The sequence below is a fragment of the Rheinheimera metallidurans genome (genome assembly GCF_036983985.1).
GTDB classification, from domain to species: domain Bacteria; phylum Pseudomonadota; class Gammaproteobacteria; order Enterobacterales; family Alteromonadaceae; genus Alishewanella; species Alishewanella metallidurans.
This window is the reverse complement of the sequence record NZ_JALAHQ010000007.1, coordinates 1-56490: the sequence shown is the minus strand read 5'-3', so window position 1 is coordinate 56490 and position 56490 is coordinate 1. Positions and strand designations below refer to the sequence as shown.

Genomic DNA, 56490 nt, shown 5'->3' with positions numbered 1-56490 from the left:
ATTCGCCATGCGAGAGTAGTTCACCGCCAGGCTCCCAATTCAAGAAAGCCCGTCTCGTATGAGTCGGGCTTTTTTACGTCTGGAAATTGGCTAAATAATGCGAAATAATAGCCAATAAAAAACCCGCTTACGCGGATCTAATAACTATATGTTATCGTTAATAGGTGTTACTACACCTAGAGTATAGCCCAGGGGCCTTATCTACCAAGATAGTGTTCCCAATCTTTGTAAACCGGTTGTATTCCTTGGTTTTTCAACGCCTCAGCTACCTGAACCACCGTTCGGTCATCATCGATACTAAATTGTTCAAGGCTATCTGGTGCAACACTATAACCACCTGGCTGGGTTTTTGAGCCGGCACTAATGCTGGTAATTGCTAACGGAATAACGTGCTGACGGAATACCGCAGATTCACGAGTTGATAGGCTTATTTCTAACTCGGGTGAGAACAAGCGAAACGCGCAGATAAGTTGTACTAACTCTTTGTCACTGATGGCTAAAGGCGTTTCAATACCACCACTACAAGGGCGTATTCTGGGCACAGATAAGCTATAACGACTTTGCCAGTATTGGTGTTGTAAGTATTGTAAATGTTGAGCTAACAATATTGCATCGGTTCGCCAGTCGGACAAGCCTAATAAAATACCTATACCTATTTTATCTATACCAGCATTACCAATCCGATCGGGTGTGTTTAATCGCCATGCAATGTCAGTTTTGTTGCCTCTTAAATGATGGCTTTGGTATGCGCTTTGGTTATAGGTTTCTTGATATACCATGACAGCGTCTACGCCTAAATATTTTAATTCAGTGTATTCGTCAGTACTTAAAGGTTGAACCTCAAGTTGTACTGTACTGAAGTAGCGCCGAATTAGCGGTAAAACATTGCGGAAATACGCGATACCTACCTTGTTTTCATGCTCGCCGGTAACAATAAGTACCTGCTCAATACCCATAGCCTTAATGGCTTGGCATTCTTGTTCTATTTCAGCAAGATTGAGCGTACGTCTTTTTACTTTTTGGCTAAGCGAAAAACCACAATAAGTGCATTCGTTAGCACAGAGGTTGGATAAATACAGTGGTGCATATAGTTGCACTGTTGCGCCAAAGCGCTGACGAGTAACTTGTTGCGCTTTGCTTGCCAGTTGCGGTAAAAACGCAGCGGCTGCGGGCGATAGCAGCGCTTGTAAATCAACAAGAGTTAAACGTTGTTTGCTTATAACCGCTTGTATATCTGCGGCACTAAATACTCGGCTTTGCAGTTGTAAACTTTGCCAGTCTATTGTTTGCCATTTATGGTAAAAGCTCATAGTTGATCCAAAAAGGCAGTTAATGGGCTCGTTGCCATTGCATGTTGATATGGGGTGGCGATGCCCGCTTGGTAGGCGGCAGAACCAGCCATGCAGGCCAGTCGAAACGCGTTGGCCATAGCGACAGGGTCATTACTGCAGGCTATTGCTGTATTCACCAGAACGGCTGACGCGCCAAGTTCCAATGCATTTGCGGCATGAGATGGTGCGCCAATGCCGGCATCAATGATGACCGGTATAGCGGCTTGCTGAATAATAATTTCTAGCATGGCACGAGTTTGTAAACCTTGGTTTGAGCCAATAGCGGCACCTAGTGGCATAACTGCGGCGCAGCCTGCGTCTTCCAGATGTTTACATAACACAGGATCAGCACTGCAGTAGGGTAGAACAATAAAACCTTGTTTCACTAATTCTTTAGCGGCAATTAGGGTTTCAATCGGGTCTGGCATCAAATAGCGTGGATCTGGGTGTATTTCTAGTTTTAACCAGTTAGTGTCTAAGGCATCGCGAGCCAGCTGGGCGGCCAATATGGCTTCTTTTGCATTTTTTGCACCAGAGGTATTAGGTAATAGCTGTACCCCTAACTCGCGTAGTGGCGTGAGTAAATCATCGTGTTTAAGCGCGAGGTTAAGTCGTTTCATTGCTAAGGTAACGAGTTGGCAACCACTTGCTGCAACGGCTTGTTGCATTAATTGGCTACTAGAAAACTTACCGCTACCAAGTAACAAGCGGCTGTCGAAAGTTTTATCGGCAATACATAACATGGTTAACCTCCGGTAACTAGTTGAAATAGCTGTAGCGCATCATTTTGCTGCAGCTGGTGCGCCGGCCATAAGCGTTTAGCTAATACTGTATTATTAATCGCTATGGCTAAGCCTACTTCAGAGATATCTTGTGCATTGAGCAGCTGCTGTACTGTTATACTTTCAGCTACCGTTAGTTCGGTCGTGTTAAGCGTAATTTGCATTGTAATTCTCACTAGCATGCTGTTCGATAAGGCGTTTTAGCTGAATAAAGGCTTGTGCTGGCTGTGGTTGAGCGGTAATTGCTGACACAACAGCGACTCCATCAACACCGGTACTTAACACCGCCAACAACTTTCCCTCGTTAATGCCACCTATTGCTACTGTTGGTATGTGCTGACACAAACTGGCATAGCGCGCCAACTTCACTAACCCTTGGGGCTTAGACGGCATTTTTTTTGTATCGGTAGCGAAAATATGGCCAAGTGCAATGTATGAGGGCTGCAGTTCAATCGCCGTTAGCAGTTCTAAGTAACTGTGTGTCGATACACCTAAGCGTAAACCTGCAGTTCTTATTGCCTCAAGATCTGCAGTTTGCAAATCCTCTTGGCCAAGGTGCACACCATAAGCGTTATGCTTGATTGCAAGTTGCCAGTAATCGTTAATAAATAGCTGCAGGTTATGTTTTCGGCTTAGTGCAACCGCCGTTGTTATTTGCTGTTCTATTTCCATGTTACTGCCAGCTTTAATGCGTAGCTGTAGGGTATCGGCGCCATAAGGTGCTAAATCTTGTAGCCAATCGCTATTATCAACCACTGGATAAAGACCGATAGGGCGCTGCATTGCGGCAAAAGGTGCTGTTGAGGTTAAATTATCGCGTACATTTAAACGGGGAAAGCTCTCTACCTTAACCGGCCAAGAGTTAAGTTGTACGCAACCCGCACCTTTTCCCGTTGCATAAGCCGCGCTTAATGCATGTTGCACACTAGCATTACCTAGGATAACTGCATCTGTTAATGGATAGTCTTGCGCTAATGCTGCTGCAATACTACTGGCTAATACACAACCTGTACCATGAGTGTGAACCGTATTTAAGCGTGAATTATATAGACTGAGTATTGGTTGCGTGGTTAATTCTGACTTGTTGACATACAGCCTATCAATCACATCAAGGGTACTAGTATCATGACCACCTGTCACTAGCACCGCTGTGGTGCCCCAAGTAAACAGCTGGGTAACTTGCTGGGCTATACTTTGTTTGGGTAAATCGCTAAGCAAGGCTAATTCGGGTAAATTAGGTGTAATTAGGTCAATTAGAGGTAATAGCTGTTGCCGCCAAATAGTCAACAAACCTTGTTCGATAAAGCAGGCGCCCGTACTACTGCTAAATACAGGATCGGCTACCACTTTAAATTGGTAGGCCGATTTGTGTTGGGTTAACCAGAGTGACAACTGTGCTAAAAAATTACTGTTTGGGATTAAACCAATTTTAATTACCTGCGGTGGCATATCCTCTAGCAAGCAGTTTAACTGCGCTAGAAATAACGCAGGGCTGACACATTCATAAGCCGTAATGCCTACGCTATTTTGCGCCGTAATAGCAGCAATAACGCTACAGCCATGGCACTCTAATGCTTTAAAACTATGTAAATCGGCCTGAATGCCGGCGCCACCGCCGCTATCTGAGCTAGCGACAGTCCAGACTATCGGTTTAGTTAAAGGGTTAGTTTGCTGTGGCATCAGTTTGTGCCTCTTGCTGTTGAATTTGCTGGTTTAAGCGCATAGAGCAGAACTTTGGCCCACACATTGAACAAAATTGCTCATCGTCAGCGCCTTCATGGCCTAGCGTTTCATCGTGGTAGGCTTTAGCTGTGAACGGATCTAAAGATAAATTGTATTGATCTTTCCAGCGAAACTCGTAACGGGCTTTAGACAATGCGTTGTCACGTAGTTGTGCACCCGGATGCCCTTTGGCTAAGTCTGCGGCATGGGCCGCAATTTTATAAGCGATAAGGCCTTGTTTGACATCTTCTTTGTTCGGCAGTCCTAAATGCTCTTTCGGCGTGACGTAACATAACATGGCACAACCAAACCAGCCGATCATCGCCGCACCAATGCCTGAGGTAATATGATCATAACCCGGAGCAATATCGGTGGTTAATGGCCCAAGCGTATAAAACGGTGCTTCATGGCAGTGTTTTAGCTGCTCGGTCATATTCTCTTGAATAAGCTGCATAGGTACATGGCCAGGGCCTTCTATCATCACTTGCACATCATAGCGCCATGCAATTTTTGTTAGCTCGCCTAAAGTACGCAGTTCAGCAAACTGTGCCGCATCGTTGGCATCGGCAATACTGCCGGGGCGTAAACCGTCGCCTAATGAAAGTGAAATATCGTAGCGAGCACACAGCTGACAAATTTCTTCAAAGTGTTGATATAAAAAACTTTCTTGATTAAATAGTCGGCACCACTGCGCCATAATAGCGCCACCACGCGACACTATTCCGGTTACGCGTTTTGCTGCTAAGGGCACATGATCTTTTAACACGCCAGCATGAATAGTAAAGTAATCAACACCTTGCTCCGCTTGCTCAACCAGAGTGTCATAAAATACCTGCCAGCTTAATTTGCTAACATCACCCTTAACTTTTTCTAGGGCTTGATAAATAGGTACGGTGCCAATAGGTACTGGGCTGTTGCGTAGTATCCAATCACGAGTTTGATGAATGCGCCTACCGGTAGATAAGTCCATTACGGTGTCTGCACCCCAACGTGTTGCCCAAATAAGCTTTTCTACTTCTTCTTCAATACTTGAGCTAACCGACGAATTACCAATATTAGCGTTTACTTTTACTTTAAAGTTACGGCCAATAATCATCGGCTCTGCCTCAGGATGATTAATGTTTAGTGGAATAATAGCGCGACCAGCGGCAACCTCTTTGCGGACAAACTCGGCAGTAATTTGCTTTGGCGTACTGGCGCCAAAGTTTTCACCTTGGTGGGTACGCACGTTATCGCTTTGTGTGCCCATGTTTTCACGCAACGCAATGTAGTGCATTTCAGGAGTGATAATACCGGCGCGTGCGTAATGCAGTTGGGTTACGGTACTGCCGGCTTTGGCTTGTAAAGGTTGGTGTTCAAACTCGGTTATTTGCTCGTTTAGGGCAATATCAACAAAGCTGGGTACATTTGAAATGGCTACGTCTTGCCGTGCTTTAATCCATGGTAAACGTAGTTTAGGTAAGCCCTTTAGTACGTCCAGCTGTTGTGCCGGGTCGCCATAAGGCCCTGACGTGTCGTAAACCGAAAGTGCAGGGTTAATTAATTCGCTGCCGTCGGCTTGTTTGGTAGGGCTAAGGTGAATATCACGTACAGGTACTTGTACGTTACTAATAGAACAATGCAAATACCTTCGGCTAGAACCGGGAAAGGTTTCACCTTGTAACGCATTAATATAAGCCCGAGCGTGGGCGCGTAAATCACGACTATTGGTTGGTACAGTAGACATAGCAAGCTCCGGTTAGCAAATTGAGGTTGCTTGTCCGGAGTGGGCGGCGCAATAGAATAAACATAACTTATCAATACAGATAGATGTTACGTAATATAATGCGTTTCCCTTGTTTCCCTTCGCAGGTATTAGCCTGATCAGGTTCAACGGATCCCGTTTTCACGGTCTCAGCCTGCTATAAATAGCTAGGCACTCCGACAAGTAGTGCTGGATTATAGTGATAAGTAATGAAAAAGCAAAGATTGTGAAATAATTAAGAATACTAGACTCATCGGAGTTGCTGAAAATTTGCTAGTGCCATATCGTGCTATAGACAGGTTAACCTGTGGAATAATAACAATAAGGGAAAACTCATGAGAGATGTATTATTTTTCGATTCAATGTTAACACCAAAAATTATTACTTTTGTTTATTGGCTGATGCTAATTGGTGTTGTAATTAGTGGATTAGGGGCCATGTTTACCGCATATGGTAGTTTTTGGTCTGGTTTAGGTATTTTAGTGTTTGGTAGTATTGGTGTCAGAATTTGGTGTGAGTTACTTATCGTGTTATTTAAAATTCACGATAATTTAAGAAAATTAGCCGACAAAGAGTAAAAACAGACACCGGTGTAAGCCGGTGTTTTTTTAGTTATAAATTCTCAGCATATAAATATAATGCTTTTAATATTGCTGTTTTTTTCTCGTCGCTGGCATGTTCATGCGCGAGGTTCTCTAACAATAAACCGAATTCTTCAAAGGTTAAGTTAGGCTTATCTAAGCCGTGCATTAGCTTATCGGTACGATAGCGCTGCCACTTTTGTTGCTCGCTGTCGGTTAAGCTGGCCGGGTAGTTGCGAGCACGATACAAAAACAGTAGGTTATTTAAGCGATCATCAGCGAAAGTGGGTGCAGAGCTACCTAGGTGCTCTGGTGGCAACTCATGTAATTGCTGCATTTTTTGCTTATCGGCGTTGCTAATAAAGCCGCTGTACAGCTGATAATCTGGGTTAGACTCGGCAGGGTATTCGTCTAACTGCTGATACAGCTCTATCACTTTGTTTTGAATAACAGGGTGCTGACGCAGCCAGTCTAAATGGTCTAAACACTGCGCGCGATTAATACCTAATTCTGTTGCGCGTTGCTCGCTTAATGTTTTTGCGGGTGCCAGCACGGGGCATTTATTTAAATGAATAAGCTTTAGGCCTAAACGCTGTTCGCCTTGGGCTAAGTCAGCAGTTTTGGTATAAAGTTTTTGTTGCAAGGTGGCAACATCATCATTAAGTAACGGTGTTGGATCGGCCTGCAAATTATAACAAATTATGGCGTTTTTATTAGTTGGATGAAACGCTAACGGTGCTATCCAGCTAACACAACCAGAACTGGCCGGAAACTTAGACGAAACATGCACCAGTGGCACCATGCTAGCAACATCAATTAACTCAGCTGCGTTTTGCTTTTTACGTAAGTTAAATAGGTAGTGAAATAGCTTGGGTTGTTTATCTTTAATCAGTTTTGCTATGGCGATAGTAGCGTAAACGTCGGATAGCGCATCGTGCGCTTTTTCGTGCGCTAAGCCATTGGCGCGAGTGAGCTCTTCCAGTTTAAAACTAGGGCTGCCATCTTCACGCTGCGGCCACACAATACCCTCTGGCCGCAATGCATAACAGGCGCGAACCGTATCGATAAGATCCCAGCGGCTGTTACCTTGCTGCCATTCTCGGCCATAAGGCTCATAAAAGTTGCGAAATAAGCTGTGGCGCGTTACTTCATCATCAAAACGTAAATTGTTATAACCCACCACGCAGGTATTAGGTGTGCTAAAGCGGCTTAAAATACGTTGCATAAACTCGGTTTCAATTAAACCTTTTTTATTGCAAAGTTGCGGTGTTAGGCCGGTAATTAATGCCGCTTGTGGGTGAGGTAAATAGTCATTCGCTAATTGGCAGTACCATACGTCAGGCTCACTAATAATATTTAAATCTAAATCGGTACGGATACCTGCGAACTGTGCGGGGCGGTCACGCTTAGGATCAGCACCCCAAGTTTCGTAATCATGAAAATAAAAGCTGGCAAGTTCGGTCATAGTATTTTGATCATCGTCTAAAAATGTCAGAGATATAATATTAATAACAGTGTTGTAGCCAGTGTAGCAGCAACTGATTGTACTCTCACGGTTTTTGCCATAAGCCAGCAGTAAAATGTAAATTATTATATAGCTATGCCGTGGCCTGACACAGTTGCAGCAATACACTAAGTGGTGCTGACGTATGATTTTTATTATAGGCAAGGCCAAGTTCACGTTTTAACTTCGGCAAGTTTACGGGTCTTAATATAAGGTCTTGTCGTTGCAATAAAGAATCAAGGTTAGGCACTAAAGCGCAACCTACACCGGCTGAAACCAAGCCAAGTGCATACTCAATAGTTTGAATATCGGCGCGTAAATCGGGCTTTATACCGCGGCGAATTAGCTCAGGGTATATGGTGTTCCACGCATCGCAGGGTGTGCGCTTAATTAGTGGTAGTTGCTCAAAGTCGTCGAGTTGTATTTCTTGCTGTAAGCTTAGCGCCGAGCCTAAAGGAATGGCTAATAAATAGCTGTCGTGCCAAATCGGTTGAAATGCTTCACCGGCTTTTAATAACTGCGGCGTAATAATGCGCGCATCACAGCTATCTGTAGGTTCAACCAAATGTAGCTCTAACCCTGGTACCGCGTTACTGAATTCACGCAGTAGCTGGCTCATTCGCTCAACACCTAAAGCTCGTATTAACCCCAGCCGAAATTTAACCCGTGCAACCGGTTGTACAAAGGATGCTTTAAGTGATTGTAATTGCCCTAATAAGCGCCCCGCATGGCCATATAATTTTTCGCCATCTTCCGTTGGAGTTACTCCTTTAGATAGACGTACAAATAGGGTTACCTCTAATTCTTGTTCTAATTGACGCAGTGCCGCAGACAAAGAGGGTTGCGCGACACAGCAATGCCGCGCTGCTGCGCTGATGCTGCCTTGCTCATACACTGCAACAAAGTAACCGAGTTGGCGTATGTCCATAGTTAAAAACTATACCTGATACAGGATTATTATATTTTAACTGTACATTAAAGCAGGCTAATGTGGTAATAATAAAAATTACTTTACTGGTTTTATTAAGGAATTTGCTATGACACGTGCACATTTTGATTGGCAGGACCCATTTGCGTTTTCGAGCATGCTTACTGAAGAAGAACGAATGATCCGCGATAGCGCGCATCAATATTGTCAGGATAAACTGATGCCGCGCGTGTTGATGGCTAACCGTGAAGAGCATTTTCACCGTGAAATTATGAGTGAACTGGGTGAACTTGGCTTACTCGGTGCCACCTTGCCAGAAAAATATGGCTGCTCAAACGTAAACTACGTTTGTTATGGCTTAGTGGCGCGTGAAGTAGAGCGCGTTGACAGCGGTTATCGCAGCGCGATGAGCGTGCAATCATCACTGGTTATGCATCCAATTTATGAATACGGTAGTGAAGCACAGCGGATGAAATATTTGCCTAAGTTAGCTACCGGAGAGTGGGTAGGTTGTTTTGGCTTAACTGAACCTGATGCGGGTTCAGATCCTGCCGGTATGCGCACTACGGCAAAGAAAGTTGCCGGTGGTTATATATTAAATGGCAGCAAAATGTGGATCACAAATTCACCGATTGCTGACGTATTTGTGGTTTGGGCCAAGCTAGATGGCGATATTCGTGGTTTTATACTTGATAAGGGTATGAAAGGGCTGTCGGCACCAAAAATTGAAGGTAAGTTTTCACTACGTGCATCTATTACCGGTGAAATTGTGATGGATAACGTTGAAGTAACTGAAGAGGCGTTATTGCCAAATGTCAGCGGTTTAAAAGGCCCATTTGGTTGCTTAAACAAGGCTCGTTATGGCATTGCTTGGGGCGCACTGGGTGCTGCGGAGTTTTGCTGGCACGCTGCGCGTCAGTATACGTTAGACCGTCATCAGTTTGGTAAACCGCTTGCAGCTACGCAATTAGTACAGAAAAAACTGGCTGATATGCAAACCGATATTAGCATTGGTTTATTGGCCTGTTTGCAGGCTGGGCGTTTGATGGACCAAAATATGCTACCACCAGAAACAATATCGCTAATAAAACGTAATTCTTGCGGCAAAGCTTTAGATATTGCGCGCATTGCCCGTGATATGCATGGTGGTAATGGTATTGCTGATGAATTTCATGTGATTCGCCACGTGATGAATTTAGAAGCGGTTAATACCTATGAAGGCACGCATGATATTCACGCGCTAATTTTAGGCCGTGCACAAACCGGTTTACAGGCATTTGGCGGTTAATAGCTTAGTCTAATACGTATAGTGGAGTTCGCGTTATGTCAGAGGCAGTGCATCCCTGGGTTAATGAGTTTCGGCAACGTTTAAGCGACGGTAAGTTTCCGCAATATAGCTCAAGTTACGAGATTGAATACAGTACCTTGTATCAGTTATGGCATAGCCAGCTGTGTAGCCGGTTACTGGATTTACAGTCTCGTTTACTACAAGCCAAAGGTCAGAGTTTTTATACCATTGGTAGTGCCGGACATGAAAGTAACGCCGCTATTGCCGCGGCGCTAAGAGTGACTGATCCGGCGTTTTTACACTATCGCAGTGGCGCGTTTTTTATTGAACGCAGTAAACAACACCCCGGTAGCACACCGCTGTATGACATGATGTTATCGTTTTGCGCCAGCAGTGATGACCCCATATCAGGCGGGCGACATAAAGTATTAGGCAGCTTAGCGTTAAATATTCCACCACAAACCAGTACCATTGCCTCACAGTTACCTAAAGCTGTAGGCACTGCCTTTGCTATCGATCTAAGCAAGCGTTTAGCTCTTAAAGGCCAATGGCCGCATGATGCCATCGCCGTGTGTAGCTTTGGTGATGCATCGGCCAACCACTCCACAGCGCAGGGTGCAATTAACTCAACCAGTTGGGTCGCGTATCAGCAAGTACCTATGCCAATACTCTTTGTTTGTGAAGATAACGGCCTGGGTATCTCAACCCCAACCCCCAACGGCTGGATAGAACAAAATTTGGCGGATAGACCGGCAATAAAGTATTTTGCTGCCGACAGTCGTGATATTGCCCAAACTTACGCTATTGCTAAGTGCGCAGCAGATTACGTGCGCACGAAACGTAAGCCAGCAATATTGCATTTATCTACGGTACGCTTATTTGGTCATGCCGGTGCTGATACTGAAGTAGCGTATCGCACTAAAGCACAAATAGAAGCCGAATTAGCGCAAGACCCTTTACTTACTTGCACTGCAGCTTTACTTGCAACGGGTGAAGTAAATGCAGAGCAATTACTACAGCAACTTAACGCACTACAACAACAAATTGCACGAGTAGCCGCCACGGCAAGTGCTAAGCCTAAGCTGGTTACTGCAGAGCAGGTGATGGCGTCTATTGCACCAGAGCGGCCATATTTAGCCCAACCAGCATTGCTAACCACTGACGCACGGCAGAAGTTGTTTGCTTTTGATCAGCACAACATGGGTAAAAAACAGCATCTGGCTAAACTGTTAAACTGGGCATTACATGATGTGTTAGCGCAGTATAATAATACCGTAGTGTTTGGTGAAGACGTAGCGAAAAAGGGCGGCGTTTACGGCGTAACCCAGCATTTAGTCCACGAGTTTGGCAGTAACCGCGTTATAAATACCTTGCTAGATGAGCAAAGTATTTTGGGAATGGCCATTGGCCTAGCCCAACAAGGTTTTATTGCCATACCGGAAATTCAGTTTTTAGCTTATGTGCATAATGCGGAAGACCAAATACGGGGTGAGGCGGCAACTTTGCCGTTTTTCTCTAATGGCAAATATCATAATGCCATGGTCATTCGTATTGCTGGCTTAGCCTATCAGCGGGGCTTTGGTGGGCACTTTCATAATGATAACTCCTTTGCCGTGTTTCGTGATATTCCAGGTGTCATCCTGTTTTGTCCGTCTAATGGCACCGATGCTGCTTTGCTCATGCGCCAAGCCGTGCAGTTAGCCCATGAGCAAAAACGCTTGGTTATTTTTCTTGAGCCAATAGCGCTTTATATGACTCGTGATTTACACAGTGCTGGTGATGGCCTGTGGTTGTCCGATTACCCAACACCCGATACGCCGTTGCCACAACTGGGTGAACCAGCCTGCTTTGGCGATGGTGAAGAGTTAGCCATTATTAGCTACGGCAATGGATATTTTCTTAGCCGACAGGCGGAAAAAGAGTTAACAGAGCAAGGTTATAAGTTACGCGTACTTGATTTGCGCACCTTGGTACCATTACATACTGACTTGATAATTAAAGCATTAGGTAATTGTCGTAAGGTATTAATTGTTGATGAGTGTCGCCGCCGTGGGTCGTTAAGTGAAGAGCTATTTACCGCATTACATGAAGCTAAACCTACGTATTTTCATATAAGCCGCTTGTGCGCCCAAGACAGTTTTATTCCTTTAGGTAGCGCAGCCTACGCAGTGTTGCCGTCTAAGCAACAAATTATTGAACAGGCGCTACAGTTATTAACTGCCAGCAAGCAGGAGGCAAAACCATGAAAAAAACTGCACTAGTGGTTTGCCCAGGGCGAGGCACTTATAACAAACCTGAGCTGGGTTATATTACGCAGCATCTAACCGATAAAGCCCTGTTACAGCAGTTTGACAGCGTTAGACAAGAACGAAACTTAACAACCATTTCTGAGCTGGATCAACTGCCCGTATTTAACCGTAGTCAGCATTTAAAAGCCGAGAATGCGGCCGGCTTAATTTTTGCCGCTGGCGTTAGTGATTACCAAAGTATTAATAGCGAACAATTTGATGTTGTGGCCGTTACCGGTAACTCTATGGGGTGGTACACCGCACTGGGCTGTGCTGGCGTGCTGGCGCCCGATACCGGCATGCAATTAGTTATTGATATGGCACAGCTAACAGCAGGTGGTGCCGGTGCCCAGTTTATTTATCCGGTAATTGATGAGAACTGGCAGCCCGACCCGCAACGAATTGCCTTGGTGCAGCAGCAATTAGCTCAGCATCAAGACGAGCTGTATATGTCGATTGTTTACGGCGGCTATGCCGTGTTAGCTGGCACTGAAACAGCAGTTAAATCAGCAATCGCGGCATTACCACCTTGTGATGATCGTTTCCCGCTATTATTGCCAGGGCATGCTGGTTTTCATACCCGTTTAATGCAAAGTGCGTCAGATAAGGCATTAAACTTATGGCCAGCGCAGCAATTTAGCCAGCCAAAGTTACCGTTAATTGATGGTAAAGGCCACATTTGGCCTGCGCTGGGCTCTAGCTTAAGCGCACTGCAGCACTACACCTTGCAGCATCAAGTCTGTCAGACGTATGATTTTTCATTAGCGTTACAAACCGCCGTAAAAGAGTTTGCGCCAGAGCATATTATTTTACTGGGCCCAGGTGGTGCATTAGGTGGTGCGGTAGCGCAAAGCCTAATTCAAATTAACTGGCAGGGTATAGGCTCAAAGCAAGACTTTGTTGCAGCGCAGCAAGCTGGGCTACCTTATATTCTTAGTATGGGGCTGCCAGAGCAACGTGTGCATTGTGTCTAACTAATGCATAGCTCGTTGTCGAAAAACGCCACGTATATCACGTGGCGTTTCACTTTTTCGATCAGTCGATTGTTGTGATTTATTCTGAAATAACGTACAACTAGGTAAGATAACGACAAGGAATAAAACAATGAAAGCTTTACTTACCGCAGGGTTACTGAGCCTGTCAACTGTCGCTGTAGCATCAACTACACCTATTGGTATAGTGATCCATGGGGGTGCAGGAACCATTAACCGCGCCAATATGACCGAGCAGCAAGAGCAGGCGTATCATGCCATGTTAAGCCATGCGATTAACCAAGGTTATGAGGTGCTGGCAAAAGGCGGTTCTAGCGTTGATGCGGTAACCGCGGCTGTATTAGTGCTTGAAGACTCGCCGTTGTTTAACGCTGGCAAGGGTGCCGTATATACTTTTGATGAAACTCACGAACTGGACGCCTCTATTATGGATGGCCGAGATCGCAACGCAGGCGCTGTAGCCGGTGTTACCAATGTGAAAAACCCGATATTGCTAGCGAAAGCGGTAATGCAGCATTCAGAGCATGTGATGTTAGCAGGCAAGGGCGCTGAGCAGTTTGCGCAAGAGCAAAAACTTGAGTTGGTAGAAAATAGTTATTTTGATACTGATTTTCGTTATGAGTCATTAAAGCGCGCCAAACAGGCCATGACGCCACAACCGCATCAAGCCTCTATACCGTTTGACCCAGCTTGGAAAATGGGCACAGTAGGCGCGGTAGCTATCGACCGGCAAGGTAACTTAGCAGCGGCTACCTCTACTGGTGGTATGACAGCAAAACGTTATGGCAGAATTGGTGATGCACCGGTAATAGGTGCAGGTAACTTTGCCGATAATAGCAGTTGTGCAGTATCAGCTACCGGCCATGGTGAGTATTTTATTCGTTACCAAGTGGCCTATGAAATATGCGCCAGAGCCAAGTATCAGCAAAAAACAGCAGCCGTAGCGGCACAGGAAGTCATTGCTGAATTAAAACAGATTGGTGGCGATGGTGGCGTTATTGTCGTGGACAATAAAGGTAAATTAAGCTGGGCGTTTAATAGCGAAGGTATGTACCGCGCAATGAAAACTGAAGGTGGTCCGGTTATCAGTGAAATTTTTGCAAGTAAAAATTAATTCGGTTAACGACAGTAAACTCCGCTAACCTTAAGGTCAGGTTAAATAGTTATTAATAAGCTATCTATACCTTGTTTATTTATGTAATGCGGAGGGATCTATGGACGCGCTAAAAGTGGCTGATTATATGAACCGGTATCCGGTTACCTTTACTGCCGATATGCCGGTTGAGATGGCCGTTGATCGTTTGTTACGTGCTCGGCAAACCGGCGGACCGGTGGTTGATAGTCAGCTTAAAATTATTGGTTTTATTTCTGAGCAAGACTGTTTGCAGCGCATGCTAATGTCAACTTACCATGACCAACAAGCGTCAAGGGTTACAGATGTTATGAATAGCGCGGTGTTAACAGTAAAAGCTTATGAATGCATTATCGATGTTGCACAAATTATGCTTAAAGCAAAACCTAAGCTCTATCCAGTAATCGACGATGATGGTTATTTACTGGGTATTATTACCCGTAGCGATGTGTTAGCCGCGATAGATAAAGAATTACGGTCACATTATCGAAAAGTAAGTTAGTTACGCTGCTCGCCATGCGTTAACGCTGGATTTTTACCTACCGCTCTTGGTAGCATGACGCCCTCTATTAACGAGGGCGTTGTTTTGTCTGAACCTGTTATCACTATTCCTGAATTACTATCTCGTGTTACTGGCTGCTTATTAAAAGATCAGTTTCGTTTGCGTCGTCGTTTACATAATTGCCAAAGCCTAGCGGATACAGTAAAAACTCAACAGCTGGCACGTATTGCCAAGGATATAGGCCGCTCAGAAGCCTTGGTTGTTGCTAGGCGTGAGTCGCTGCCAAAAATTAACTATGCCTTGCAGTTGCCGGTTTCAGAAAAGAAAGATGAGATTAAAGCTGCAATTGCCGCAAATCAGATAGTGATTATTGCTGGTGAAACCGGCTCAGGTAAAACCACGCAAATACCCAAAATTTGCCTTGAGCTAGGCCGAGGTATAAGCGGTATGATTGGCCATACCCAACCACGTCGTTTAGCTGCGCGCACGGTGTGCGATCGTATTGCCCAAGAGCTAGAATGTCAGGTGGGTGATAAGGTTGGTTATAAAATACGCTTTGGCGATCATACCAGTGATAACACTTATATTAAGCTAATGACCGACGGTATTTTACTGGCTGAAATTCAGCAAGACCGTTTTTTAAACCAATACGACACCATTATTATTGACGAAGCGCACGAACGTAGTCTTAATATCGATTTTTTACTTGGTTATTTCAAACAACTGTTACCCAAGCGCCCTGATCTAAAGCTGATTATTACCTCAGCCACTATTGACCCTCAGCGCTTTTCTAAGCATTTTTTTGATGCGCCTATTATTGAAGTATCTGGACGTACTTATCCGGTTGATACCCGTTATCGGCCAATATCAGAGCAAGAGGAGAAAGACGCCGATCAGCTGCAAGGCATCTTTGATGCTGTCGATGAGCTGTACCGTGAGCCTCCTGGTGATATTCTTATATTTCTTAACGGTGAGCGAGAAATTCGCGATACCGCCGATGCGTTAGATAAATTAAAGCTGCCGCATACCGAAGTGTTACCGCTTTATGCTCGTTTAAGTGCCGCAGAGCAAAATCGCATTTTTCAAAGCCACAGTGGTCGGCGCATTGTGCTGGCCACTAACGTAGCCGAAACCTCGTTAACAGTGCCAGGTATTCGCTATGTTATTGACCCTGGCACCGCGCGTTTGTCGCGTTATAGCTACCGCTCTAAAGTACAGCAGCTGCCAATAGAAGCCATTAGCCAAGCCAGTGCTAACCAACGAAAAGGGCGTTGTGGCCGCGTTGCCGCCGGTATTTGTATTCGTTTATATAGTGAAGATGATTTTAACGCTAGACCAGAGTTTACCGATCCGGAAATTCTGCGCACTAACCTAGCCTCGGTTATTATGCAAATGCTGGCGTTAGGGCTGGGCGATATTGCTGCGTTTCCGTTTTTACAACGACCCGATAGCCGCTTTATTAATGACGGCGTCAAATTACTGGAAGAGCTTGGTGCTATAGCACTGCAAAGCAGTAAACAAGGCTTGCAGCTAACTGAATTAGGTAAAAAGCTGGCGCGGTTACCGATAGACCCACGGTTAGCGCGAATGGTGCTCGCTGGCGCCGATAATAGCGCGTTACAAGAATTGCTGGTGCTTGCTGCAGCGCTATCCATTCAAGATCCGCGTGAACGACCACTTGATAAGCAACAAAAAGCCGATCAATGTCATCAACGTTTTGCTGATCCCGACTCTGACTTTGCTAGCTGGTTAAAGTTATGGCAGTACTTACAACAGCAGCAAGAAGAACTAAGTAATAACCAGTTTCGTCGTTTGTGTCGTCAAGAGTTTTTAAATTATTTGCGGGTACGCGAATGGCAAGATTTAACCGCACAACTTACGCAGCTAATGCAAGAGCAAGGCTACACGCTTAATAGCCAAGCGGCCAGTTATATACCCATTCATCAAGCGGTACTTAGCGGTTTGCTGGGACAGGTTGGTTTTAAAGACAGTGAAGCTGATTATTTAGGCCCACGGCAAACCCGCTTTTTTGTCTTTCCGGGTAGCCATTTATTTAAGCGTAAGCCCAAATGGGTTGCGGCGGCCGAATGGGTAGAAACCAGTAAACTCTATGCCCGAACCCTTGCCAAAATTGAACCTGAGTGGATAGAGCCGCTGGCGCAACATTTGGTTAATCGTAACTATAGCGAACCGCACTGGGAGAAAAAACGTGGCGCCGTTATCGCCTATGAACAAGTTAGCTTGTATGGCTTAGTTATTGTTGCTAAACGCGCCGTGTTATATAGCAAAATAGATGCCGCAGTGTGCCATGGTATTTTTGTTCGTGAAGCCTTAGTTAACCAAGAATTGGCTAGCAACGATGCCTTTTTACAGCACAACCAGCGCTTAATTGATGATGTAACGGCGCTAGAAGAGAAATCACGACGTCGCGATATTCTGGTAGACGAAGATACGCTAGCGGCCTTTTACGCTGAGCGGGTGCCAGAGTGGGCCAACAATCGCATTGATTTTGCCAAGTGGTGGAAGAAAAAGCGCGCTGAAGATGCCAACTATCTAAACTTTGATCCGAACAGCTTATTAAATCGTGATGCGAGCGATATTACTGCGGATAAGTTTCCTGAAATGTGGCGCCAAGGTAATTTAACCTTACCACTAGAATATCATTTTGCCCCAGGCGAAATAGATGACGGTGTTAGCCTTATTATTCCTCTGGCATTATTAAACCAACTTGAAGAAACCGGGTTTGACTGGTTAATACCCGCGTTACGGCACGATTTATTAGTCGCGCTAATTAAATCGTTACCAAAACACTACCGGCGCAACTTTGTGCCCGCACCCAACTATGCTGATGCTTTAATGCAAAGTATTCAGCCAGCTGATGGCAAATTACTTGAAAGCATCAGCTATCGCTTAAAACGCATGTCGGGCATAGATATACCGCACGAAGCGTGGGATTTACAAAGTGTGCCACTGCATTTAAAAATGAATTTTAAAGTAGTCGATGAAAAAGGTACGACAGTGCAGCAAGGTCGCTCGCTGGGTTTATTAAAGCAAGGCTTGCAAGGCGAGGTGCAACAAAGTTTAAGTCAGGTCGCTGAGCAAGGTATTGAACAAAATAAACTGACACAGTGGAGCTTTGGTCAGTTACCCAAAGAATATATAAAACTGCAGGCCGGCTATGAAATTAAAGCCTTTCCGGCGCTAGTAGATGAGCGTGACTCGGTAGCCATAAAGTTATTAGACAACCCGCAACAAGCACTACAAACCACCAAGCAGGGGCTTAGGCGTTTATTGCTGCTAAATATTCCATCGCCAGTAAAATACCTACAAGAGTCGTTACCCAACAAAGCTAAACTTGGTTTGTATTTTAATCCGTTTGGTCGGGTATTAGAGCTTATTGATGACTGCATTGCCGCTGGTGTTGATGCACTAATAGCTAAAACAGCGATACCGCAAAATAGTGATGAGTTCACGTTGTTACGCGAACGGGTGCGTGCTGAACTAGGTGAGAGCGTATTATCGATTGCGCTTAAAGTAGAGCAAATTTTGACGCTATGCCACGACATACAAAAACGCTTAAAAGGCAAAGTAGATTTAGCCCATGTGCAATCACAAGGTGATATTAAACAACAGTTAAATGAGCTTATTTTTAAAGGCTTTGTTAGTCGCCATGGCGCAACACGGTTAGATGATTTACTGCGTTATTTGCAAGCGATGCAAAAACGACTAGAGAAATTACCAACTGACCCACAACGTGATCGGTTATTAATGCACGAATATCAAAAAGCCGCCGATGCCTATCAAAACTTACTCGGCAAGTTTGCGGGTAGCTCGTTATTACCAGAGCTTGTACAAGATATTTATTGGATGCTGCAAGAGTTAAAGGTATCGCTGCACGCACAGCAGCTAGGTACGCCGTATCCTATTTCGGTTAAACGTATATTACATGCCGTTAACGAAGTGAAAACTTAACAAAAGCAATGCATGTTGCTAACACCTCTTTACAGCACCTGCAGAAAGTTCTATAACTTAGAGCTGTTCTAGCTAGGGGAGGTATTATGCTGACAAGAGGAGACAACCGGCATTATTTTCGCATGATGGTGAATGCCGATGTAAAACTGATGATTAATGATCCAGAAACAGGCCGTGTCGTTGACGGGATCTGCCGTGATTTAAGTGCGTCAGGTATGTCAGTTGAAGTTGATGAACCGCTAGAAATGGGCACATTAATTAGATTACGGCTAGATTCTGCTAATGCCAGTGTTCCACCTCTGGATGCCAGCGCTAAGGTAATGCGGTGCAGTCAAGAGAGTGAGGATATTTATCAGCTGGGTTTAGCTTTTTTGGAATTGAGTTAACAGTCGGTTATAGTAAAAAAAGCAGCCTAGGCTGCTTTTTTATTGGTTGTTTATTGTGGTGAAAACCGCACATTAAAGCTCACCGGTACCAGAGGATCAATGCGTTTTAACCCCGCCAGCTCTTGTAGTTTTGCTACACCTGCTGTTAAGTTAAAACTGTTGGTATTTAGCATCAATGGGCTTTCAGAGCTTGCTTGTAATGTATTATCGCTTAACTTGGTAATGCGTACTTTGCTATTAATCATAGCTTGCTCTTTTGCAATGGTAATGGTTAGCGGCAAATCTAAGACTGTTGAGTTATTTACGCTTAGCGCCGCAACACTATCGTCACTTAACGGCACACTTACCTTAATATTGGCATATTGCTCAGCTTGTAGCACATACTGCCATATCCGCTCATTACGAATAGGAATATTGGTTTGCATACTCATTACCGGTACGGTAATAGACACGGTTTTACCGTCCCAACTACCGCTTAACTGATTAAATTGATGAGTTTCGGCAACAACGTCATTTTTTACTGAAACAAAATACAGACTGGATTTTTCGTTATCCAGTTGCCAGTTTGCTGCAACGGCAACCTGAGAGCTTAACAATAAGCTAAGTGCGATTAATTTCATTTGTGTCTCCTGTTATGCCAATGTACTACAGTGCATGGCGCCTAGTATATTTTGCAGACCAAACCTTTTAGATAACTGCCTTCTGGATAAAAGCTGGCAATAGGGTGATCACTGTCTTGGCTAAGTTTTTCTATAAATAAACAATCTCTTTTGGCATCAATGGCTGCGTCGGCAACTATTTTTTGAAATAAGCCGTCTTCCATCAAACCTGAGCATGAAAACGTTAACAATAAGCCGCCGGGTTTCACAATTTGCATTGCTACCATATTAATGTCTTTATAACCGCGACAGGCTGACATTAGCTGAGCCTTACTGTCGACAAACTTTGGCGGATCAAGAATAACCATATCAAACTGTTTACCTTGCTCTCGGTATTGGCGCAGTAGTTTAAACACATCAAATTTAACGTTATCTATCTTAGAGAGATCTAACTGATTAAGTTCCGCATTTTTTAGCGCGGTATTCAATGCCAGCTCTGATAAGTCAACGTTAGTAACTGATGAGGCACCACCTTGCAGTGCAGCAACGCCAAAGGTGCCAGTATAGCTAAAACAGTTTAGCACCGTTTTATTTTTTGCGTAGCGTTTTGCGGCCGCTCGGCTGGCGCGTTGGTCAAGATAAAATCCGGTTTTATGGCCTTGCATTACATCAACTAATAACGACATGCCATGTTCTTTAATAACCACTTCGCCCGATGTTCTAGGCAAGTGCAGCCAGCCTGTAACTGGCTTTAAGCCTTCTTTTTTACGCACATCAACATCTGAGCGTTCATAAATACTATGCTCAGGAAATAATGCGATTAAAGCGGCGACAATAGCGTCACGCCACGCATCGGCACCGGCAGACAACAGCTGACAAACTAATATGTTGTCATATTTATCAATGGTAACACCAGGTAAACCATCAGACTCTGCTGCAACAACTCTTAAACCTGTAGTGTCATTTAAATTAAATACTTCAGTCCGTAACTGCCATGCGCGAGCAATTCGGCGTTGAAAAAAACTGGCGTCAATGATGTCGTTTTGGTTAAAGCTCCAAACACGAGCACGTATTTGCGAATGTGCAGAATAAGCTGCATAACCTAACCATTCGCCTTTACTACTAAACACCTCAACAGTTTGGCCGCTAGACAGGTTATCACTAACTGTTTTTATGGCTTTAGAAAAAATCCACGGGTGTAATCGTTTTAGTGATTTTTCTCGGGTTTCGAGTAAGGTTAATCGTGCTAATGTGGCTGAAGGCTTATTCATCGGTATTTATACACTGTGCTAAACTAAAGGCCGCATTGTAGTTAAAGTGAAGCGCTGAGCAAAGCTAAAGTAGAATTTTTATTCAACAAGTCATTGTGTCATGTTAGTTAAATATAAGGAGTATCCCTTGGCATCTATTCCCGCAACGATGCAAGCCGTGCTGGTTACTAATACGGGTAAAGATAGCACTTTAGTTATAAAGCCTATACCCGTACCAGTACCTTCGGCCGAGCAGCTATTAATAAAAGTAGCTGCTGCTGGTGTTAATCGAGCCGACTTAATGCAGCGCCGTGGGTTTTATCCGCCACCAGAGGGTGAGAGCGATGTCTTGGGCCTTGAAGTAGCCGGTGTGGTAGTTGCTGCTGGCGCACAGCATAAAAGCTGGCTTGGTAAAGCGGTATTTGGTTTAGTACCGGGTGGCGGTTATGCCGAGTATGCATTGTTACACGCCGGCCATGCTATGCCTGTACCTGCTGGTTACACTATGGCCGAAGCTGCAGCAACTGCAGAAGTATTTTTAACCGCTTATCAACTGATGTGTAAGATTGGTAACTTGCAAGCAGGGCAGCGGGTGCTTATTCATGCCGGTGCCAGTGGCGTAGGTACTGCAGCTATTCAATTAGCGAAAACTATTGGTGCTAAGGTTGCGGTCACTGCCAGTAGCGATGCCAAGCTTGCATTGTGTAAAACCTTAGGTGCAGATGTATTATTAAATTATAATAGTGTTGCCTTTGAACAAGCACTATCGGCAATCTGGCCAGACGGTGTTAATCTAATACTCGATTCAGTAGCTGGCGCTTATGTTAGCCGTGAAATACCGCTGCTGGCGATGGATGGTAAAATTGTGTTGTATGCCATGATGGGTGGCAAAGACGTGCCGCAGCTTGATTTATCCGCGCTATTTAAGCGGCGCGGTCAGGTAATATGCTCTACTTTACGCAATCGTAGTAACCAATATAAAACACAATTAACTCAAGCCTTTTATCAAAGCTATGGCCAGGCCTTAGCTCAACGACAGCTGAAGCCGGTGTTACAGCAGCAGTTTAATTGGCAACAAGCAGAGCAAGCGCATCAATTAATGGCCAGTAATGGCACCCTCGGTAAGCTTGTTTTAACGCTATGATTTAAAATAAAAAATAACTGCGCAGGTTCGCGAATAGTAGTAGGCTAACACAAGCTAGTTAATCATTAGGATATTTTGTAAGAATGACACTCGGTACCATTGGTAAGTCTAATTACAGCAAGTCTGTATCGGTATTAATAAGTCGTATTTATGACACTAACCCTGTGGCAAATTCTTTATACCAGCAGGCTCAACAGTATTTTCAGCAGAGCGAAGAGCAAAAAGCGGAAAAAATAGAACTAGAGCAACAGGTTTATTTATTTGAAAACCGCCAGCAGCAAGTAAGTAAGCGTGATGCCGCATTGGTTGAGCGTAATTTGCAACAAGCACAAACTGAAAAAAATACGTTCCAGCAAGCACGTGATGAAGAAGCCAGTCAACGTTATTCTGCATTAAAACTGGTTTGCGATGATATTTTAGCGCTAAGCCAAGGCGAAAGTGAAGAAGATACCAAGGTGCTTAGTGCAAAGTTATTGGGCACTATTCAGTTACTATCGCCAGCCGAAGGCAAACAGGTTGCAATAAGTAATCAGAAAAGTAAGCATCTATATAAAGCCATTCTATCTTTACGCTTACTTGATAAGCTGCTCGCAGATGGCGATCTAAAAAATGCCTATGTGCAACAGCGTTACTTAGCAAGTAAAGGCAAGCAATTTGCAAAAGACGACTATCACCCGTTTCGTGATGATGTGCAAATACCCTTGTTAATGGCCGCATTGCTGCAAGATATTGGTAGTTGTCACCCCGACGCCTTGCTTATTTTGACTGGTAATGATGGTAACGCAGATGAGTTTCGCGTGCTGGAAAATGACGAGCGCTTAGCATTACTGCAAATTAGTTATCGCGAAAGTGTTAATTATGTTTCTTATGGCATTGGCCTGGGTAAATACAGCGGAAACTCAAGAAGCGAGCGCGATACCTTTATTAAATTAGAGGCTGAGCGCCAGAGCTTTGTACTGTCGTTGTTAAAAAGTGCCATTAAGCCAGAGCATGGTATTGGCAACGTGCTTAAAATTCCGCAAATTTATACCTCAGTCGTGCTATCAACAAAAAGTAGCTTTTCATACGAAACCTTGCCCAAGGTAACGCTGGTGCTAGAAATGGGCGTAGAAAAGGGTGTGTATAGTAAAGTCGCGGTTGATGCGTTAATTAGTATTACTGGTGTGTTTCCACAAGGATTTGGTATTACCTATATTCCTAAAGATTCAGATCGCCAAGATTTAGACCGTTATGAATATGCCATAGTTACTGGTTTATACCCTGCAGATCCGCGTAAACCAATCTGCAGAATGGTTACCCGTAATTTAACTTACAACGTATCAGCCCAAGGCTGTACGGTTAGTGTGGAAAATAACCTTTATTATCCGCAAGCACGTAAAAAATTAGAGCGGATCAGTGAAGAGCGCTTGTTAGAAATTTTAAGTAAGTTGGTATCTAACTTCGAAGAGCGGAAAAATATGGCATTATTACCCAAATGCTGGCATCCCGAAGAATATTTTTCTTATATGAAAAACCAAAATTTATGGAATAAAGTGGTGATGCACCCTAATTAATAGGGTGCTGCTGCATTAACTGTCCGCTGGAGTTTTTGCCGTGCGGTAAGTATTCGTTAGCGAGTCATAATCATCTTCAATCGCTTGAAAATCGATATCTTCGTCATATCCTGCCGGTACTTGTTGCCGTGTCGCTATAAAGTCATCGTCACGCATCTGCGCTGTTACTACATCTTGGTCAACACGGGGATCTAATGCGGCTGCCAGTGGCGATGAAACTAAGTCACCCGAGCCCATTTTAAACTGGGCATTTTGCTGTTCTTCCATCATGCGTTTTGCTTGTTTTTGCGTATAGTTAACGCGTAATAAACGTAAAAACAATGAAAATGCGCAGCAGCTAATAAAGGCATATAGCATGGCTGGGCCAATTAGCTGCATTAATGTGGAGGCTAATAGCGGGCCCAAGCTAGCACCTAAACCAAAGGTTAATAAAATGGTGGCCGATAGTGCGACACGATCATTTTGCTCGACATTTTGATTAGCGAACGCCGAAGCAATGGGATATAGCGTAAAGGCGAGTATGCCATAGAAAAAGGTCGCAACTATTAGCCCAATACCGGATAACGGTAGCAGCGCAATAAACAGAGTTAGAATAGTAAGCGCCGCGGCGTTAAAACGTAAAATACGCCCACGTGGAATGCGATCCGAGATTTTCCCCATAGGCCACTGAGCCAATAAGCCAGCCAAAATAGTCGTTGACATAAATAGGGTTACTTGCTCTGTTGTCATGCCCTTACTTGCCGCATAAGCCGGTGCTAAACCATAAAATGAACCGGCCATCATGCCGGCTACAGTAACCGCTGTAAGTGACTGCGGTACCAATTTCCAAAAGGCTAAAATTTTCAGTGGCGCCGGTTGTAATGGTGCAGGATGAATGCGCGTTGTTAGTGCGATAGGCACAATACAAAGCGAGTAACACATACTGATAATTAATAATGGCGCAATGCCCAGAGCCGGGAATTGACTTAACATGATTTGCCCGCCAATCATGCCAAGGTAAGAGGTGATCATATAAGCTGCAAACACCGTACCGCGCTGCGAGCTTTCGGATTGCTCGTTTAACCAGCTTTCTAATACCATGTACTGGCACATCATGCCCATGCCAACAATCACGCGCATTACCAGCCATATTTCTAATTGCTGTGTTAGCACATGGCTGGTTGCACAAGCACTGACAATGGCGGCACTGGCAACAAACGCACGAATATGGCCAACGCGCGCGATCACTTTATGGCCGAGTTTAGAGCCTAGTACTAGCCCAAAGTAGTAGCAGGACATCATGGCGCCGATCCAAACTGAATCGACGTTTTGTTGAGCTAACGACAAACCTAAGTAAGTAGATAATGACCCTTGGGCCACCAGCATTAATAGGGTAGTCAGAAATAAAGCACTAAAACTACGATAAGGGCTTTTACTGGTCATCCTTAAACCTTAATAAGCAGGCAGCTGGGCTGTCTGAAAGTTTATTTTACACGCATACCTGGGGTTGCGCCGTCATCAGGTGATAGAATAAACAAGTCGCTACCGCCTGGGCCTGCGGCTAATACCATGCCTTCAGATAAACCAAAGCGCATTTTGCGTGGCGCTAAATTCGCTACCATTACGGTTAAGCGGCCTTCCAGCTGTTCAGGGCTATAAGCTGATTTAATACCGGCAAATACTTGGCGTATTTCGCCATTACCAATATCAAGCTGCAGCTGTACTAGCTTATCTGCACCTTCAACCGCACTGGCTTTAACAATTTTTGCTACGCGTAAATCAATTTTAGCAAAATCGTCTATGTTAATTGTTTCAGCGATAGGTTCACGTTCGGTGCTGGCATTCAGGCTTTGTTGCTCGACTTTAACCGTTTTGCTTGCCTCTGCTTTAGCGGCCACTTGCGGCTGCAAATTATCTTTTGATGCTTCGACCATGGCGGCTACTTTAACAGGATCTACCCGCTGCATTAATGCTTTAAATGGGCTAATGGCATGGTTAGTTAATGCTTGCTGATAGTTATTCCAGCTTAGCTCAGTATTTAAAAACGCTTCAGTTTCGGCCGCCATTAATGGCAACACCGGTTTTAAATAGTGCATTAGTACACGAAACAGGTTAATACCCATTGAGCATACGTCGTGAGCTTCTTGTTGCTTACTGTCATCTTTAACCAACACCCAAGGTGCCTTGGCATCAATATATTGGTTAGCTTTATCGGCTAGCGTCATAATGTCACGAATAGCGCGCGCAAACTCACGGTGTTCAAAGCTGTCGGCAATACTGTCGCCGGCAGCAACAAATTCAGCTAATAACTGAGGTTCTGCTACTGTAGCAGATAACTTACCGTCGTAACGCTTGCTAATAAAGCTAGCGCAGCGGCTAGCAATATTAACCACTTTACCGACTAAATCAGCATTCACTTTTTGGCTAAAGTCATCCAAATTTAAATCGAGATCAGTAATGCTGCTGCTTAATTTTGACGCAAAATAGTAGCGTAGATATTCTGGGTTTAAATAATCTAAATAGGTACGCGCTTTAATAAAGGTACCGCGCGATTTTGACATTTTAGCGCCATTAACCGTAACGAAACCGTGAGCAAAAATGGCATTAGGTTTACGCATACCGGCGCCATGCAACATGGCTGGCCAAAACAGGCTATGAAAATAAATAATGTCTTTACCGATAAAATGGTAAATTTCAGCGGTTGAATCTAAATGCCAGAAGCTATCAAAATCGACACCGGTTTTATCGCATAAGTTTTTAAAGCTAGCCAAATAGCCAATAGGCGCATCTAACCATACATAGAAAAATTTACCTGGTGCATTAGGTATTTCAAAGCCGAAGTAGGGTGCGTCTCGGCTGATATCCCACATTTGTAAGCCATCTTTAAACCATTCTTGCAGCTTATTAGCCATTTCTTCTTGTAAGCTACCGCTGCGAGTCCAATCTTGTAACATCTGGCTAAACGCGGGTAAGTCAAAGAAGTAGTGTTCTGAGTCTTTTAATATTGGTGTTGCGCCTGATACCACAGAGCGAGCATTTTTCACTTCCGTTGGGCTGTAAGTCGCACCGCACACATCGCAGCTATCGCCGTTTTGATCTAGCGCACCACATTTAGGGCAGTCACCTTTAACAAAGCGATCCGGTAAAAACATCTGTTTTTCTGGATCAAATAACTGGCTAATGGTTTTGCGTTTAATGTAGCCGTTTTCGTTTAGCTTATTATAAATTTGGTTAGCAAAAGCACGGTTTTCGTCGCTATGCGTAGAGTGATAATTGTCAAAGTGAATAGCAAAACCGGAAAAATCGGCTTGATGCTCAATATTGGTTTGCGCAATCATTTGTTCTGGCGTAATACCCAACTCTTGTGCCTTTAGCATAATTGGGGTGCCATGAGCATCGTCAGCGCAAACATAATAACATTCATGGCCGCGGGCCTTTTGAAACCGCGCCCAAATATCCGTTTGAATGTATTCCAGTAAATGACCTAAATGAATCGGGCCATTGGCATAGGGTAAAGCGCTAGTAACAAGAATTTTGCGTGTTGACATTAAGCTGTGCTCTTTTGCATAAATAACTGAAAAAATATAGTTAAATGATACACTAGCTGGCATCGATCCGCACCCGCCATCAGGCGGTTGTGGTAAAAAAACGTGTTAATGCCTGAAATTGGAACTTACCGATGTTTAACTGGTTTAAATCTACTAAAACCGATGTTGTGCCCGATGCCGTGCAGCAGTTTTTGCAGCATTGGCAATTGCCTGACAGCGGCGCCCCGTTATCGTTGTTGCTCGATGCGGTGAACTTAAACAAAAATAACCTGCAAATTACGCTTAAATTGCCGTTGTTATCACTTGCTCAGCCCTTGCAACAAGCCTTGCACAGTGCCGGTTTTAGTTATGAATTGGCACTAGACTACCGCAATGCAACTACCGCTATTTTTAAGCAAATTAAACAAATTATTTTGGTGGCATCTGGTAAGGGCGGCGTAGGCAAGTCGACTACTGCGGTAAATTTGGCCGTTGCGCTTAGCCTAGAAGGCGCAAAGGTGGGGCTGTTAGACGCCGACATATACGGCCCCTCTATTCCGACGATGCTAGGGTTAAGCGGCGAAAAAATTAGCTCAGCTGATAACAAGCTAATGCAGCCTAAATTTGCCCATGGCGTATATCTGCAATCAATTGGCTTTTTAGTTGACCCACAGCAGGCCTCAGTTTGGCGTGGACCAATGGCTAGCCAAGCCTTAATGCAACTCCTTAATGAAACAGTATGGCCTGAGCTTGATTATCTTGTTGTTGATATGCCACCCGGTACTGGTGATATTCAGCTAACTATGGCGCAAAAGCTGCCCGTAAGTGGCGCGCTGGTTGTTACCACGCCGCAAGATATTGCGTTGTCCGATGCAGAAAAAGCGATCAGTATGTTTCGTCAGGTCAATATCCCTATTTTGGGCCTTGTGGAAAACATGAGTTTTTATCTATGTCAGCAATGTGGTAGTAAAGATGATATTTTTGGAACCGACGGTGGTTTGCTGCTGGCAGAACGTTATCAAGTGTCTGTACTTGGCCAGCTGCCATTACAAAAACATATACGCGAACAGGCTGACGCTGGAATTCCGGCGGTATTAATGCCGCAGCCAGTGGCCGATATTTACCGTACAATAGGCCGGCAGCTAATGCTGGCTTTACATTGGCATAATGCTAAACAGGCTGCAAGCCAGCCAGAAATTATAATAACGGACGATTAAAATGAGATTGTGTGATCGCGATATAGAACGCTATTTAGCCGAAGGTAAAATTAAAATTGAGCCATTACCTGATGCCGACATGATTAGTGGCGTTAGCGTAGATATTCGCTTAGGTAATAAATTTCGTGTATTTCAAGCTCATGCCGCACCTTATATCGACTTAAGTGGGCCAAGAGCCGAAGTAGATAAAGCGTTAAACAGTGTAATGAGTGATGAAATTTATATTGTCGATGGTGAAAAGTTTATTTTGCATCCGGGCGAACTAGCATTAGCCATGACGCAGGAGTCGATAACCTTACCTGCTGATATTGTTGGCTGGTTAGATGGCCGCTCATCGTTAGCACGTTTAGGTTTAATGGTACACGTAACCGCACATCGCATTGATCCGGGTTGGTCGGGTAATATTGTGCTGGAATTTTACAACAGCGGTAAATTGCCGTTAGCGCTACAGCCAAAAATGAAAATTGGTGCACTTAACTTTGAATTAATGACCGGCCCTGCAGATCGGCCGTATAACAAACGCTTAGATGCTAAATATCAGCAACAAACTGGCGCCGTAGCTAGCCGCATTGGCCATGACGACAAAGGTTAAACGTATTAGCCCTTGGCCAAATAAAAAACCCACGTAAAAACGTGGGCCAAAGCTATAAAGCAAAAATGAAGCGTAATTATTATGCAATAAAACTGCATAGCTTGGCAATGTTGCTTTGTGTTTTACGCTGATAAAAAATAGATTAACGATTAACAAGGTGTCGCTATGAAACTCTATGGTTCACAAACATCACCCTATGCGCGACGTATTAGGTTATTGCTGGCCACTACCGCACATGAATTTATTAATTTGAATATATTTTCGCCTGATGATCGTGAAACCTTGGCGGCAATTAATCCAACTTTACGTATACCTATGTTAGTTGATGACAGCCAGACCATCTTTGACTCGGCGGTTATACAACGGTATATAGCGGGTAAATTGGCACTGTCGACGCTAAGTTGGTATCAAGAAAACCAACTCACGGTAATTAATGCGGTAAATGACTCCTTAGTTGTGCTGTTGCAATGCAGCCGCAGCGGCTTTGATACCAGTGACGATATATTGTTTTTTAATTTACAAAAAGAGCGAGTGGCTACCTCGCTATATGTGCTAGAGCAGCAGGCGGCTAATGGTGAGTTTGCTAACTGGAACTATGTCACTATGGCGCTTTATAGCCTAGTTGATTGGGTGTTATTTCGTGAGTTAGTAGAGCTGGACGATTATCCGGCGTTGCTACAATGTGTTGTTAACAATGCGCAGCAAGCCGGTGTAAAACAGAGTGATCCGCGTTTAGGTTAGCCGCTAAACCTGTGCTGCTTTTAGTAGCACAGGTTCAATCATTACACTTTGCTCAGCATCAGATAACCATATTTGACCTTCGCTAATGTTGTATTGCAGATCCATATTGCGATTAACTAATTTTGCCATCGCTTTAACGGCATCTTCAGGTATTTCAATAATTTGTAAGTTACTGTAGCGTTCAAGTGCTTGCTGGCTGTTTTTCCACCACACCGGCACACTGCGTCCACCATAACAATATAAAGTCACTAGCTTGGCGCGACCGGCCGCTTTACGTAGCCATTTTTCATCACTTTGACCAAATTCGACCCATAAGTTAATTTCACCACTCAGGCTTTTATCCCATAACTCAGGCTCGTTATCCTCAGTGCTTAAACCTTTAGTGAAGGCGAGGGTGTCACTGGCATTTAGTACAAAGGCTAACAAGCGGACCATCATGCGTTCATCATTCTCTGATGGGTGCTGCGCCAGCATTAGGCTATGGTTGTGATAATAATGGCGATCCATATCAGCAATCTGCAGTTGTACTTTAAATACGGTGGCTTTTAATGCCATAACTCTCTCACTACTAAGACAAAGGCGCCGAGTGTAACGCGAAGCTGCGCTGGGCTCAATTTAACTGTATGTATGCTTACTATTTTAATATTGAAGTTAGTAATATGATTTACGGATTAAATAGCTTCAGGCGCGATTAAGCTGCAGCCTGTTTACATAGTTAAAACCTAACCTGGAAATAGTATAAATATGCGTAATTTAGTAGCGGTATCAGTATTAATGGCGTTTGCTCTATCAGCACAAGCCAACACACTATTAACAGATGAAAATCTTAACCAATTAGAAGCCATGTTACCTAAATTACAGCAATTAGAGCAGCGGCCACAAAATAAGCAGTTTCAATTAAAGCAACATTGCAACTGGTCGCAGCATTATGCTGAACTAAGTTCTCAGGAAAAAGACAGCAAATATCAAGCACAAATTGAACAACTAGCTAAACAGCATGGCTTTACCCCCGTGCAATTTGTTGAGTTAAGCGCAAAAGTGACTTGGCCTATTTTAGATAGTGTGCAGCCGATGCTGGAGATATCGCGTCAAGCGATGGTGTTTTTGCCGGAAGCACAACGAAAAAACACAGAAAAAACCGTAACTCAAGGCCAGCAGTATTACAAAACATTAAGTAGCTGTTTAACCAATGATGATAAAACGGCGCTAGATAAACATCATGATCGCATTATGCAAATGGCACAGCGTCTTGGTGGCGTGGGGCAAATGTTACCCAAGGGTATGGTAATGCCAGCTAACTAGTTTACATATTGAAGCGTAGCTAGGCCGAGCGACTTAGCTACGTTAGGATTAAAGTTTAAGGTAGTAATGCTTGTACTAATTGATGCACAGCTTGCAGCTGCGGTCCGGTTTTTGTTGCATAATCGGCACCGGTATAGCCCCACCAATCCCAACAGGCATTAGGGTTAAACGGATTAATGCTACTGGCAACCGTCTGCGGGTAAAATATCACTAAATTATTAGTATCAGCATAGTTATTCAAGTCGGTACCAGTAACAAAAGCATCGCCTACGCTATTAGCATTCTGCTTACAGCCATGAAAACTAACATGCAGCTTACAAGGCTCCCCTGCGGCACAACTTACTGGTACATATAAATAACCTATTTCGGCCAGCGTATCTTTAGCGGCAGCGGCTAATTGGTGCTGATTAATCTCTAGTAACGTTCCAGTTGTGCTTGTTGTTTTGGCTTTTACCTTGCCAAGTAAATGTTGTAGTAGTGAGCCCGAAGCATCATAACCGCAACTGGCTAGGTGGGGGGCTTCTGAACGCTCGCAGCTACCTAAGTTAGGGCGATCGGTAGGAAACGTATGAGCAAATGGCTTGTCATTAATTAGTACAATGTTTTCGGGAGTAACCCACTGTTTATACTGTTCATACAATAGGGTTGCTAGCTTGGGTTGTACCGTAGCATCTTTAGCACCATGAAATATCCATATTTTGTCATCTTTGAGCGTAATTAATGGTGCCAATTTTCCGGCTGAGCGCTGCGCGGCGATATATTGCTTTATTGCCAGTATATCTGGCGCGCTGGTGTCTTTGTTAAAGCAGTGCTCTAAAGCTAAACCTAAACTGTTTTGTGCGCAATATACTGGGCCGCCAGCTAACATTGCGACACCATCTACCTGCTCGGCAAAGGCGACATGGTATTGTCCGGCCATGTAGGCTCCGCTAGATAAACCCGATAAGGTAATGCTTTGCTCAAGCTTTAAATCGCTAAGGGCGGGTGTTGCATTTAGCGTTGTAGCAAAAAGAGATAGCAACGTAAGGGCAGATAATTTAACAACACGCATAAAAACTCCCAAATTCATTGTAGTAGTGACTAATTTGGCACACCAGTAAACATGCTGCAATAGGGCTTTAGTACAGTGCAGTCAGCGTGTACTTATTAATGCTACAGCTTATGATAAAGTAAATAATATTACTAATTCCGGAGTTAACTATGCGTACAGCTCGTCGTTTTACTTTTCCCTTGTTACTGCTGATAGCCAACAGCCCCATGCTAGTGGCTAAAACTATGACAGAGATACTCGCAGCATCACCTGCTAATGACTGGCGCGTAGTTGATAACACTAATGTGCTTTACTTAAACCTAGCCGTTGGCACGGTCGTTATTGAGCTGGCACCCCAGTTTGCGCCTAATCATGTGGCTAATATTAAAGCCTTAGCCAGTGAAGGGTATTATGATGGCTTAGCCGTAGTGCGCTCGCATGATAACTACGTAGTGCAGTGGGCCGATCCCAACGCGGATAGCGCAAAAGCGAAACCGCTGATTAAAGCCAAACATAATTTACCCGCTGAATATACCGCTAGTTACAGCGATACTTTTGCCTTTACCGCACTGCCAGATAGTGATGGCTATGCGCCACTCGTTGGCCATAGTTATGGTTTTGCGGCAGCACGTAACCCAGAAACTAAAACCACCTGGCTAGCGCACTGCTATGGTGCTGTTGGTGTGTCACGAGGCAATGAGGACAATAGTGGCGACGGTACATCGTTATATGTGGTTACTGGTCATGCGCCAAGGCATTTAGATCAAAATATTACTCTGGTAGGTAGAGTGCTTCAGGGCATGGAGTTACTCAGTAGTTTACCCCGTGGCACAGGCCCGCTTGGGTTTTATCAACAGCCTAGTGAGTATACGCTTATCGATAGCGTTAAATTAGCGGCACAGTTGCCGACCACGCAGCAGCGTAAATTGGAAGTGCTGCGCACAGATAGCAAAACCTTTGCTAAGACCAGCGAAAGCCAGCGTAATCGGGGCGGTGATTGGTATAAAAAGCCAGCTGGCTATATTGAACTGTGTAATGTTGCGTTACCGGTTCGGGCCAATTAATCTGGCTGCGTGGTAGTATCAGCTAAGCGGTTTTCTGTTACACTAAGCGTTGCTTTGGTGTGGCAGAAGCCCACGTAAAAGGGGAGTAGGTGCAAGCCTGCATTGTACCCATGTTAGGAGTGGGTTTTGCTAAAATTGTCTGCCGTTTGTCTAAAGCTTGGCGAAAAAACCGTATTAAACGATATTAGCTTTGCATTACATAATAACGAGTTTATTGGTGTTATTGGCCCTAATGGCGCCGGTAAAAGTAGTTTGTTACGAGTGGTGCAGCGCTCATTAACGGCAAATAGTGGCCAAATAATGTTAAAGCAGCGTGCGTTAGCGCAGTATAAAACGGCCGAGCTGGCGCGTACATTAGCCGTAGTTAGCCAAAACCCAATACCTTTGTTTGCCCTTACCGTAGAGCAAGTGGCGACTATGGGGTTGTTACCGCACAAAAGCTGGTTTGAAGTAAATCATAGTCAAGACCAACATCAAGTTAGCCAGGCTCTGAATAGAGTTGGTCTAGCCGACAAAGCGTCACAACTTATCGATACCCTATCTGGCGGCGAATTGCAGCGATTATATATCGCTCGAGCCCTGGTACAGCGCCCTGCATTACTACTGCTTGATGAACCGACTAACCATTTAGACGTACAATATCAGCATCAAGTATTAGAATTGGTTCGTGCACTAGGTATCCCCGCATTAGCCTGTCTACACGATTTAAACCTTGCCGCCATGTATTGCGATAAAATTTTATTACTGCATCAGGGGCAGCAATATGCGTTTGGTACGCCAGAGCAGGTATTAACTACTGAACTGTTGCAACCGGTATTTGGCTTAGCCTGTGAGGTAACAACTCATGTTTTGTTACGCAAGCAGCAAGTTACCTTTTTACCAAGCCAAACTGGAACTTTATGTTAAAGCGACATTATAAACTCGCCATGTGGTTGTCGACGGCGCTACTGGTATTGAGCATGCTTATCAGCTTAAGCATAGGTAGCGTTAGTATTACCTTGCTTGATACGTTAACTGTGTTAGCGGGCCAAGCTGGACCTTCGTCACTGGCGCAGACCATTATTTTACAAATACGCTTACCACGTTTGCTCTGCGCGGTGTTGGTTGGGGCGGGGCTGGCTATATCAGGCGCTATTTTACAAAACGCTACACGCAACCCGCTCGCCGATCCTTATCTATTTGGTTTAATGGCGGGCGCCGGTTTGGGTGCTACATTAGTTAGTGTCGTATTACCCGCTCATATAATTAGTATGGCGCTAGGTGCATTTGTTGGCGCATTGTTTGCGGTTGTCTTGGTATTTGCGGTCTGTGCAGGGCAACACTGGCGCAAGGTAGAGTACACTTTACTGGCCGGTGTGGCGGTTTCTTTTATGCTAAGCGCTGTCAGTAGCTTTGTACTGTATTTTGCCGAACCATTTGCTGCTAACCGTATTATGTTTTGGTTAATGGGCAGTTTAAGCCGAACTGACTGGTTTAGTGTGCTGTTACTAAGTCCGGTCGTATTGCTAGTGCTAGTATTAGCGCTGGCGCTACGGCGTCAACTAGATGCACTACTGCTTAGTGATGAAAGCGCACGCACGCTTGGGGTAAATACCCAAACTTTACGTTTAGTACTGTTATTAGCAACGGCGCTATTAACAGCGTGCATTGTGTCGCAGTGTGGTGGTATTGCCTTTGTTGGTTTAATGGTGCCGCACATTGTACGACATTATTTCGGTGTAACCTCGGTGCGCTTATTATTGGGTTCGGTGTTAGTGGGTGCACTATTTATGGTTTGGGTAGACAATTTAGCGCGTACTGTACTACCGCAACAAGAGATCCCGCTGGGCGTTATTACATCGCTTGCGGGAAGTGTTTTTTTTCTTCTGATCATGCGCCGGCAACGGCTATAGCGAAAGGTTATGACCACAGATAATGTCAAACAGCAACGCCATCAAGAACGGCAACAACGCTTAAAAGCGCAAGTAGATAGCGCTATTGCTGCCGCAAGTGACGACAAAGGTTTGTTGTTGGTAATAACCGGAAACGGTAAGGGTAAATCAACCTCGGGATTTGGTACTGTAGCTCGTGCTGTAGGCCATGGTTTGTCTGCCGCAGTAGTGCAATTTATTAAAGGAAATTGGGACTGTGGCGAGCGCAACTTGCTGGCGCAACATGGCGTACAATTTGCGGTAATGGCCACCGGTTTTACTTGGGATACCCAAGATAAAGCTGCCGATATGGCCGCAGCAGAGCAAACTTGGCTACAAGCCGAGCAGTTTTTGGTCGATCCAAACATTGATATGGTATTGCTAGACGAGCTAACCTACATGCTAAGTTATCACTACTTACCACTAGAACGTATAGAGCAAGCTCTGCTTAATCGCCCAGCGACACAGCATGTGGTTATTACTGGCCGCGCCTGCCATCGACGTATTATTGAATTAGCTGATACCGTAAGTGAAGTGCAAAATGTTAAGCACGCTTTCGATCATGGCATTAAAGCCCAACGCGGAGTCGATTGGTGAGTAATCGTTTAGTGTTTTCAAGCATAGTGGTGCTATTCCTTGCACTGCATAGCATAGCAGCACAGGCTAAACCGCAACGTATTATTGCTTTAGCGCCACACATTACCGAGATGTTATACGCCATAGGAGCGGGTGAGCAACTTGTTGGCGTAAGCGACTACAGTGATTACCCTATAGCGGCCAGCACCTTACCTAGCGTGGCTAATTATGCCAGCATCAATTTAGAAGCCGTATTAGCCCTACGACCAGATTTAGTGATTGCTTGGAAAACCGGTAACCCGCAAGCAGATATAGCAAGATTGCAGCAGTTTGGTATTAAAGTAGTATTTTCTGATCCGTTAACGCTAGATGATATTGCAACCGAGTTGCGGTTTTTAGGTGAGGTTACCGAAAATACGCCGCAAGCAAACGATGTTGCTAGCCAGTTTAGCCAGCAATTAGCTGAGCTTCGCGCTAAGTTTCAGCATAAAAAACCAGTAACGGTATTTTTTGCGATGAGTACAGCACCGTTAAGCACAGTTGCTAATAACGCTTGGCCACAGCAAATGCTGCATATCTGTGCTGCGCAAAATAGCTTCGCTTCCGCCAAAGGTGATTATCCACAGGTAGGCATCGAACAGATTATTGCCGCTCAGCCACAGGTCATTATTCAAGCACAACGCGATAATGTGGTGGCTGATTTTAGCTACTGGCAGCGTTTTAACACGCTACCCGCGGTTAAAAAATCGCAATATTTAACGGTTAATGCCGATTACTTATATCGCACCACGCCACGCACCTTGCTAGGAATTAAGCAGTTATGCGAGGGCGTGGACAGTTATCGCTAAGCTAAAGGTTAATAACGTATCGTTATTGTGCTAATTACACCACAAACCTAATATAAGCTAATGAACACACGGCAATAGCAATCCATAATAGTATGGCTAATATCATCGGTTTAGCGCCAGCAGCGCGCATTTTTTGAATGGTAATGCCGGCACCGATAAAAAATAAGCACAGCACTAATGTGCGCTTAGATAGTGCAAATACCACATCATAGAATTCACTAAACTGCGGTAAAAAATAACTGATTAATATTGCAGCAATGTAAGCCAAAATAAAACCGGGAATGCGAATAGATTTACTATTGCCACCAAACGCGATGGATGACACTAACGCAACAGGCACTATCCATAATGCACGTGCCAGCTTAGTGGTCGTGGCTACTTCTAGCGCTTCATCACCGTAAGTTGACGCAGCACCAACTACTGACGATGTATCGTGAATCGCAATTGCGCTCCACAAACCAAAATCATATTGCGACAACTCTAAAAAGTGGCCTATAACTGGAAACACAAATAACGCGATAGAGTTAAGGGTAAATACACAAGCTAAAGCTATTGCCATTTGCTCTGCATTAGCTTTAATTGCCGGTGATACTGCGGCAATAGCGCTACCGCCACATATCGCTGTACCTGCACCAATTAAATAACCCGTTTTTTGATCTAGCTTTAGGAATTTAGTCAGTATTACGCCTAGCACTAGGGTAAATACTATTGAACCTACTATTAACGGTAAGCTTTGCTTACTAATTTCAATAGCTTGTTGTAAATGAATACCAAAGCCTAAACCAACAATAGAAATAGATAATAACATGCGGGTCATTGCTGCTAAATCTATCGATTTGGGCAACAAACTAAATGCAGCTAATAAAAAGCCTAAAATTAATGCGATAGGGGAACTAACAATAGGGAATAAGCACAGTATGGCTAAAGTACAGAACAGCCAGAAGCGACCATCTTTAATTGCAGGGTGAGTAAGCATGGTAAGTTGTCGGCGTTATAATTAAACGGTATATATTATAACTTATATCATGGTGAAACCCATTGCTATCTAACAGCAACGAATTGACGTTGAATGCAAACAAAATAGTTGTGAATAAGCAAATGCTGTTTAGCGTAAAAGGGTAGGAAATGCCCCAAGCTTAGCAGCTTGGGGCAAGTGTAGTTTAAAACGTAAAAGCTAAACTAAGTGCAGCACCAGCATCATTTTTATCAGCGTACACTGCCGCTAAGTCAATATGTAGCGTATCAAACGGAGACAAACCTAAACCTGCCGTCAGCTGGTTTTGCTGATAATTTTTTAGATCATTGCGATAACCTAAACGCAGTTGTGCCCAGTTTAACGCATTAAATTCTACGCCCGCGGCTAACCACTGCACTTCATCTTGTAAACCAAAACCAGTGTGGCTATTTAACTCAGCGTCAATGTTGGCGCTAAACCAGCTGTTATGGTAATTAGCTGCAACAGTATATTGTGGTTTCATATCGTAAGTATATTCGATACCTTTAACCTGAATGGTTGGTACTTTTTTGCTTAACAGGTTTTTGGCGCTAACACCTAATACCACGCCATTTTCCCAAGCAGCGGTAACACCAAGATCAATGTTCGTTTGGGTTTTCTTGTTGCGATATTGGTCGGCATCAAAATCGTCTTCGTCAAAATCAGCCACACTACTATTATAAAAAAAGGTTTCGATTTGCTGAAACTTAGGGCTAGCACCCACACTTAACTTAACACTATCAAGTGTAAAGGCATGCGCTATAGTAATACCTGCTTCTACTACACCAACAGCAATAACACTGCCTGATGAGAGTAAATCAGTATTGTTATTATTTAATCGGTCAATATCGCTGGCATCTATAGTAGTAAGCACGTTGGCATCAAGGTGGCCACGAGCAAATATCGCCACAGGTAAGGTGTTATTAGGGATAGCTGCTGCCATAGCAAGGGTAACTTTCATGTTAGCGCTATTGTTATCTAGTGCCGTTAACGCCTGTTTGGCTAATGCTGAGTTAGCTGCAGTAGGGTTAATGTCTAATCTATCAAGTGCATCTTGTAAGTTATCAATACCATCAATTAACTCATCATTATCAGCAACGCTCGCACTTATGGCCGGTAGCACTAAGGTAAAATCATCACTGTCGTTAAAGTGAGTAAGTAGGGCTGGGTTATAAAAGCTAGCCTGATGGTAACTCGCACCTGCAACGCCAGTGCCGCCCATAGCGATAGCACGGGCATCGGTTTGCTGGGCCAGAGCGCTGCCTGACGCACATAATAATGCAATACTTAAATAAGAAAGACGATATGACATATAAACTCCTACTGCTTAAAGAAGTTGTAACTTGATGTGTTAGTGATTAAAAAATTGCTGCGAAGTGGAAAACTGAATGACAAGACAATACAGAAATGGGCGTAGACATAATAAAACCCAGTGCTACTGGCTCATTGCATGCTGGTATTATGAACGCTGACTTAACATTTAACAATTGTAATTGTAGCTACTCTTGCGATTGCGCAATTTTTCACGAATTACGGGTACAAAAAAGCCGCTTTACACTAAGTATAAAACGGCTTTCTTCTTAAATTTAATGGTCGGTACGAGAGGATTCGAACCTCCGACCCCTTCACCCCCAGCGAAGTGCGCTACCAAGCTGCGCTACGCACCGACGTAGGGCGTATAATAAAGATTCCCAGCTAGAAAGCAATGCTGGATTAACTGACTGCGTTAATTTTCAGCAGTTATAAATACTAATAGTTATAACCATCTAGAATGTGGCTCGAGTAATATTGCGGTGGTTTATTTGTGCAGCACCTCTAGCACACTAGATTTATTGTCTTGGCGGCTATAGCGGCAATGTGCGCTTAAATGCGTCTGACACTGGTGAATTTTCATTAACTCAGTAAAATAGGCAACCTGTATTTTTACTAATGTAGTGATATTAGTGTCAGAACAAGATATTTATGCCGATATACGGCCATATAACGATGATGAAGTTGCGCCGGCAATAGCACGGCTTATTGCCGATGATGAGTTTATTCAGGCTATTTTACATTACCGTTTTCCCCATATGTCTGGACCTTTTGGCTGGTTGTTGTCGCCATTAATTAAATTTCGTTTAAAGCGGCGCTTAGCTAAGTTAAATACGGTATTAGCTGTGCAGCAGCAGGTTGCTGGCTTTATGGATCAAATGATTGCTAGCACCACTAATAACGTTACAGTATCGGGTATTGAGTATTTAACGCCGGGTAAAGCGTATCTTTTTATATCAAACCATCGTGATATTGCGATGGACCCTGCTTTAGTTAACTGGTGTTTGCACCAGCATGGCTTCGACACCGTGCGTATTGCTATTGGTGATAACTTATTGCGCAAAGCGTGTTCTTCAGAGTTAATGAAACTGAATAAGAGTTTTATTGTAAAACGTGGTGCCAAAGGCCCGCGCGAAATGTTAAAAAACTTTACGCAGTTATCTGGCTACATTAAACATTCATTAGAGCAGCAGCAGTCTATTTGGATTGCGCAAAAAGAAGGGCGTGCCAAAGACGGTAATGATGTAACGGATCCGGCTATTTTGAAAATGTTTTATATGGAAGGCAAAAAGCGCGGTGAAGATTTTTCTAGTTATATGCAAAGCTTAAATATTGTGCCGGTGTGTTTGTCTTACGAGTACGATCCTTGCGATGTGAGTAAAATAAATGAGTTGTGGCAAAAACAAACTCAAGGTAGCTATCAAAAGGGCGAGTTTGAGGATATCGATAGCATAATTAAAGGTATAGTTGGCTATAAAGGCCGAGTAAATGTTGCCTTTACCAAACCATTACAGCATATACCGGCAGAGCCTGATCTGCTCGCGCAGTTAATTGATCAGCAAATTTGGCAGCAATACCGTTTGTTTCCAATTAATTATTTAGCTGCAGGTCAGCAGCACAACAGCATAGATGAAAAAGTGATAGAGCAGTGGCAACAACGTATGCAAAGTGTGCCTAAAGACGCAATTGCCTTGCTTAGTAAGCTGTATGCTGCGCCGCTGGTTAAGCAGCAACAGCTTAAGCAAAATAAGCCGTGAGCTATTTAATAGCGGTAACGCTATTGTGGGCGTTTTCTTTTAGCTTAATTGGTGTGTATTTAGCTGGGCAAGTAGATGCATATTTTGCCGTGTTGCTGCGGGTGTTATTAGCCTTTCTCGTGCTTTTACCCTTTATTAGACCGCAGCCAATGGCTTTGGTATTAAAATTAATGGCGTTGGGTGCGGTACAGTTAGGCTTAATGTACTTGTTTTATTATCAGTCATTTTTATTATTAACTGTCCCCGAAGTATTAATTTTCACTATTTTTACCCCGGTTTATATCACGCTACTGTACGACATCGCGCAGCGTCGGTTTCAATATCGTTTTTTACTGGCGGCGGGTTTAGCCGTTGTTGCTGCAGCAATAATGAGATACCAACACTTAAGCCAAGATTATTGGTTAGGCTTTGCCGTAGTGCAGGGGGCAAACCTGTGTTTTGCGATAGGCCAAGTTGGCTATAAGTTACTGTTAGCCAAATACCCGCCGCAACTGGCGCAGCATAACGTCTTTGCTTGGTTTTATCTTGGTGCGTTAGTGGTAGTGTTACCGGTATGGTATCTGTTGGGTAGCGCGCAGTATCCGCAAACAAACGTACAATGGCTGGTATTATTGTGGCTAGGGTTAGTAGCGTCGGGTGGTGGTTATTTTTGGTGGAATAAAGGTGCCACGTTGGTGAGTAGTGGTGTATTAGCTGTGATGAATAATATGCTGATACCAGCAGGCTTACTGGTAAATATTCTGATTTGGAATCGAAGTGAAAACATCCTAGCCCTAGCGATAGGCTCGGTGTTGTTAGTGTTATCTTGCAAGCTGTGTCAGTTAGAGCGCAGCACAATTATATCTGGAGATGCTGGTGGCAAGACAAGTTAGTTATACCTATAAGAAGCAACGTAAGGTTATTAATTTTAGCTATGACAAGCATCGTGATCTATACGAAGCGGTTGCAGCTGCAGAAGGAATAGACTTAACGAGTTTTTTAGCAATGGAACAACAAGTTACCATGACAGCTAAGCGGGGCGCGGCGGTGAAAAACTATCGTCAACAAGAGTTTGCGCGAATGGGCTTTGCTGATATCGTCTTTGTACGGGAAGAAAAATAATACCTTATTAACCATTGCCAGCAAACAGCAGGCAATAAAAAAGGACACCTAGGTGTCCTTTTTTTAGCAAGTGCTTAAATTACAGAACTGTAACGTTAGCAGCTTGTGGGCCTTTTTGGCCTTGTTCAATTTCGAAAGCTACGCGTTGGCCTTCGTTTAAGGTTTTATAACCTTCAGTTTGGATTGCACGGAAGTGAACGAATGCGTCAGCGCCGCCGTTATCTTGAGTAATGAATCCGAAACCTTTATCAGCGTTAAACCACTTAACTACACCAGTTACTTTAGCCATGTTTGACTCCTAAAAATTTTTAATAAAACTAATTGACGCTTAATTGCGCTTTTAGCCTGACTGTTACCTTACTTATGCGGCCAAACGTGCGTGAATCTTCAGGACATGACTTACAATGAAGCTGTGTAGCGAAGTTTTCATAAACATTTTGTTACATAGGTCTGCTTTACAGGCCGGTGAGTACTATAACAGGTCTAAACGGAATGTATATAGCAAAATGCAAATAAACCTTTGTCAGGCAATAAAAAATTAAAATAATAAAAAAGGCCGGTATACCGGCCTTAATTTTAAATCGTTTAATTATTGAGCACTAAGCATTTAATGCTGTTTTTGGCTCAACGAAAGCAAAACCTAACGCATCAGCCACACTTTGATTTGTTACCTTGCCGTGTATTACGTTTAAGCCGTTCATTAAGTGGCTGTCTTCTAATAATGCCTGCTTGTAACCTTTATTCGCTATACGCACGATAAACGGTAAGGTGGCGTTGTTCAAAGCAAAGGTAGAGGTGCGAGGCACTGCGCCTGGCATGTTAGCAACACAGTAGTGCACTACGCCATCGACAATATATGTTGGGTCAGCGTGGGTAGTGGCTTTTGACGTGGCAATACAGCCACCTTGGTCAATAGCTACGTCAACAACGGCTGAACCTGGCTTCATACGCTTAATATGATCAGCGGTAACTAATTTAGGTGCTGCTGCACCTGGCACTAACACGCCGCCAATAACTAAGTCTGCTGCCAGTACTTCTTGCTCAAGCGCATCAACGGTTGAGTAAATGGCTTTAACTGCACCGTTAAACTGCGCATTAATACGGCGCAGTACGTCAACGCTACGGTCAATAACGGTAACATCGGCACCTAAACCCAACGCCATTTGTGCTGCGTTAGTACCCACCATGCCGCCGCCAATAACGACAACTTTGGCAGGTTTAACGCCAGGCACGCCGCCTAACAACATGCCGCAACCACCAGATGATTTTTCTAAAGCACGAGCACCGGCTTGAATTGACATACGGCCAGCAACTTCAGACATCGGTGCTAATAATGGTAAGCCACCTTTATTATCGGTTACGGTTTCATAAGCAATACAAATTGCTTTAGACTTAATTAAATCTTCTGTTTGCGCTAAATCGGGTGCTAGGTGTAAATAGGTAAATAAAATTTGGCCTTCGCGGATCATCGCGCGCTCGTTGGCTAAAGGCTCTTTTACTTTTACAATCATCTCAGCTTTAGCAAATACTTCTGCCGCTGTAGCTAATACAGTTGCACCAGCAGCGGAGTAATCTTCGTCAGTAAAACCAATACCCATACCGGCGTTAGTTTCTACTAGTACGCTGTGTTTATGGTTTACTAGTTCACGTACGCTTGCTGGTGTCATACCAACGCGGTACTCGTGATTTTTAATTTCTTTTGGTACGCCAATGATCATAGTTTTATGCCCTTATTTGCGGTAAAAGTTGGCTGATGTAAAATATGTGCGCAGTATACTGATAATTTTATAGAATTAATGCTTGTTTTACTACTCTGAGCCAGTGCAAAATTCTGTTTTAATTTGAAATGCAATTTTTTTGGCTGATATGTACTCTTTAAATAAAAGTATCAAGAAGTTAGATAGAATAGATAGAAAAATTCTTGCGGAATTACAGCGTGATGGCCGCTTAGCCAACGTAGAATTAGCAAGAAGGGTAGGGCTTAGCCCTACACCGTGTCTTGAACGGGTGCGCAAACTTGAAGCCGAAGGTGTTATTTTAGGCTACACCGCTCAGGTTGACCCACATAAAGTGGGGGCAGCGTTGTTGGTGTTTGTCGAAATAACGCTAAGTAAAACCTCGCCTGAAGATTTTGATGAGTTTAGTAAAGCCGTACAAAAGCTTGAAGAAATTCAAGAATGCCACTTGGTATCGGGTAGTTTTGATTTTTTATTAAAAACTCGAGTAGCTAATATGGCCGCTTATCGCGAATTATTAGGCGAAACCTTACTTAGATTACCCAGTGTGCGCGAAAGCAGAACTTACGTGGTAATGGAAGAAGTTAAGCAGAGCACTTTTATCGCAGTTAGCAGCTAATAACTGGTTCAGGTCTGCTTCACTGATGCACTTTTATAGTGTCTCTGTTATCTTAGCGGGCAGTACTAAACCCTGGTGCGCGTAATTATAAAACGATGATAAATAGGTAGGGGCATTCATTTGCAAAACAGAGTTTATTTTCCATTAAATGGTGTGCAGCGATTGCTGGAAGTCGGATTAATTGTATTTACTGGCTTAGCGCTCTTTATGTTGCTGGCACTATTATCTTTTGACCCTGCAGATCCGAGTTGGTCACAAACAGGTTATCAAACCAGTGTGCATAATTATGCCGGGCCAATAGGGGCTTGGTTAGCCGATTTATTGTTATTTAGTTTTGGCTGGATAGCTTACTTGATTCCATTTTTAGTGGCGTTCAGTGGTTATTTGTTATTTAAACGCTTTCATCATTTAATGAGTTTAGACTACTTAATTTTAGGCTTACGCGTTATAGGCTTAGTGTTAACGTTGTTAACAGCAACAGCAATTAGCAGTATGAATTTCAACGATGTTTTTTACTTTTCTTCAGGTGGTGTTATCGGTGATGTGGTCAGTAATAACTTACTGCCCTATTTTAATTTTATTGGTACTAGTTTATTACTACTTTGCGGTTTTACCACAGGGTTGACTTTAATGACTGGCATATCTTGGTTAACGGTGGCTGATGCACTAGGGGCTATGTGTTTTAACGGTATACAGTTTTTACGATCAGTACCTCAGCGGTTTCGTGATAACAGCAAAGACGACTACGACCCGTTTTCAGCAGAAATTGACGATATCGAATTTGAAGAACCGGTAGTTGCTGTGCCGAAAAAGCCGATTAAAACACCGCAATTGGCAAAACCCGCTGTTGAGCCATTACCAATTAGACCGCTGAACGAAAAAACAGAAGCTAAAGCATTTTATAGTGTCGATACCTTAGCAGATGAGCACTTATCGTTTAGTGCTATCGACGAGCCCGAGTCGATGGGTTGGGCTGATACGTTACAACAAATAGATTTACCGCAAGAAACCCAGTTTGATTCCGTTTCTATCGCCTCAATTGAAGACGAAGATGATGTGGAAGAAGTACAACATCAGCTAGAAGAGTTACCTTCGCTGGCATTGTTAGATAGGCCAGATAAAGCCATAAACCCAATAGACCCCGCCGACTTAGAGCGTGTATCACGACTGGTTGAAGCCAAGCTGCTTGATTTTAACGTAGAAGCTAAGGTAGTTGGCGTGCATCCAGGCCCGGTGGTAACTCGGTTTGAAATTGATTTGGCACCTGGTGTTAAAGTGAGCAAAATTACTGGCTTGTCGAAAGATTTGGCCCGTTCGTTGTCGGCAATTAGTGTGCGGGTGGTTGAAGTTATTCCGGGTAAATCCTTTATTGGCATTGAGCTACCAAACCAGCATCGTGAAATTGTCCGATTATCCGAGGTTATTGGCGATGAAGTTTTTGAAAACTCTAAATCATCGTTAACTATGGTGCTAGGTAAAGATATTGCCGGTATTTCAGTGGTTGCCGACTTAGCCAAAATGCCGCATTTATTGGTAGCGGGCACCACCGGCTCGGGTAAATCGGTTGGTGTTAACGTAATGATTTGTAGCTTGTTATATAAATCTACTCCCGATGATGTACGGTTTTTAATGATTGACCCCAAAATGCTTGAGCTCTCTATCTATGAAGGTATACCGCACTTACTTACGGAAGTGGTTACCGATATGAAAGATGCGGCAAATGGCTTGCGTTGGTGTGTTGGCGAAATGGAACGGCGCTATAAGTTGATGTCAGCTTTAGGTGTGCGTAACTTAAAAGGCTATAACGCTAAAGTTAAAGACGCGATAGCAGATGGTACGCCGTTAAAAGATCCATTGTGGCGTGCATCAGACGATATGCGTAGCGAAGCCCCATTGTTAGAAAAGCTGCCGTCTATCGTTGTGGTTATCGACGAATTTGCTGACATGATGATGATTGTGGGTAAAAAAGTAGAAGAGCTGATTGCCCGCATTGCGCAAAAAGCCCGTGCTGCTGGTATTCACCTTATTTTAGCCACCCAGCGGCCATCGGTTGATGTTATTACCGGTTTAATTAAAGCCAATATTCCAACGCGAATTGCGTTTCAAGTGTCATCAAAAATTGACTCACGCACTATTCTTGATCAGCAAGGTGCAGAAAGCCTGTTAGGTATGGGCGACATGTTGTACTTGCCGCCGGGTTCTGGTGTGCCTACGCGTGTGCATGGTGCCTTTGTTGATGACCATGAAGTACACGCAGTGGTAGCTGACTGGAAAAAACGTGGCCGACCAAATTATATTCCCGAAATTTTAAGTGGCGAAACCACAGAAGAGAACTTACTACCGGGCGAAACACTCGAAGGTGACGATGCGGAAGCTGATCCGCTTTATGATCAAGCTGTCGCTTTTGTTATAGAAACACGCCGTGCGTCGGTATCAGGTGTGCAGCGTAAGTTCCGTATTGGCTATAACCGTGCCGCGCGTTTAGTCGAACAAATGGAATTCAGTGGCATTGTTACCGGCCCTGGCCACAATGGTAACCGTGAAGTTATGGCGCCGTCGCCATCAAAAGGATATTAAATGCTACGTAGTATATTTGCTGTTGTGTTGTTATCAGGTTCAATCATGACGTCGGTTTCTGTTATGGCACAAACCACCGAACAGGTATTGCAGCGCAAACTAGCAACCATTAAAACCTTCTCGGCTAGCTTTGAACAGCAGGTGTTTGATGCGCAAAAGCAGCTGTTGCAGCAAGGTAAGGGTCAGTTGATGATTAAGCAGCCGGCCATGTTTCGCTTTGAAACGACCGAACCAGAGCCAAATTTATTTATTGGTGATGGTACAACGCTGTGGTTTTATAACGAGCCGCTAGAACAACTGACTATTTTTGATGCCGAGAATGAAGTAAATCGTACACCTTTCGTGTTGTTAACATCAACTAAACCCGAGTTATGGCAACAGTATGAGGTAACGCAGCAAGGCGAGTTATTTATTATCCGCTCTAAAGATGTGGATAGTGCAGTAAAACAGCTAACCTTAAGTTTTTCCGGCAATGCCTTATCGAAGATGCAAGTATTGGATATGAACCAACAGCTTAGCGAATTTAACTTTACCTTGGTGCAGCTTAACGTTGCGCTAGATGCCAGTATGTTTAACTTTACTCCACCAGAGCATACTGATATTGATGATCAACGCCAGCGCTAACTATGGTTAATTCGTTATCGCTTGATTTTGCCGACGATTTTCGCCCTTTAGCCGCAAGAATGCGGCCGCGAACCTTAGATGAATATGCTGGTCAGCAACATTTAATTGGCGAGGGCACGGCGCTTAGAAAAGCTATCGAAGCAGGGCGAGTATTTTCGCTTATTTTATGGGGGCCGCCAGGTACTGGCAAAACCACACTGGCTGAGCTGATTGCTAAACAGGCTGATGCTGCATTAACAAATATGTCAGCGGTAACCTCGGGTATTAAAGAAATACGCGAGGCTATTACTCAGGCAAAACAGCGCCAGCAACAATATCAGCAGCGCACACTACTATTTGTTGATGAAGTGCATCGTTTTAATAAAAGCCAACAAGACGCCTTTTTACCCTTTATTGAAGATGGCACCATTATTTTTATTGGTGCGACGACAGAGAATCCGTCTTTTGCCCTTAATAATGCCATTTTGTCGCGCGCCCGTGTTTGCGTGCTTAAAGCGTTAACAGAAGCCGATCTACAACAGGTATTACAGCAAGCACTTACTGATACAGAGCGAGGTTTAGGTAATGAGACTATTCACGTTACTGCCGACGCGCAGCATTTGTTATTTCAGCTAGCTGATGGTGATGCCCGAAAAATGCTTAATTTGCTTGAGCAAGCCGCTGAAATGACTGAGCTAGAGGGCACGAGTAAAACCATTAGTTATGCAACGCTAAAGCACTTGGTGCCCAAGCAACTACCGGGGTTTGATAATCAGGGCGATATGTTTTACGACTTGATTTCAGCGTTTCATAAATCGGTGCGCGGCTCTGATCCCGATGCGGCTTTGTATTGGTATTGTCGAATTTTAGCCGGTGGTGGTGATCCGTTATATGTCGCCCGACGCTTATTAGCCATTGCTAGCGAAGATATTGGCAATGCCGACCCAAGAGCCTTAACCTTGGCGCTAAATGCGTGGGATACCTTTGAGCGAGTAGGGCCAGCTGAAGGTGAGCGTGCTATAGCGCAAGCGGCAGTTTATCTTGCACTAGCGCCCAAAAGTAACGCTGTGTATATGGCGTTTAACCAGATGAAACAGCTGGTTGCTGAACAACCCGCATTTGAGGTACCTTTGCATTTACGCAATGCCCCCACGCAATTAATGAAACAATTAGGTATGGGTGAAGGCTACCGTTACGCGCATAATGAACCCGGAGGCTATGCTGCTGGAGAGTGTTACCTTCCGCCAGAAATAGGCGGGCAGCAGTTTTATCAGCCGGTAGAGCGTGGCATGGAAAAACAACTGGCCGAAAAGTTACGCTATTTAAAACAGTTAGATCAAGACAGCACCACTAATAGGAAGAAATAATGCCAACCTATTTAGCTATCGCAATGGGCGGTGCGCTAGGCGCTTGTTTACGACACTTTTGTAACGAATTAACGCTGAATATTCTAGGTAGAGCATTCCCTTTTGGCACATTGCTGGTTAATATTCTGGGCTCTTTTACGCTAGGGCTGTTGTATGCACTCATCCTTAGTGAAACACTGTCAGCATCGCCATGGCGTGCCTTGCTGACGATAGGTTTTATTGGTGCATTTACTACTTTTTCAACTTTTTCGCTGGATACTGTTTTGCTGTTACAGCAAGGCGACTGGCTAAAAGCAATCGCCAACGTATTGTTAAATGTGTTGTTATGTATAACGCTTGCCTGGTTCGGGCTTAAACTTGGTTCAATGAAATAAATACTATGTTAGATCCTAAATTTTTACGTAATGAATTACCAGAAACTGCAGCCCGTTTAGCACAGCGCGGCTTTGTATTAGATGTTGCGCGCTTAACTGAATTAGAAGAGCAGCGTCGCCAGCTACAGGTAGAAACCCAAGAGCTGCAAAATTTACGCAATACTAAATCAAAAGTGATTGGCCAGGCAAAAGGGCGCGGCGAAGATATTACGCCGCTATTAGCTGAAGTTGATGGCTTAGGCGCACAACTTGATGCAGCCAAGCTAAAGTTAGATGCAGTATTAGCCGATGTAGAGCACATTGCGCTGTCAGTACCTAATTTACCGGATGCGGCTGTTCCTGTAGGCAAAGATGAAACTGAAAACCTAGAAGTACGTCGTTTTGGTACTGCGCGTCAGTTTGATTTTGACATTAAAGACCACGTTGCATTAGGTGAAGCGTTAGATAACGGTATCGACTTTGAAAGTGCGGTTAAAATTGCCGGTTCACGTTTTGTGGTAATGCGTGGCCAAATAGCCAAGCTACACCGCGCATTAACTCAGTTTATGCTCGATTTACACACCAATGAACATGGTTACACCGAGCTGTATGTGCCTTATTTAGTTAACCATGCCAGCCTATATGGCACCGGCCAGCTACCTAAGTTTGGCGCCGATTTATTTCATACCAAACCTGCGACAGAAGAAGGCCAGGGTATGGCGCTTATTCCTACCGCTGAAGTGCCAGTAACAAACTTAGCGCGAGACACTATTTTTGACGCTAGCCAGTTGCCGGTAAAATATACTGCCCACACACCGTGTTTTAGAAGTGAAGCGGGCTCTTACGGTCGCGATACTCGTGGTTTAATTCGTCAGCATCAGTTTGATAAAGTAGAGCTAGTGCAGATGGTGCATCCAGAGCAGTCAATGCAAGCGCTTGAAGAGCTAACTGGCCACGCAGAGAAAGTATTACAACTCTTAGGCTTACCGTATCGCGTAATGTTGCTGTGTACTGGCGATATGGGCTTTGGCTCAAGCAAAACCTATGATTTAGAAGTATGGCTACCGGCACAAAACACCTATCGTGAAATTTCGTCTTGCAGCAATATGGGTGATTTTCAGGCGCGTCGGATGCAAGCACGTTATAAAAGTAATGATATGAAAAAGCCCGAGCTTATTCATACACTAAATGGTTCTGCGTTGGCTGTTGGCCGTACGTTAGTGGCGGTTTTAGAAAATTATCAGCAAGCAGATGGCAGCATAGAAGTACCACAAGTATTACGTAGTTATATGGGTGGCGTAGAAAAAATAGGATAAGCCCAATTACAGGCAGGCTTTGGTGTTTAATGGGCACCAAGCTACGCCTAGCAAGGACAAGCACAGATGGCAAAACGTGGTAAAACAGCTAAACAAAAAAACAAAGCGTTAATGCGGGGGATCTACTTAGCCATAATTATTGGCATTGTTGCCGTGTTTGCTATTGTTACACTTGAATCAATAATCAGTATTCTTAAAGACGCCTTTGCCGGCTCATAAGCATTTAGCGGGTTTAGGCAAACCGGCAATGCGCGTCGCTTGTTTGGCCGGCCCTTGTGGAAACAGCATAAACAAATATTTACTATTACCTTTATCTGCGCCTAATTGCTGCGCCATCGCTTTCACTAAAATGCGCATTGCCGGCGAGGTATTAAACTCTAAATAAAACGCGCGGACAAAATGTACCACTTCCCAATGTGCCGGCGTTAACTGAATATTTTCCTGCTCCGCAAAAGCCAGTGCCACAGGTTCATTCCATACCGATAGATCGGCCAGATAACCATGCTTATCAAGCGCGAATAGGCTACCGTTAACTTTTAATTCTGCCATAGCAAATTTTGCTCTGCGCTGGCACATAAATCTACCCAGCGTTCATTATCTATTATTGTAAAAGGTGTTGTTGGTTTAAGTTGCCGTACGTTTATATCGTGCTCTAAGACAAATAGCTGGTTGGTTGGCCAAGTAATATCGTTACGTAAGCACAAATATACCGCATCTTGTCGCAGTAAAATGGCATCGCTGGCCTGACAAACCCGGTTAAGTTCAGGCGTTAGGGTGGGGGAAATTAAACTGATCAGTTTCATTTAACTACTTATAATTTGATGCTGTGAACTAAGCACGTGTTGTATTTCATCTTTATTTAGCGCAGTTACCGAAATACTAAGCTGGCTTAGGCTAATACCGCGTTCGCTTAATGATTGCTGACACACATACACCTGCTCAATGTCATATAAATTAAATAACTTAAAACTACGTGGGTATATTTTTAGCTTAAAGTCGGCGTGCTCTACTATGGGTAATAGTTGAAATACCGCATCGGCACAAAACAATAGGCTAACACTGTACTCAACTGCCGCCAGTGCTAGAGCCATGTCTAGCGCCTCACGCCCGTTGCTAGAGCTAAAAGGGCTATGGCGCTGAAGTACTAAAATATTACGCATTAGAACTGTACCAACTTATCAATATTGGCTTGGCGCATAGCAAACTCGGCTAAACCCGCTGCAATATAACCGTTGCGGGCTGGCAGCGACGGGCCAACTACGCCGCGTTTTTCAGCTGCGGTAATACAAAATAATAACGGGATACTGTGTCTCTGGCAAAATAGCGCTAATTCGCTACTTAAGTCGGGTTCGTCAGTGGGTAAATCAATATGGCTGGCAGCGCAACATACCGCATCCTGATACAGAAAAATATGTTCGATACTATGTTGGTTAGCTATAGCCGTTTGCGCAAATAGCAGCGCACTGGCTAAGCTCTGGTTGGCAAAACCATTGGACGTAAGTAATAAACCAAAGCGAGTCATAGTAGCCCTTAAATAAAAATGCCCCGACAGGCGGGGCATTTTAACTAATTAGTTTAAACAGGCATAGTGTTGCGGCGCAGCTTTAGTTTAATCATCACCACCAAATACGCCTAATAAACGCAGTAAGCTGACAAAAATGTTGAACACATTTAAGTATAAGCTTACCGTAGCGCGAATATAGTTGGTTTCGCCGCCAGAGATAATGCGGCTAGTGTCGAATAAAATAAAGCCTGACATTAGTAAGATAATGCCAGCACTAATGGCTAAGCTTAACGCTGGAATTGCAAAGAAAATATTCGCTATGGCGGCAACTAACATCACAATTAAGCCAACCATTAAAAAACCACCCATAAAAGAGAAGTCTTTACGTGTAGTTAGCGCATAAGCTGACAGGCTAAAGAAGATTAACGCAGTACCACCTAGCGCTTGCATAATTAATGTTGGACCGTTCGCCATACCTGCATAATAGTTAAGCATTGGGCCAATTGACGCGCCCATTGCACCGGTAAAAGCAAACACCCAAAAAATCCCACTGGCTGAATCGGCTTTTTTATTAACAACAAACAGCATAATAAAAGCAGCAACAAAAAAAACTAGCGACATCGTTTGTGACATATTCATCGCCATTGCGATGCCTGCGGTAACTGTGCTTAGTACCAAAGTGATAGCCAGTAAAAAGTAGGTGTTACGCAATACTTTATTAATTTCAATACTGCGTCCGGCAGTACCTAACGTAGAGGTTTCTCTGTATGACATAAAATTTTCTCCTAATACAAAGTTTTAGTGACGCATTTGACCGATATTATACGCAGTTAGTTTCATCCAGACCAGCTCTTAACAGTACAATTTAAGATTAAGCATATTTATTTTTACTTAGTACTTTCTTTTAATTGATGAACTGACTATTATACGCGGCGTCGGAGGGGTGGCAGAGTGGTTGAATGCACCGGTCTTGAAAACCGGCGTGGGTTAGTAGCCCATCGAGAGTTCGAATCTCTCCTCCTCCGCCATTAAAGCCACTTTTTTAAGTGGTTTTTTTGTATCCAAAATAAAGCCTATTATTTAGTTAACAGACACATCTGTTAGTTTCATTGTCTAAATAATGGCTTAGTTGTTGATTAACTAAGCAAACAGGCAAAAAACATAAAAAAGCACTTTACAAAGTTGCAGACAGTTTTTAATATGCGCCCTGTAACGCGGAGGGGTGGCAGAGTGGTTGAATGCACCGGTCTTGAAAACCGGCGTGGGTTAGTAGCCCATCGAGAGTTCGAATCTCTCCTCCTCCGCCACTTACACTCTCATTTCATCTGCTTAAATCTACAAAATATTAACCTCATAATAAAATTCAGTTGTTTAATAATATTTGTCTTTCTGGCACACTAAGCTCTAACCGGTAATAAAAATAGCGTATCGGCGTATTAGCTGCGGGTTTTATGCTCAGTGATGCTAAATAAATAATTATAATATCCAGTGAAGCGGAGAGACGAAATTGATTAACATTTTGTTAGTTGATGATCACGAGCTTGTACGTACTGGGATCAGTCGCATACTAATGGATGAGCGCGGTATCAAGGTGATAGGCGAAGCTGGCTCTGGTGAAGAAGCTTTACAATTTTGTCGTCAACACGAACCCGATGTCGTGTTGATGGATATGAATATGCCCGGTATGGGCGGTATGACAGCAACAAAACGTATTTTACAGTATTGTCCAGATATAAAAATATTGGCCTTGTCAGTGTCTTGCGAAGAACCTGTACCAACAAAGGTAATGCAGCTCGGTGCGGCCGGCTTTATTTCTAAAAACTCACCACCGCGTGAAATGGTGTCTGCGATCCGTAAAGTATATAGCGGTGTGCGGCATATATCGGATGAAGTTGCGCAAAAAATGGCCTTGAGTAAGGTTAATAATCAAAGTCAAAATCCATTTGATGATTTATCTGATCGTGAATTGCAAATTATGATGATGATTACGCAAGGACAAAAAGTCACTGATATTGCTGAACAGCTCAGCGTTAGTGCCAAAACTGTTAACTCGTATCGTTATCGTATGTTTGAGAAGCTGGCTATTAGTGGTGATGTGGAACTAACCCACTTGGCGCTGCGCCACGGTATGATAGATATCGCTAAAGCCTAATGTTTGATGCAAAAAGTTTTTTAAAATCGGTACCACGTCAGCCAGGTGTTTATCGCATGATAAACACCGCCGATCAGGTTATTTATGTCGGTAAAGCTAAAGATCTTCGTGCTAGGTTAAGCAGTTACTTTCGCGCTAATGTCGACAGCATAAAAACCCGCTCGTTAGTAAACCAGATAGCTCAGGTAGAATACACATTAACCAATAGTGAAACTGAAGCGTTAATTCTAGAAAATAACCTGATTAAGCAGTTCTTACCACGCTATAACGTATTATTGCGTGATGATAAGTCGTACCCGTATATTTTAATTAGTGCGCATAAACATCCAAGAATTAGCTCACATCGCGGGCCGCGTAAAATAGACGGTCAGTATTTTGGCCCTTATCCTAATGCGGGTGCGGTGTGGCAAAGTTTAAAAACCCTACAAAAAATATTTCCTATTCGCCAATGCGAAGACGGTTTTTATCGTGCGAGAACTCGGCCCTGTTTGCAGTATCAATTAAAGTTATGCTCGGCGCCTTGCGTTGGTAAAATTTCCGATGAGGAATATCAGCAGCAAGTTAAACTAGCCAGTTTGTTTTTGCAGGGTAAGGATCAACAAGTACTTGATGATCTGGTGCAACAGATGACAAAAGCGAGTGAGCAATTGGCGTTTGAGCAGGCGGGGCAATTGCGCGATAAAATTATCGCCTTACGGAAAATTCAAGAACAGCAAAGCGTTAGTGGTAAACACGATGAAATGGACATTATTGGCTTTGCATACTCGCACGGCGTGGCGGCTGTACATGTATTATTTGTCCGTGAGCAAAAAGTGCTAGGCAGTAAGGCCTATTTTCCTAAGGTACCGGCTGATACCGAAGAAACCGAAATTTTAAGCGCATTTTTATTGCAGTTTTATCTGGATGGCTACGGCGCGCAGCAAATGCCGCGTGAAATAGTTCTAGCCCAAGCGTTACCTGAGTTGGATGCGGTTGCCTTAGCTATTAGCGAGGTTGCTGGGCGAAAAGTGAAAATTACTTATGCCCAACGTGGTGAAAAAGCGCAATATTTGAATTTGGCGCAAAAAAATGCACAGTTATCATGCGAGAATAAAAAGTCACTGGCGCAAAAAATGGTATTAAGGTACCAGCAATTGCAACAATTATTGCAGTTAACAGAACCAATAAATCGTATGGAATGCTTTGATATTAGCCATACTATGGGCCAGGCTACAATTGCATCTTGTGTGGTGTTTGACGGGCAGGGACCATACAAAGCCGAGTATCGCCGCTACAACGTTACCGGCATTACAGGTGGAGATGATTACGCTGCGATGCAGTTTGCGCTAGATAAGCGTTACAGTAAGTTGCAAGACACGGATAAAATACCTGATATTATTTTTATTGATGGTGGCCAAGGTCAGCTTAATATTGCGATAGAACAATTTAGCCAGTGGCCGCACAGTAAAATGCCATTACTAATAGGTGTGGCTAAAGGCACAAGTAGAAAGCCTGGTCTTGAAACGTTAATTCTGGCGCAAACTGGCCGTAGTATTAACTTGCCAGAAGATGCACCAGCCTTACATCTTATTCAACAAATTCGTGATGAAGCCCATCGTTTTGCTATTACCGGACATCGTAATAAACGAGGTAAAGCGTTAATTAAAAGCCCGTTAGAGTCGGTTAAAGGCATCGGTGAAAAACGACGCCAAGCGCTGTTACAGTATCTTGGCGGTTTACAGGGCGTAATGCGTGCCTCTATTACTGAGCTGAGTTCAGTACCAGGTATATCAAAAGGGCAGGCGGAAAAGATTTACCAAGCCTGTCATAACAAGTAGCATAGCGGCATAGATGCTGTAGAGAATAAAAAGATGTGGAATATTCCCAATCTGTTAACCCTGTTTCGATTATTTCTGATCCCGGTTTTTATCCTGTGTTTTTATTCTGGCCACGAGAACGCGCGGTTTTGGGCTGCATTTGCATTTTGGTTAGCGGCCATTACCGATGCCTTAGATGGTTATTTGGCACGCAAACTTCAACAGTCAACTCCGTTTGGTGCGTTTCTCGACCCAGTAGCGGATAAAGTAATGGTATCGGTAGCCTTGGTTATTATTGCTGTAGATAGTAAATCGCTGTGGGTAACGGTACCGGCTATTATTATGATTAGCCGTGAAATTGTGATATCAGCGTTACGTGAATGGATGGCCGAAATTGGCAAGCGCGCTAATGTAGCGGTATCAAATTTAGGCAAATATAAAACCATTGCGCAAATGTTGGCATTAATTGGCCTTATTTGGCGCCCAGAGCATTGGTTAGTAAGTTGGTTTACACCGGCTGGGATGCTATTGCTTTATATTGCGACAGTATTAACTGTGTGGTCGATGTTGAGTTATTTAAAAGCAGCATGGCGCGATTTGGTGCATTAAACCTTATTTTTGCTGCTTATTAACACAACTCAGTCAAATTTTAATCAGTCAGACGCAAAACAAGAATTTATTATTGACTGGCTGAATTAAAACAGTAGAATGCGATTCGTGTTAGGGCACATGGTCATAACAACGCGAGTATAGCTCAGCTGGTAGAGCGCGACCTTGCCAAGGTCGAGGTCACGAGTTCGAACCTCGTTACTCGCTCCAA

Annotated in this window: 54 protein-coding genes, 4 tRNA genes and 1 riboswitch; of the genes, 35 read left to right on the top strand and 23 right to left on the bottom strand. The window is 43.8% G+C overall.

Annotation, left to right across the window (positions count from 1 at the left end; genetic code table 11):
• Positions 1–197 precede the first annotated feature (197 nt).
• From thiH to thiC, 5 genes are read right to left on the bottom strand one after another with little or no spacing between them, the layout of a single operon-like run.
• Positions 198–1310, bottom strand: coding sequence for a 2-iminoacetate synthase ThiH (gene thiH, locus MN199_RS14335; RefSeq protein WP_335739902.1), 1113 nt, complete (start codon positions 1308–1310; stop codon positions 198–200).
• Positions 1307–2074 (bottom strand): thiazole synthase, encoded by a 768-nt coding sequence (locus MN199_RS14330; RefSeq protein ID WP_335739901.1) that lies wholly within the window; start codon positions 2072–2074, stop codon positions 1307–1309. Before MN199_RS14330 ends, thiH begins: the two co-directional genes overlap by 4 nt.
• A gap of 2 nt (positions 2075–2076) precedes the next feature.
• Positions 2077–2277 (bottom strand): sulfur carrier protein ThiS, encoded by a 201-nt coding sequence (gene thiS, locus MN199_RS14325; RefSeq protein WP_165907379.1) that lies wholly within the window; start codon positions 2275–2277, stop codon positions 2077–2079.
• Positions 2261–3793 (bottom strand): thiamine phosphate synthase, encoded by a 1533-nt coding sequence (gene thiE, locus MN199_RS14320; protein WP_335739900.1) that lies wholly within the window; start codon positions 3791–3793, stop codon positions 2261–2263. The genes thiS and thiE overlap by 17 nt, the downstream gene beginning before the upstream one ends.
• Positions 3777–5561: a phosphomethylpyrimidine synthase ThiC gene (gene thiC, locus MN199_RS14315; RefSeq protein WP_335739899.1), complete on the bottom strand. Its 1785-nt coding sequence runs from the start codon at positions 5559–5561 to the stop codon at positions 3777–3779. Before thiC ends, thiE begins: the two co-directional genes overlap by 17 nt.
• Positions 5562–5657: 96 nt before the next feature.
• Positions 5658–5768: riboswitch (TPP riboswitch) on the bottom strand.
• A 146-nt stretch (positions 5769–5914) separates the two neighbouring features.
• On the opposite strand from thiC, the gene MN199_RS14310 reads away from it, so the two are divergent.
• Positions 5915–6157, top strand: coding sequence for a DUF4282 domain-containing protein (locus MN199_RS14310; RefSeq protein WP_132583142.1), 243 nt, complete (start codon positions 5915–5917; stop codon positions 6155–6157).
• Positions 6158–6191: 34 nt separating this feature from the next.
• Here the strand turns inward: MN199_RS14310 and sbcB are convergent, their stop codons facing one another.
• Positions 6192–7625 carry an exodeoxyribonuclease I gene (gene sbcB, locus MN199_RS14305; protein ID WP_335739898.1) on the bottom strand — a complete coding sequence of 478 codons (1434 nt, stop codon included), beginning with the start codon at positions 7623–7625 and terminating at the stop codon, positions 6192–6194.
• Positions 7626–7758: 133 nt separating this feature from the next.
• Positions 7759–8592: a LysR family transcriptional regulator gene (locus MN199_RS14300; RefSeq protein ID WP_335739897.1), complete on the bottom strand. Its 834-nt coding sequence runs from the start codon at positions 8590–8592 to the stop codon at positions 7759–7761.
• Positions 8593–8701: 109 nt separating this feature from the next.
• On the opposite strand from MN199_RS14300, the gene MN199_RS14295 reads away from it, so the two are divergent.
• The 7 genes from MN199_RS14295 to MN199_RS14265 all read left to right on the top strand — a co-directional run bounded on the left by MN199_RS14295 (position 8702) and on the right by MN199_RS14265 (position 19152).
• Positions 8702–9880, top strand: coding sequence for an acyl-CoA dehydrogenase (locus MN199_RS14295; protein WP_132583148.1), 1179 nt, complete (start codon positions 8702–8704; stop codon positions 9878–9880).
• 35 nt (positions 9881–9915) lie between these two features.
• Positions 9916–12126, top strand: coding sequence for a thiamine pyrophosphate-dependent enzyme (locus MN199_RS14290; RefSeq protein ID WP_335739896.1), 2211 nt, complete (start codon positions 9916–9918; stop codon positions 12124–12126).
• Positions 12123–13142, top strand: a complete 1020-nt coding sequence (locus MN199_RS14285) for a malonyl CoA-ACP transacylase (RefSeq protein ID WP_335739895.1) — start codon at positions 12123–12125, stop codon at positions 13140–13142. The genes MN199_RS14290 and MN199_RS14285 overlap by 4 nt, the downstream gene beginning before the upstream one ends.
• A gap of 130 nt (positions 13143–13272) precedes the next feature.
• Entirely contained in the window at positions 13273–14274 is a 1002-nt protein-coding gene (locus tag MN199_RS14280) for an isoaspartyl peptidase/L-asparaginase family protein (protein ID WP_335739894.1), read from the top strand.
• Positions 14275–14374: 100 nt separating this feature from the next.
• Complete coding sequence (locus tag MN199_RS14275) at positions 14375–14794, top strand: CBS domain-containing protein (RefSeq protein ID WP_335739893.1); 420 nt, start codon at positions 14375–14377, stop codon at positions 14792–14794.
• An 84-nt stretch (positions 14795–14878) separates the two neighbouring features.
• Positions 14879–18766 (top strand): ATP-dependent RNA helicase HrpA, encoded by a 3888-nt coding sequence (gene hrpA / locus MN199_RS14270; protein ID WP_335739892.1) that lies wholly within the window; start codon positions 14879–14881, stop codon positions 18764–18766.
• 86 nt (positions 18767–18852) lie between these two features.
• On the top strand, positions 18853–19152 hold the full coding sequence (locus MN199_RS14265) for a PilZ domain-containing protein (protein ID WP_335739891.1): 300 nt from the start codon (positions 18853–18855) through the stop codon (positions 19150–19152).
• A gap of 50 nt (positions 19153–19202) precedes the next feature.
• On the opposite strand, the gene MN199_RS14260 is transcribed toward MN199_RS14265, so the two are convergent.
• Together MN199_RS14260 and MN199_RS14255 are read right to left on the bottom strand one after the other, a co-directional pair.
• Positions 19203–19772 (bottom strand): YceI family protein, encoded by a 570-nt coding sequence (locus MN199_RS14260; RefSeq protein WP_335739890.1) that lies wholly within the window; start codon positions 19770–19772, stop codon positions 19203–19205.
• Between the two features lie 41 nt (positions 19773–19813).
• Positions 19814–21022, bottom strand: coding sequence for a class I SAM-dependent rRNA methyltransferase (locus MN199_RS14255; RefSeq protein ID WP_132583162.1), 1209 nt, complete (start codon positions 21020–21022; stop codon positions 19814–19816).
• A 127-nt stretch (positions 21023–21149) separates the two neighbouring features.
• Here MN199_RS14255 and MN199_RS14250 point away from each other — a divergent pair, with 127 nt between their 5' ends.
• Positions 21150–22145, top strand: a complete 996-nt coding sequence (locus MN199_RS14250) for an NAD(P)H-quinone oxidoreductase (RefSeq protein WP_335739889.1) — start codon at positions 21150–21152, stop codon at positions 22143–22145.
• A gap of 83 nt (positions 22146–22228) precedes the next feature.
• Positions 22229–23698 carry a hypothetical protein gene (locus MN199_RS14245; RefSeq protein WP_335739888.1) on the top strand — a complete coding sequence of 490 codons (1470 nt, stop codon included), beginning with the start codon at positions 22229–22231 and terminating at the stop codon, positions 23696–23698.
• 15 nt (positions 23699–23713) lie between these two features.
• On the opposite strand, the gene MN199_RS14240 is transcribed toward MN199_RS14245, so the two are convergent.
• Positions 23714–25120, bottom strand: a complete 1407-nt coding sequence (locus MN199_RS14240; RefSeq protein WP_335739887.1) for an MFS transporter — start codon at positions 25118–25120, stop codon at positions 23714–23716.
• A gap of 41 nt (positions 25121–25161) precedes the next feature.
• Positions 25162–27225, bottom strand: coding sequence for a methionine--tRNA ligase (gene metG, locus MN199_RS14235; RefSeq protein ID WP_335739886.1), 2064 nt, complete (start codon positions 27223–27225; stop codon positions 25162–25164).
• 131 nt (positions 27226–27356) lie between these two features.
• Between metG and apbC the strand changes: the two genes are divergently transcribed.
• The 3 genes from apbC to MN199_RS14220 all read left to right on the top strand — a co-directional run bounded on the left by apbC (position 27357) and on the right by MN199_RS14220 (position 29754).
• Positions 27357–28421: an iron-sulfur cluster carrier protein ApbC gene (gene apbC, locus MN199_RS14230; protein WP_335739885.1), complete on the top strand. Its 1065-nt coding sequence runs from the start codon at positions 27357–27359 to the stop codon at positions 28419–28421.
• A gap of 1 nt (position 28422) precedes the next feature.
• A complete protein-coding gene (dcd, locus tag MN199_RS14225) occupies positions 28423–29013 on the top strand; it encodes a dCTP deaminase (RefSeq protein ID WP_132583174.1) in 591 nt (196 codons plus the stop codon).
• A 165-nt stretch (positions 29014–29178) separates the two neighbouring features.
• Complete coding sequence (locus MN199_RS14220; protein ID WP_335739884.1) at positions 29179–29754, top strand: glutathione S-transferase family protein; 576 nt, start codon at positions 29179–29181, stop codon at positions 29752–29754.
• A 3-nt stretch (positions 29755–29757) separates the two neighbouring features.
• On the opposite strand, the gene MN199_RS14215 is transcribed toward MN199_RS14220, so the two are convergent.
• Positions 29758–30309 (bottom strand): YaeQ family protein, encoded by a 552-nt coding sequence (locus MN199_RS14215; protein ID WP_132583178.1) that lies wholly within the window; start codon positions 30307–30309, stop codon positions 29758–29760.
• 189 nt (positions 30310–30498) lie between these two features.
• Between MN199_RS14215 and MN199_RS14210 the strand changes: the two genes are divergently transcribed.
• On the top strand, positions 30499–31056 hold the full coding sequence (locus tag MN199_RS14210) for a hypothetical protein (protein ID WP_335739883.1): 558 nt from the start codon (positions 30499–30501) through the stop codon (positions 31054–31056).
• 55 nt (positions 31057–31111) lie between these two features.
• On the opposite strand, the gene MN199_RS14205 is transcribed toward MN199_RS14210, so the two are convergent.
• Positions 31112–32107, bottom strand: coding sequence for an extracellular catalytic domain type 2 short-chain-length polyhydroxyalkanoate depolymerase (locus MN199_RS14205; protein WP_335739882.1), 996 nt, complete (start codon positions 32105–32107; stop codon positions 31112–31114).
• A 149-nt stretch (positions 32108–32256) separates the two neighbouring features.
• Here MN199_RS14205 and MN199_RS14200 point away from each other — a divergent pair, with 149 nt between their 5' ends.
• From MN199_RS14200 to MN199_RS14180, 5 genes are all read left to right on the top strand, one after another.
• A complete protein-coding gene (locus MN199_RS14200) occupies positions 32257–33150 on the top strand; it encodes a peptidylprolyl isomerase (protein WP_335739881.1) in 894 nt (297 codons plus the stop codon).
• A gap of 126 nt (positions 33151–33276) precedes the next feature.
• Entirely contained in the window at positions 33277–34056 is a 780-nt protein-coding gene (locus MN199_RS14195) for an ABC transporter ATP-binding protein (RefSeq protein ID WP_335739880.1), read from the top strand.
• On the top strand, positions 34050–35042 hold the full coding sequence (locus MN199_RS14190) for a FecCD family ABC transporter permease (protein WP_132583188.1): 993 nt from the start codon (positions 34050–34052) through the stop codon (positions 35040–35042). The genes MN199_RS14195 and MN199_RS14190 overlap by 7 nt, the downstream gene beginning before the upstream one ends.
• Before the next feature lie 9 nt (positions 35043–35051).
• On the top strand, positions 35052–35657 hold the full coding sequence (cobO, locus tag MN199_RS14185) for a cob(I)yrinic acid a,c-diamide adenosyltransferase (protein ID WP_335739879.1): 606 nt from the start codon (positions 35052–35054) through the stop codon (positions 35655–35657).
• Entirely contained in the window at positions 35654–36484 is an 831-nt protein-coding gene (locus MN199_RS14180; RefSeq protein WP_335739878.1) for a cobalamin-binding protein, read from the top strand. Before cobO ends, MN199_RS14180 begins: the two co-directional genes overlap by 4 nt.
• A gap of 34 nt (positions 36485–36518) precedes the next feature.
• On the opposite strand, the gene MN199_RS14175 is transcribed toward MN199_RS14180, so the two are convergent.
• The 3 genes from MN199_RS14175 to MN199_RS14165 form a co-directional block, all read right to left on the bottom strand.
• Positions 36519–37460 carry a YeiH family protein gene (locus MN199_RS14175; protein ID WP_335739877.1) on the bottom strand — a complete coding sequence of 314 codons (942 nt, stop codon included), beginning with the start codon at positions 37458–37460 and terminating at the stop codon, positions 36519–36521.
• A gap of 184 nt (positions 37461–37644) precedes the next feature.
• Positions 37645–38790 carry a conjugal transfer protein TraF gene (locus MN199_RS14170; RefSeq protein WP_335739876.1) on the bottom strand — a complete coding sequence of 382 codons (1146 nt, stop codon included), beginning with the start codon at positions 38788–38790 and terminating at the stop codon, positions 37645–37647.
• A 278-nt stretch (positions 38791–39068) separates the two neighbouring features.
• Positions 39069–39145 (bottom strand) — tRNA-Pro (locus tag MN199_RS14165).
• Between the two features lie 276 nt (positions 39146–39421).
• On the opposite strand from MN199_RS14165, the gene MN199_RS14160 reads away from it, so the two are divergent.
• From MN199_RS14160 to MN199_RS14150, 3 genes are read left to right on the top strand one after another with little or no spacing between them, the layout of a single operon-like run.
• The gene (locus tag MN199_RS14160; RefSeq protein WP_243695579.1) at positions 39422–40546 is read left to right on the top strand and encodes a 1-acyl-sn-glycerol-3-phosphate acyltransferase; all 1125 of its coding nucleotides are present in this window, start codon (positions 39422–39424) and stop codon (positions 40544–40546) included.
• A complete protein-coding gene (locus tag MN199_RS14155; protein ID WP_335739875.1) occupies positions 40543–41418 on the top strand; it encodes an EamA/DMT transporter family protein in 876 nt (291 codons plus the stop codon). The genes MN199_RS14160 and MN199_RS14155 overlap by 4 nt, the downstream gene beginning before the upstream one ends.
• Positions 41396–41647, top strand: a complete 252-nt coding sequence (locus MN199_RS14150; RefSeq protein ID WP_335739874.1) for a DUF2960 domain-containing protein — start codon at positions 41396–41398, stop codon at positions 41645–41647. The genes MN199_RS14155 and MN199_RS14150 overlap by 23 nt, the downstream gene beginning before the upstream one ends.
• Before the next feature lie 79 nt (positions 41648–41726).
• Here MN199_RS14150 and cspE read toward each other — a convergent pair whose 3' ends face one another.
• Both cspE and ald read right to left on the bottom strand, forming a co-directional pair.
• On the bottom strand, positions 41727–41936 hold the full coding sequence (cspE, locus tag MN199_RS14145; protein WP_027670166.1) for a transcription antiterminator/RNA stability regulator CspE: 210 nt from the start codon (positions 41934–41936) through the stop codon (positions 41727–41729).
• A gap of 310 nt (positions 41937–42246) precedes the next feature.
• Positions 42247–43365: an alanine dehydrogenase gene (gene ald / locus MN199_RS14140; RefSeq protein ID WP_132583200.1), complete on the bottom strand. Its 1119-nt coding sequence runs from the start codon at positions 43363–43365 to the stop codon at positions 42247–42249.
• A 148-nt stretch (positions 43366–43513) separates the two neighbouring features.
• Between ald and lrp the strand changes: the two genes are divergently transcribed.
• From lrp to MN199_RS14105, 7 genes are all read left to right on the top strand, one after another.
• Positions 43514–44002 (top strand): leucine-responsive transcriptional regulator Lrp, encoded by a 489-nt coding sequence (gene lrp, locus MN199_RS14135; RefSeq protein ID WP_132583202.1) that lies wholly within the window; start codon positions 43514–43516, stop codon positions 44000–44002.
• A gap of 120 nt (positions 44003–44122) precedes the next feature.
• A complete protein-coding gene (locus MN199_RS14130; protein ID WP_335739873.1) occupies positions 44123–46579 on the top strand; it encodes a DNA translocase FtsK in 2457 nt (818 codons plus the stop codon).
• Entirely contained in the window at positions 46580–47203 is a 624-nt protein-coding gene (lolA, locus tag MN199_RS14125; protein ID WP_335739872.1) for an outer membrane lipoprotein periplasmic chaperone LolA, read from the top strand.
• A 2-nt stretch (positions 47204–47205) separates the two neighbouring features.
• Positions 47206–48549: a replication-associated recombination protein A gene (locus MN199_RS14120; protein ID WP_335739871.1), complete on the top strand. Its 1344-nt coding sequence runs from the start codon at positions 47206–47208 to the stop codon at positions 48547–48549.
• Positions 48549–48923 carry a fluoride efflux transporter CrcB gene (gene crcB, locus MN199_RS14115; protein WP_335739870.1) on the top strand — a complete coding sequence of 125 codons (375 nt, stop codon included), beginning with the start codon at positions 48549–48551 and terminating at the stop codon, positions 48921–48923. The genes MN199_RS14120 and crcB overlap by 1 nt, the downstream gene beginning before the upstream one ends.
• Before the next feature lie 5 nt (positions 48924–48928).
• On the top strand, positions 48929–50218 hold the full coding sequence (gene serS, locus MN199_RS14110) for a serine--tRNA ligase (protein ID WP_132583210.1): 1290 nt from the start codon (positions 48929–48931) through the stop codon (positions 50216–50218).
• Between the two features lie 66 nt (positions 50219–50284).
• Positions 50285–50437 (top strand): hypothetical protein, encoded by a 153-nt coding sequence (locus tag MN199_RS14105; RefSeq protein ID WP_335739869.1) that lies wholly within the window; start codon positions 50285–50287, stop codon positions 50435–50437.
• On the opposite strand, the gene MN199_RS14100 is transcribed toward MN199_RS14105, so the two are convergent.
• The 5 genes from MN199_RS14100 to MN199_RS14080 form a co-directional block, all read right to left on the bottom strand.
• A complete protein-coding gene (locus tag MN199_RS14100; protein WP_335739868.1) occupies positions 50432–50767 on the bottom strand; it encodes a TusE/DsrC/DsvC family sulfur relay protein in 336 nt (111 codons plus the stop codon). The two genes, MN199_RS14105 and MN199_RS14100, sit on opposite strands and share 6 nt — an antisense overlap.
• Complete coding sequence (locus MN199_RS14095) at positions 50755–51021, bottom strand: DsrH/TusB family sulfur metabolism protein (RefSeq protein WP_335739867.1); 267 nt, start codon at positions 51019–51021, stop codon at positions 50755–50757. Before MN199_RS14095 ends, MN199_RS14100 begins: the two co-directional genes overlap by 13 nt.
• Entirely contained in the window at positions 51022–51378 is a 357-nt protein-coding gene (gene tusC / locus MN199_RS14090; protein WP_335739866.1) for a sulfurtransferase complex subunit TusC, read from the bottom strand. It abuts the gene before it with no gap.
• Positions 51378–51740: a DsrE family protein gene (locus MN199_RS14085; RefSeq protein WP_132583218.1), complete on the bottom strand. Its 363-nt coding sequence runs from the start codon at positions 51738–51740 to the stop codon at positions 51378–51380. Before MN199_RS14085 ends, tusC begins: the two co-directional genes overlap by 1 nt.
• Positions 51741–51827: 87 nt before the next feature.
• Positions 51828–52496 carry a Bax inhibitor-1/YccA family protein gene (locus tag MN199_RS14080; RefSeq protein WP_132583220.1) on the bottom strand — a complete coding sequence of 223 codons (669 nt, stop codon included), beginning with the start codon at positions 52494–52496 and terminating at the stop codon, positions 51828–51830.
• Between the two features lie 163 nt (positions 52497–52659).
• On the opposite strand from MN199_RS14080, the gene MN199_RS14075 reads away from it, so the two are divergent.
• The 6 genes from MN199_RS14075 (at position 52660) to MN199_RS14050 (ending at position 56489) form a co-directional block, all read left to right on the top strand.
• A tRNA-Ser gene (locus tag MN199_RS14075) sits at positions 52660–52750 on the top strand.
• A 188-nt stretch (positions 52751–52938) separates the two neighbouring features.
• Positions 52939–53029 (top strand) — tRNA-Ser (locus tag MN199_RS14070).
• A 200-nt stretch (positions 53030–53229) separates the two neighbouring features.
• Complete coding sequence (gene uvrY / locus MN199_RS14065; RefSeq protein ID WP_132583222.1) at positions 53230–53874, top strand: UvrY/SirA/GacA family response regulator transcription factor; 645 nt, start codon at positions 53230–53232, stop codon at positions 53872–53874.
• Positions 53874–55691 (top strand): excinuclease ABC subunit UvrC, encoded by a 1818-nt coding sequence (gene uvrC, locus MN199_RS14060; protein WP_335739865.1) that lies wholly within the window; start codon positions 53874–53876, stop codon positions 55689–55691. Before uvrY ends, uvrC begins: the two co-directional genes overlap by 1 nt.
• A gap of 33 nt (positions 55692–55724) precedes the next feature.
• Positions 55725–56279 (top strand): CDP-diacylglycerol--glycerol-3-phosphate 3-phosphatidyltransferase, encoded by a 555-nt coding sequence (gene pgsA, locus MN199_RS14055; protein WP_132583226.1) that lies wholly within the window; start codon positions 55725–55727, stop codon positions 56277–56279.
• Between the two features lie 134 nt (positions 56280–56413).
• Positions 56414–56489 (top strand) — tRNA-Gly (locus MN199_RS14050).
• The last annotated feature ends 1 nt before the right edge of the window (position 56490 follow it).

Excerpts from the sequence above, each read along its gene's own strand:
- thiH (WP_335739902.1), bottom strand. The coding sequence starts at position 1,310 with ATGAGCTTTTACCATAAATGGCAAACAATAGACTGGCAAAGTTTACAA.
- MN199_RS14330 (WP_335739901.1), bottom strand. The coding sequence starts at position 2,074 with ATGTTATGTATTGCCGATAAAACTTTCGACAGCCGCTTGTTACTTGGT.
- thiS (WP_165907379.1), bottom strand. The coding sequence starts at position 2,277 with ATGCAAATTACGCTTAACACGACCGAACTAACGGTAGCTGAAAGTATA.
- thiE (WP_335739900.1), bottom strand. The coding sequence starts at position 3,793 with ATGCCACAGCAAACTAACCCTTTAACTAAACCGATAGTCTGGACTGTC.
- thiC (WP_335739899.1), bottom strand. The coding sequence starts at position 5,561 with ATGTCTACTGTACCAACCAATAGTCGTGATTTACGCGCCCACGCTCGG.
- MN199_RS14310 (WP_132583142.1), top strand. The coding sequence starts at position 5,915 with ATGAGAGATGTATTATTTTTCGATTCAATGTTAACACCAAAAATTATT.
- sbcB (WP_335739898.1), bottom strand. The coding sequence starts at position 7,625 with ATGACCGAACTTGCCAGCTTTTATTTTCATGATTACGAAACTTGGGGT.
- MN199_RS14300 (WP_335739897.1), bottom strand. The coding sequence starts at position 8,592 with ATGGACATACGCCAACTCGGTTACTTTGTTGCAGTGTATGAGCAAGGC.
- MN199_RS14295 (WP_132583148.1), top strand. The coding sequence starts at position 8,702 with ATGACACGTGCACATTTTGATTGGCAGGACCCATTTGCGTTTTCGAGC.
- MN199_RS14290 (WP_335739896.1), top strand. The coding sequence starts at position 9,916 with ATGTCAGAGGCAGTGCATCCCTGGGTTAATGAGTTTCGGCAACGTTTA.
- MN199_RS14285 (WP_335739895.1), top strand. The coding sequence starts at position 12,123 with ATGAAAAAAACTGCACTAGTGGTTTGCCCAGGGCGAGGCACTTATAAC.
- MN199_RS14280 (WP_335739894.1), top strand. The coding sequence starts at position 13,273 with ATGAAAGCTTTACTTACCGCAGGGTTACTGAGCCTGTCAACTGTCGCT.
- MN199_RS14275 (WP_335739893.1), top strand. The coding sequence starts at position 14,375 with ATGGACGCGCTAAAAGTGGCTGATTATATGAACCGGTATCCGGTTACC.
- MN199_RS14265 (WP_335739891.1), top strand. The coding sequence starts at position 18,853 with ATGCTGACAAGAGGAGACAACCGGCATTATTTTCGCATGATGGTGAAT.
- MN199_RS14260 (WP_335739890.1), bottom strand. The coding sequence starts at position 19,772 with ATGAAATTAATCGCACTTAGCTTATTGTTAAGCTCTCAGGTTGCCGTT.
- MN199_RS14255 (WP_132583162.1), bottom strand. The coding sequence starts at position 21,022 with ATGAATAAGCCTTCAGCCACATTAGCACGATTAACCTTACTCGAAACC.
- MN199_RS14245 (WP_335739888.1), top strand. The coding sequence starts at position 22,229 with ATGACACTCGGTACCATTGGTAAGTCTAATTACAGCAAGTCTGTATCG.
- MN199_RS14240 (WP_335739887.1), bottom strand. The coding sequence starts at position 25,120 with ATGACCAGTAAAAGCCCTTATCGTAGTTTTAGTGCTTTATTTCTGACT.
- metG (WP_335739886.1), bottom strand. The coding sequence starts at position 27,225 with ATGTCAACACGCAAAATTCTTGTTACTAGCGCTTTACCCTATGCCAAT.
- apbC (WP_335739885.1), top strand. The coding sequence starts at position 27,357 with ATGTTTAACTGGTTTAAATCTACTAAAACCGATGTTGTGCCCGATGCC.
- dcd (WP_132583174.1), top strand. The coding sequence starts at position 28,423 with ATGAGATTGTGTGATCGCGATATAGAACGCTATTTAGCCGAAGGTAAA.
- MN199_RS14220 (WP_335739884.1), top strand. The coding sequence starts at position 29,179 with ATGAAACTCTATGGTTCACAAACATCACCCTATGCGCGACGTATTAGG.
- MN199_RS14215 (WP_132583178.1), bottom strand. The coding sequence starts at position 30,309 with ATGGCATTAAAAGCCACCGTATTTAAAGTACAACTGCAGATTGCTGAT.
- MN199_RS14210 (WP_335739883.1), top strand. The coding sequence starts at position 30,499 with ATGCGTAATTTAGTAGCGGTATCAGTATTAATGGCGTTTGCTCTATCA.
- MN199_RS14205 (WP_335739882.1), bottom strand. The coding sequence starts at position 32,107 with ATGCGTGTTGTTAAATTATCTGCCCTTACGTTGCTATCTCTTTTTGCT.
- MN199_RS14200 (WP_335739881.1), top strand. The coding sequence starts at position 32,257 with ATGCGTACAGCTCGTCGTTTTACTTTTCCCTTGTTACTGCTGATAGCC.
- MN199_RS14190 (WP_132583188.1), top strand. The coding sequence starts at position 34,050 with ATGTTAAAGCGACATTATAAACTCGCCATGTGGTTGTCGACGGCGCTA.
- cobO (WP_335739879.1), top strand. The coding sequence starts at position 35,052 with ATGACCACAGATAATGTCAAACAGCAACGCCATCAAGAACGGCAACAA.
- MN199_RS14175 (WP_335739877.1), bottom strand. The coding sequence starts at position 37,460 with ATGCTTACTCACCCTGCAATTAAAGATGGTCGCTTCTGGCTGTTCTGT.
- MN199_RS14170 (WP_335739876.1), bottom strand. The coding sequence starts at position 38,790 with ATGTCATATCGTCTTTCTTATTTAAGTATTGCATTATTATGTGCGTCA.
- MN199_RS14150 (WP_335739874.1), top strand. The coding sequence starts at position 41,396 with ATGCTGGTGGCAAGACAAGTTAGTTATACCTATAAGAAGCAACGTAAG.
- cspE (WP_027670166.1), bottom strand. The coding sequence starts at position 41,936 with ATGGCTAAAGTAACTGGTGTAGTTAAGTGGTTTAACGCTGATAAAGGT.
- ald (WP_132583200.1), bottom strand. The coding sequence starts at position 43,365 with ATGATCATTGGCGTACCAAAAGAAATTAAAAATCACGAGTACCGCGTT.
- lrp (WP_132583202.1), top strand. The coding sequence starts at position 43,514 with ATGTACTCTTTAAATAAAAGTATCAAGAAGTTAGATAGAATAGATAGA.
- lolA (WP_335739872.1), top strand. The coding sequence starts at position 46,580 with ATGCTACGTAGTATATTTGCTGTTGTGTTGTTATCAGGTTCAATCATG.
- MN199_RS14120 (WP_335739871.1), top strand. The coding sequence starts at position 47,206 with ATGGTTAATTCGTTATCGCTTGATTTTGCCGACGATTTTCGCCCTTTA.
- crcB (WP_335739870.1), top strand. The coding sequence starts at position 48,549 with ATGCCAACCTATTTAGCTATCGCAATGGGCGGTGCGCTAGGCGCTTGT.
- serS (WP_132583210.1), top strand. The coding sequence starts at position 48,929 with ATGTTAGATCCTAAATTTTTACGTAATGAATTACCAGAAACTGCAGCC.
- MN199_RS14105 (WP_335739869.1), top strand. The coding sequence starts at position 50,285 with ATGGCAAAACGTGGTAAAACAGCTAAACAAAAAAACAAAGCGTTAATG.
- MN199_RS14100 (WP_335739868.1), bottom strand. The coding sequence starts at position 50,767 with ATGGCAGAATTAAAAGTTAACGGTAGCCTATTCGCGCTTGATAAGCAT.
- MN199_RS14095 (WP_335739867.1), bottom strand. The coding sequence starts at position 51,021 with ATGAAACTGATCAGTTTAATTTCCCCCACCCTAACGCCTGAACTTAAC.
- tusC (WP_335739866.1), bottom strand. The coding sequence starts at position 51,378 with ATGCGTAATATTTTAGTACTTCAGCGCCATAGCCCTTTTAGCTCTAGC.
- MN199_RS14085 (WP_132583218.1), bottom strand. The coding sequence starts at position 51,740 with ATGACTCGCTTTGGTTTATTACTTACGTCCAATGGTTTTGCCAACCAG.
- MN199_RS14080 (WP_132583220.1), bottom strand. The coding sequence starts at position 52,496 with ATGTCATACAGAGAAACCTCTACGTTAGGTACTGCCGGACGCAGTATT.
- uvrC (WP_335739865.1), top strand. The coding sequence starts at position 53,874 with ATGTTTGATGCAAAAAGTTTTTTAAAATCGGTACCACGTCAGCCAGGT.
- pgsA (WP_132583226.1), top strand. The coding sequence starts at position 55,725 with ATGTGGAATATTCCCAATCTGTTAACCCTGTTTCGATTATTTCTGATC.